The 55474-nt window shown below is 67.9% G+C and carries 64 protein-coding genes (2 of these 64 only partly in view); 40 read left to right on the top strand and 24 right to left on the bottom strand.

Annotated elements, in window-relative coordinates:
* From IF28_RS0103680 to IF28_RS0103730, 10 genes are all read right to left on the bottom strand, one after another.
* Nucleotides 1-1573, bottom strand: partial view of a DNA topoisomerase gene (locus IF28_RS0103680; RefSeq protein ID WP_030213781.1) — the 5' portion only. It extends 803 nt beyond the left edge of the window; 1573 of the gene's 2376 nt are visible here — the first part of the coding sequence; the start codon lies at nt 1571-1573; its stop codon lies beyond the left edge, outside the window.
* Nucleotides 1574-1864: 291 nt separating this feature from the next.
* Entirely contained in the window at nt 1865-2263 is a 399-nt protein-coding gene (locus IF28_RS40340) for an NUDIX domain-containing protein (RefSeq protein ID WP_078620837.1), read from the bottom strand.
* 241 nt (nt 2264-2504) lie between these two features.
* Complete coding sequence (locus IF28_RS0103695) at nt 2505-3062, bottom strand: histidine phosphatase family protein (protein ID WP_030213787.1); 558 nt, start codon at nt 3060-3062, stop codon at nt 2505-2507.
* Entirely contained in the window at nt 3055-3816 is a 762-nt protein-coding gene (locus tag IF28_RS0103700) for an SDR family NAD(P)-dependent oxidoreductase (protein WP_030213790.1), read from the bottom strand. The genes IF28_RS0103695 and IF28_RS0103700 overlap by 8 nt, the downstream gene beginning before the upstream one ends.
* Nucleotides 3801-4937, bottom strand: coding sequence for a hypothetical protein (locus IF28_RS0103705; RefSeq protein ID WP_030213794.1), 1137 nt, complete (start codon nt 4935-4937; stop codon nt 3801-3803). The genes IF28_RS0103700 and IF28_RS0103705 overlap by 16 nt, the downstream gene beginning before the upstream one ends.
* Nucleotides 4937-6106 carry a glycosyltransferase family 9 protein gene (locus IF28_RS0103710; RefSeq protein WP_030213797.1) on the bottom strand — a complete coding sequence of 390 codons (1170 nt, stop codon included), beginning with the start codon at nt 6104-6106 and terminating at the stop codon, nt 4937-4939. The genes IF28_RS0103705 and IF28_RS0103710 overlap by 1 nt, the downstream gene beginning before the upstream one ends.
* Nucleotides 6103-6678: a phosphoribosyltransferase domain-containing protein gene (locus IF28_RS0103715; protein WP_030213801.1), complete on the bottom strand. Its 576-nt coding sequence runs from the start codon at nt 6676-6678 to the stop codon at nt 6103-6105. Before IF28_RS0103715 ends, IF28_RS0103710 begins: the two co-directional genes overlap by 4 nt.
* Before the next feature lie 56 nt (nt 6679-6734).
* Nucleotides 6735-8528, bottom strand: a complete 1794-nt coding sequence (locus IF28_RS0103720) for a DUF4254 domain-containing protein (protein ID WP_030213803.1) — start codon at nt 8526-8528, stop codon at nt 6735-6737.
* Nucleotides 8528-9187 (bottom strand): hypothetical protein, encoded by a 660-nt coding sequence (locus IF28_RS0103725; protein WP_030213808.1) that lies wholly within the window; start codon nt 9185-9187, stop codon nt 8528-8530. Before IF28_RS0103725 ends, IF28_RS0103720 begins: the two co-directional genes overlap by 1 nt.
* A 6-nt stretch (nt 9188-9193) precedes the next feature.
* Nucleotides 9194-9661, bottom strand: coding sequence for an NUDIX hydrolase (locus IF28_RS0103730; RefSeq protein ID WP_030213811.1), 468 nt, complete (start codon nt 9659-9661; stop codon nt 9194-9196).
* Between the two features lie 218 nt (nt 9662-9879).
* On the opposite strand from IF28_RS0103730, the gene IF28_RS0103735 reads away from it, so the two are divergent.
* The 3 genes from IF28_RS0103735 to IF28_RS0103745 are packed head-to-tail and all read left to right on the top strand — an operon-like array spanning nt 9880 to nt 12559.
* The gene (locus IF28_RS0103735; protein WP_234324886.1) at nt 9880-11007 is read left to right on the top strand and encodes a helix-turn-helix domain-containing protein; all 1128 of its coding nucleotides are present in this window, start codon (nt 9880-9882) and stop codon (nt 11005-11007) included.
* Nucleotides 11008-11031: 24 nt separating this feature from the next.
* Nucleotides 11032-11601, top strand: coding sequence for an isochorismatase family cysteine hydrolase (locus IF28_RS0103740; RefSeq protein ID WP_030213817.1), 570 nt, complete (start codon nt 11032-11034; stop codon nt 11599-11601).
* A gap of 4 nt (nt 11602-11605) precedes the next feature.
* Nucleotides 11606-12559: an FAD-dependent oxidoreductase gene (locus IF28_RS0103745; protein WP_051713627.1), complete on the top strand. Its 954-nt coding sequence runs from the start codon at nt 11606-11608 to the stop codon at nt 12557-12559.
* Between the two features lie 541 nt (nt 12560-13100).
* On the opposite strand, the gene IF28_RS0103750 is transcribed toward IF28_RS0103745, so the two are convergent.
* The 3 genes from IF28_RS0103750 to IF28_RS0103760 form a co-directional block, all read right to left on the bottom strand.
* Nucleotides 13101-14249, bottom strand: coding sequence for a hypothetical protein (locus IF28_RS0103750; protein ID WP_030213821.1), 1149 nt, complete (start codon nt 14247-14249; stop codon nt 13101-13103).
* Nucleotides 14246-14653 (bottom strand): hypothetical protein, encoded by a 408-nt coding sequence (locus tag IF28_RS36065; RefSeq protein WP_030213822.1) that lies wholly within the window; start codon nt 14651-14653, stop codon nt 14246-14248. The genes IF28_RS0103750 and IF28_RS36065 overlap by 4 nt, the downstream gene beginning before the upstream one ends.
* A gap of 294 nt (nt 14654-14947) precedes the next feature.
* Nucleotides 14948-15781: a hypothetical protein gene (locus IF28_RS0103760; RefSeq protein ID WP_078620838.1), complete on the bottom strand. Its 834-nt coding sequence runs from the start codon at nt 15779-15781 to the stop codon at nt 14948-14950.
* Nucleotides 15782-16403: 622 nt separating this feature from the next.
* On the opposite strand from IF28_RS0103760, the gene IF28_RS0103770 reads away from it, so the two are divergent.
* From IF28_RS0103770 to IF28_RS39715, 8 genes are all read left to right on the top strand, one after another.
* Nucleotides 16404-16853 carry a homing endonuclease associated repeat-containing protein gene (locus tag IF28_RS0103770; RefSeq protein WP_006378593.1) on the top strand — a complete coding sequence of 150 codons (450 nt, stop codon included), beginning with the start codon at nt 16404-16406 and terminating at the stop codon, nt 16851-16853.
* Complete coding sequence (locus IF28_RS39070) at nt 16844-17530, top strand: hypothetical protein (RefSeq protein ID WP_158713648.1); 687 nt, start codon at nt 16844-16846, stop codon at nt 17528-17530. The genes IF28_RS0103770 and IF28_RS39070 overlap by 10 nt, the downstream gene beginning before the upstream one ends.
* Before the next feature lie 247 nt (nt 17531-17777).
* Nucleotides 17778-18386 carry a hypothetical protein gene (locus IF28_RS0103775; protein ID WP_030213828.1) on the top strand — a complete coding sequence of 203 codons (609 nt, stop codon included), beginning with the start codon at nt 17778-17780 and terminating at the stop codon, nt 18384-18386.
* A gap of 256 nt (nt 18387-18642) precedes the next feature.
* Nucleotides 18643-19137 (top strand): DUF6420 family protein, encoded by a 495-nt coding sequence (locus tag IF28_RS39385; protein ID WP_234324893.1) that lies wholly within the window; start codon nt 18643-18645, stop codon nt 19135-19137.
* Nucleotides 19134-20141, top strand: a complete 1008-nt coding sequence (locus IF28_RS0103785; protein WP_030213834.1) for an NAD(P)H-dependent glycerol-3-phosphate dehydrogenase — start codon at nt 19134-19136, stop codon at nt 20139-20141. The genes IF28_RS39385 and IF28_RS0103785 overlap by 4 nt, the downstream gene beginning before the upstream one ends.
* Nucleotides 20142-20186: 45 nt before the next feature.
* On the top strand, nt 20187-20540 hold the full coding sequence (locus tag IF28_RS0103790) for a hypothetical protein (RefSeq protein WP_030213837.1): 354 nt from the start codon (nt 20187-20189) through the stop codon (nt 20538-20540).
* Nucleotides 20527-21099, top strand: coding sequence for a hypothetical protein (locus tag IF28_RS36075; RefSeq protein WP_234324894.1), 573 nt, complete (start codon nt 20527-20529; stop codon nt 21097-21099). The genes IF28_RS0103790 and IF28_RS36075 overlap by 14 nt, the downstream gene beginning before the upstream one ends.
* On the top strand, nt 21075-21380 hold the full coding sequence (locus tag IF28_RS39715; RefSeq protein ID WP_234324896.1) for a hypothetical protein: 306 nt from the start codon (nt 21075-21077) through the stop codon (nt 21378-21380). The genes IF28_RS36075 and IF28_RS39715 overlap by 25 nt, the downstream gene beginning before the upstream one ends.
* A gap of 27 nt (nt 21381-21407) precedes the next feature.
* Here the strand turns inward: IF28_RS39715 and IF28_RS39075 are convergent, their stop codons facing one another.
* From IF28_RS39075 to IF28_RS0103815, 3 genes are read right to left on the bottom strand one after another with little or no spacing between them, the layout of a single operon-like run.
* On the bottom strand, nt 21408-21644 hold the full coding sequence (locus IF28_RS39075; protein WP_030213840.1) for a hypothetical protein: 237 nt from the start codon (nt 21642-21644) through the stop codon (nt 21408-21410).
* On the bottom strand, nt 21641-22549 hold the full coding sequence (locus IF28_RS0103805) for a hypothetical protein (protein WP_030213843.1): 909 nt from the start codon (nt 22547-22549) through the stop codon (nt 21641-21643). The genes IF28_RS39075 and IF28_RS0103805 overlap by 4 nt, the downstream gene beginning before the upstream one ends.
* 9 nt (nt 22550-22558) lie before the next feature.
* Nucleotides 22559-22882 (bottom strand): hypothetical protein, encoded by a 324-nt coding sequence (locus IF28_RS0103815; protein WP_051713628.1) that lies wholly within the window; start codon nt 22880-22882, stop codon nt 22559-22561.
* 108 nt (nt 22883-22990) lie between these two features.
* Between IF28_RS0103815 and IF28_RS0103820 the strand changes: the two genes are divergently transcribed.
* The 21 genes from IF28_RS0103820 to IF28_RS0103935 all read left to right on the top strand — a co-directional run bounded on the left by IF28_RS0103820 (nt 22991) and on the right by IF28_RS0103935 (nt 36749).
* Nucleotides 22991-23422, top strand: a complete 432-nt coding sequence (locus IF28_RS0103820; protein ID WP_030213849.1) for a hypothetical protein — start codon at nt 22991-22993, stop codon at nt 23420-23422.
* A 518-nt stretch (nt 23423-23940) separates the two neighbouring features.
* On the top strand, nt 23941-24180 hold the full coding sequence (locus IF28_RS0103825) for a hypothetical protein (RefSeq protein ID WP_030213852.1): 240 nt from the start codon (nt 23941-23943) through the stop codon (nt 24178-24180).
* Nucleotides 24181-24525: 345 nt separating this feature from the next.
* Entirely contained in the window at nt 24526-24984 is a 459-nt protein-coding gene (locus IF28_RS0103830; RefSeq protein ID WP_078620839.1) for a transposase, read from the top strand.
* Nucleotides 24985-25018: 34 nt separating this feature from the next.
* On the top strand, nt 25019-25945 hold the full coding sequence (locus IF28_RS0103835) for a hypothetical protein (RefSeq protein WP_030213859.1): 927 nt from the start codon (nt 25019-25021) through the stop codon (nt 25943-25945).
* 208 nt (nt 25946-26153) lie between these two features.
* Nucleotides 26154-26351 carry a hypothetical protein gene (locus IF28_RS0103840; protein WP_030213862.1) on the top strand — a complete coding sequence of 66 codons (198 nt, stop codon included), beginning with the start codon at nt 26154-26156 and terminating at the stop codon, nt 26349-26351.
* Nucleotides 26352-26490: 139 nt separating this feature from the next.
* Nucleotides 26491-26805, top strand: coding sequence for a hypothetical protein (locus IF28_RS0103845; protein WP_051713629.1), 315 nt, complete (start codon nt 26491-26493; stop codon nt 26803-26805).
* A 270-nt stretch (nt 26806-27075) separates the two neighbouring features.
* Nucleotides 27076-27564, top strand: a complete 489-nt coding sequence (locus tag IF28_RS0103850; protein ID WP_030213869.1) for a single-stranded DNA-binding protein — start codon at nt 27076-27078, stop codon at nt 27562-27564.
* Between the two features lie 54 nt (nt 27565-27618).
* Complete coding sequence (locus IF28_RS40125; RefSeq protein ID WP_267883047.1) at nt 27619-27741, top strand: hypothetical protein; 123 nt, start codon at nt 27619-27621, stop codon at nt 27739-27741.
* Nucleotides 27742-27849: 108 nt separating this feature from the next.
* Nucleotides 27850-28296 carry a hypothetical protein gene (locus tag IF28_RS0103860; protein WP_030213872.1) on the top strand — a complete coding sequence of 149 codons (447 nt, stop codon included), beginning with the start codon at nt 27850-27852 and terminating at the stop codon, nt 28294-28296.
* Between the two features lie 1062 nt (nt 28297-29358).
* On the top strand, nt 29359-29763 hold the full coding sequence (locus IF28_RS0103875) for a hypothetical protein (protein ID WP_199808951.1): 405 nt from the start codon (nt 29359-29361) through the stop codon (nt 29761-29763).
* A gap of 210 nt (nt 29764-29973) precedes the next feature.
* A complete protein-coding gene (locus IF28_RS0103880; RefSeq protein ID WP_030213880.1) occupies nt 29974-30231 on the top strand; it encodes a hypothetical protein in 258 nt (85 codons plus the stop codon).
* A 55-nt stretch (nt 30232-30286) separates the two neighbouring features.
* A complete protein-coding gene (locus IF28_RS0103885; RefSeq protein WP_030213884.1) occupies nt 30287-30811 on the top strand; it encodes a hypothetical protein in 525 nt (174 codons plus the stop codon).
* 301 nt (nt 30812-31112) lie between these two features.
* Complete coding sequence (locus IF28_RS0103895; protein ID WP_030213887.1) at nt 31113-31706, top strand: hypothetical protein; 594 nt, start codon at nt 31113-31115, stop codon at nt 31704-31706.
* 62 nt (nt 31707-31768) lie between these two features.
* Nucleotides 31769-32128, top strand: coding sequence for a hypothetical protein (locus IF28_RS0103900; RefSeq protein ID WP_030213889.1), 360 nt, complete (start codon nt 31769-31771; stop codon nt 32126-32128).
* 170 nt (nt 32129-32298) lie between these two features.
* On the top strand, nt 32299-32889 hold the full coding sequence (locus tag IF28_RS0103905; protein ID WP_030213891.1) for a hypothetical protein: 591 nt from the start codon (nt 32299-32301) through the stop codon (nt 32887-32889).
* Between the two features lie 92 nt (nt 32890-32981).
* Nucleotides 32982-33509: a hypothetical protein gene (locus IF28_RS0103910; RefSeq protein WP_030213893.1), complete on the top strand. Its 528-nt coding sequence runs from the start codon at nt 32982-32984 to the stop codon at nt 33507-33509.
* Nucleotides 33509-34267, top strand: a complete 759-nt coding sequence (locus tag IF28_RS0103915; protein ID WP_030213896.1) for a hypothetical protein — start codon at nt 33509-33511, stop codon at nt 34265-34267. Before IF28_RS0103910 ends, IF28_RS0103915 begins: the two co-directional genes overlap by 1 nt.
* Before the next feature lie 15 nt (nt 34268-34282).
* Entirely contained in the window at nt 34283-35329 is a 1047-nt protein-coding gene (locus IF28_RS0103920; protein WP_030213899.1) for a hypothetical protein, read from the top strand.
* Between the two features lie 296 nt (nt 35330-35625).
* Nucleotides 35626-36180 (top strand): hypothetical protein, encoded by a 555-nt coding sequence (locus IF28_RS0103925; RefSeq protein WP_030213901.1) that lies wholly within the window; start codon nt 35626-35628, stop codon nt 36178-36180.
* On the top strand, nt 36177-36446 hold the full coding sequence (locus IF28_RS0103930) for a hypothetical protein (RefSeq protein WP_030213904.1): 270 nt from the start codon (nt 36177-36179) through the stop codon (nt 36444-36446). Before IF28_RS0103925 ends, IF28_RS0103930 begins: the two co-directional genes overlap by 4 nt.
* Before the next feature lie 39 nt (nt 36447-36485).
* A complete protein-coding gene (locus IF28_RS0103935) occupies nt 36486-36749 on the top strand; it encodes a hypothetical protein (RefSeq protein ID WP_030213907.1) in 264 nt (87 codons plus the stop codon).
* An 83-nt stretch (nt 36750-36832) separates the two neighbouring features.
* On the opposite strand, the gene IF28_RS38475 is transcribed toward IF28_RS0103935, so the two are convergent.
* From IF28_RS38475 to IF28_RS39080, 7 genes are all read right to left on the bottom strand, one after another.
* Nucleotides 36833-37162 carry a recombinase family protein gene (locus IF28_RS38475; protein WP_051713630.1) on the bottom strand — a complete coding sequence of 110 codons (330 nt, stop codon included), beginning with the start codon at nt 37160-37162 and terminating at the stop codon, nt 36833-36835.
* 763 nt (nt 37163-37925) lie between these two features.
* Entirely contained in the window at nt 37926-41570 is a 3645-nt protein-coding gene (locus IF28_RS0103950; protein ID WP_030213913.1) for a hypothetical protein, read from the bottom strand.
* A gap of 191 nt (nt 41571-41761) precedes the next feature.
* Nucleotides 41762-42127, bottom strand: a complete 366-nt coding sequence (locus IF28_RS0103955; RefSeq protein ID WP_158713649.1) for a hypothetical protein — start codon at nt 42125-42127, stop codon at nt 41762-41764.
* Nucleotides 42124-42861 (bottom strand): N-6 DNA methylase, encoded by a 738-nt coding sequence (locus IF28_RS0103960; protein WP_234324905.1) that lies wholly within the window; start codon nt 42859-42861, stop codon nt 42124-42126. The genes IF28_RS0103955 and IF28_RS0103960 overlap by 4 nt, the downstream gene beginning before the upstream one ends.
* 17 nt (nt 42862-42878) lie before the next feature.
* Complete coding sequence (locus IF28_RS0103965; protein ID WP_030213927.1) at nt 42879-43100, bottom strand: hypothetical protein; 222 nt, start codon at nt 43098-43100, stop codon at nt 42879-42881.
* Nucleotides 43100-44398 (bottom strand): ParM/StbA family protein, encoded by a 1299-nt coding sequence (locus tag IF28_RS0103970; protein ID WP_030213930.1) that lies wholly within the window; start codon nt 44396-44398, stop codon nt 43100-43102. Before IF28_RS0103970 ends, IF28_RS0103965 begins: the two co-directional genes overlap by 1 nt.
* A gap of 58 nt (nt 44399-44456) precedes the next feature.
* Nucleotides 44457-44933, bottom strand: a complete 477-nt coding sequence (locus IF28_RS39080) for a hypothetical protein (protein WP_158713650.1) — start codon at nt 44931-44933, stop codon at nt 44457-44459.
* 2148 nt (nt 44934-47081) lie between these two features.
* On the opposite strand from IF28_RS39080, the gene IF28_RS0103985 reads away from it, so the two are divergent.
* Together IF28_RS0103985 and IF28_RS0103990 are read left to right on the top strand one after the other, a co-directional pair.
* Nucleotides 47082-47363 (top strand): hypothetical protein, encoded by a 282-nt coding sequence (locus tag IF28_RS0103985; RefSeq protein ID WP_030213936.1) that lies wholly within the window; start codon nt 47082-47084, stop codon nt 47361-47363.
* Nucleotides 47364-47424: 61 nt separating this feature from the next.
* Complete coding sequence (locus IF28_RS0103990; RefSeq protein WP_030213938.1) at nt 47425-47955, top strand: SLOG family protein; 531 nt, start codon at nt 47425-47427, stop codon at nt 47953-47955.
* A gap of 88 nt (nt 47956-48043) precedes the next feature.
* Here the strand turns inward: IF28_RS0103990 and IF28_RS0103995 are convergent, their stop codons facing one another.
* Complete coding sequence (locus tag IF28_RS0103995; RefSeq protein ID WP_006378738.1) at nt 48044-48382, bottom strand: histone-like nucleoid-structuring protein Lsr2; 339 nt, start codon at nt 48380-48382, stop codon at nt 48044-48046.
* 206 nt (nt 48383-48588) lie between these two features.
* Between IF28_RS0103995 and IF28_RS0104000 the strand changes: the two genes are divergently transcribed.
* The 6 genes from IF28_RS0104000 to IF28_RS0104030 form a co-directional block, all read left to right on the top strand.
* Nucleotides 48589-50442, top strand: coding sequence for a DHH family phosphoesterase (locus IF28_RS0104000; protein ID WP_030213942.1), 1854 nt, complete (start codon nt 48589-48591; stop codon nt 50440-50442).
* Nucleotides 50443-50462: 20 nt separating this feature from the next.
* Complete coding sequence (locus IF28_RS0104005; protein ID WP_158713651.1) at nt 50463-51266, top strand: CPBP family intramembrane glutamic endopeptidase; 804 nt, start codon at nt 50463-50465, stop codon at nt 51264-51266.
* Nucleotides 51267-51448: 182 nt separating this feature from the next.
* The gene (locus tag IF28_RS0104015) at nt 51449-51841 is read left to right on the top strand and encodes a hypothetical protein (protein ID WP_030213946.1); all 393 of its coding nucleotides are present in this window, start codon (nt 51449-51451) and stop codon (nt 51839-51841) included.
* A 1347-nt stretch (nt 51842-53188) separates the two neighbouring features.
* A complete protein-coding gene (locus IF28_RS0104020; protein WP_234324907.1) occupies nt 53189-55009 on the top strand; it encodes a DNA primase family protein in 1821 nt (606 codons plus the stop codon).
* A gap of 7 nt (nt 55010-55016) precedes the next feature.
* Nucleotides 55017-55190, top strand: coding sequence for a hypothetical protein (locus tag IF28_RS39085; protein WP_006378624.1), 174 nt, complete (start codon nt 55017-55019; stop codon nt 55188-55190).
* 125 nt (nt 55191-55315) lie between these two features.
* Nucleotides 55316-55474: the beginning of a hypothetical protein gene (locus tag IF28_RS0104030; protein ID WP_030213952.1), read on the top strand. Its footprint extends 3015 nt past the window's final position; the window shows 159 of its 3174 coding nt (coding positions 1-159); its start codon is at nt 55316-55318; its stop codon lies beyond the right edge, outside the window.

Here is a 55474-nt window from a genome sequence, read left to right on the forward strand (position 1 = left end):
TCTCGCCGGCCTGCGCCAGCCTGAGTTTCCGGCCCTTCTCCGTCAGCAGCGGGTACTTCGCCTTGCCGTTGGTGACCTCGGAATACGTCGAGGTGCGGGTCGCGCCCGTGCCCACGTCGCGCTTCTCCAGCTGCTTCATCAGCCATTTCATCGTCGGATGCTCGGGGCGCTTGTTCGCGCCCTCGAAGATGAACGGCTCCGCGGTCTGGCCCAGGCCCTTGCCGGACTCGTTCTCGTCGCCTTCGGCCGTGTCGTCGCCGGCGTCCGGATCGAACACGGCCCGCCAGCCGGGGCTCTTGGGCACATTGGCGATGCCGACGAAGTCCGGGTACTTCTCCACGTGGCCCTTCTGCTGCTCGTAGAGGTAGTCCTCGGCGAGCATGGCCAGGTAGTTCTTCGCGAGCATCTCGTAGATGAGCCGTCCGGCCTTGCCGTACTTGTGCTCGACCTCGTCCAGCGAAAAGGGCACCTTCGGCCCCGGACGATTCGCGCCGTGCGCGCCCTCGGGCTTCACGTGTGTGGACCGGGGCTGGCGATGCGTCAGAAGCCCAGCGTCGACGCCGACCACGGCGGCGATCTTGTCGATCAGCGGCGCGAGGTCCTTGAACTGCTCGGGCGTGATCGTCTTGTCCTCCGTGCGCGGGTAGGAGACGACCTGGTCCTCGTACATCTTCTGGTAGGTCGAGAGCGTCAGGTTCGCCTTCACACCCTTGCCGACGAGCATCGAGGACAAGGAAGCGAGGTCGAGCAGCTTCGGCGGCGCGGTCTTCTTGCCCGCCTTGCTGTCCAGGACGACAGGGGAGGGGCCGTACTGCTGCGGCACCTGGCCCTTCTGGTCGAACCGCGGTTCATCAGGGTTCGTGTACATGACGTCGTTCTCGTCGCGGAAGCGGTTCTGGAAGAACGGCTTCTTGACGTACGCGTCATAAGCCTTCTGCTGGTCGCCGACGAGAGAGACCATCGCCGACTTCAGCCGGCCCTGGCGCAGCACGAGGTCCTGGCCGGACTGGCGGCCCATCGCCGTGGCGATACGCGTGAACTGCATGGACAGGAAGTCCCACTGGGAGCGGTACATCGCCTTGCGGTAGTCGCCCTCGTTCTGCATGGACTTCACCGGCCGGCGCTGTTCGAACGCCTTCTGGATCGAGGCCTTCGACTCGTCGGTGAACTCCATGCGGCTGAACCGCTTGCCGTGGAAGCCGAGTTCGTCGATCGCCTCCCAGAAGAGCAGATCACCCTCACCGGACGGATCCAGATCCGTGGCGATGACGATTTCGTCGCCGCGGCTGAGCGCAGAACGCAGAGTCTTGATGACGTCCGCGACGTTCTTCTGCGGCTCGCGCTTCCACGTCAGGTCATCCGGATCCCAGGGCAGATTGCTCAGGTCCCACTTCTGATAGGCGTCCGCGAGCGAGGAGTCCACCATCGCGTGCGGTTGGGCGAACTCGTAGAGATGACCCCTGAGGCTCGCCACCTCGTAGGCCGTGCCCTTGTAGCTGCCCTTCGTCCCGCCGAGGGCGCTGGCCATGTTCCTCGCTGCGCTCGGCTTCTCTGCGACCACGATCGCGACCATGTCGACTCCTTCTCGTCATGATTCAGAAACGAGTACGAGCCTACTTGAAAGGGCATACCGAATGGGAGTCAAAAGGGGCACTAAAAGGCTTTGAATGGCGTGAGCGTCATGCAGCGAAAGGCAGCTCCGGCACGCTGCTCGAGCAATCACCGCTTGTGAAAAAAGAGAAGACCCGAGAAGCTGTGCTTCTCGGGGTCGTCGTCTATCGAGCGCTGTCACCGCCCAGTCGGCATCGCCACGCCGAGCCGGACGCGGTACACCCGCAGCACCTTGCCGAGCGTCTCGAGTCCCTCAGGGTGCTTCAGGCCTTCCTCCAGCTCCTTCAGTCAGATGGGCCGCACGCCGGCCACCTCGGCGACCTGCTTGCGCGTGGCCCGCCCCGGGGAGCAGATTGCTGCGCGGGATCCTTGCCCCCTCGACCCACTCCAGGCCGGTCTGGGCGTCGTATTCGGCATGGCCGCCGAGCTGCGCCGTATCTCCTTCGGGCTGGCAGAGGAAGATGACTTCGACCCTGTGGTCCTCCGGTGCACCACCGTGATGGGCACCGATGTACTCGCGCAGCCACAGCATGCGCTCGACGGTGACATTGAGGCCGGTCTCCTCAAGGACCTCACGGCGAACCGTGTTGTCGAGTGCCTCGCCGGGGTGCGGCCGCCGCCGGGGAGGAAGTAGCACTCCTGTCCCGCCCACTCAGCGCGCTGGAGCAGAACGTGGCCGTCACGGATGATGACGGCCTTGGCAGCGTTGCGGACGGTTGGGGTCATCGGGGCGGCCACGTGGAACTCCCTGCGCATGGTCGATCGGGCGGGGATGCTCGCGGTTCAGTCTGGCCGAAGCTGAGGCGCTCTCCAGCGGCACGGCCAAGAGCGGCCGTCACAGCCCGACGGCACCAGGCTGTCCTCCACGGGTCCGGTGGAGTTGGCGCGGCGGCTCAGCCGGTGGTCAGTAGGCGGCGCTCGGCGAATTGCCACGGGCATCTTGCTGCGGTGGTGAAGGCGGTTGGTCCTTCCGAGAGCTGGGCGAGGACGCCGAGGAGGAGGGTGTGGGAGACGACCAGGAGAGAGCCGTGTTCCTCGGCGGTGTGATGCAGGAAGTCGGCGCACCGGGTAGCGCGGCTGTATAGGTCGGTGAGGCTTTCACCGTCTCCGCAGCGCGATGACGGATGGGTGAGGCGGTGTTCTCGCCATGCCCGGTACGCGGGCGGATAGGTCTCGGGGGTGTGGCCGAGGACGATGCTCGGGGCTCGCCACTCGGCCAGGAGGGGAGAGGCGGCGACGATGGGCAGGCCGGTGAGGCGCGCGAGCTCGGCGGCTGTCTGGCGGGCGCGGAGGACCGGGCTGGTGACGATGGCGGTGACGCCGTCCGGGAGGGGCAGGGAGCGGCGTGCCTCGGCGCGTCCCTCGGCGGTGAGGGGTGCGTCGAGTGGGGCGTGGTAGCCGGGGCGGTGGCCTTCGTAGGTTCCGTGGCGCATGAGCCAGATGTCAGCCAAGTACCCAGCCTCCGTCGACGCGCAGGGTCTGCCCGGTGATGAAGCCGGCCTGGTCGGAGGCGAGGAAGGCGACGGCGGCCGCCACGTCGTCGGGGGTGCCGCGGCGCTGGATGCACTGGCGGGCGAGCTGCCGGGTGGTCATGGCTTGGGGGTCGTCGACGACGGTGATCTCGGCGGGGACGCAGATGGAGCCGGGAGCTACACAGTTGGTGGTGACGCCGTCCGGGCCGAGTTCGCGGGCGAGGGCGCGGGTGAGTCCTTCGAGTCCGGCTTTGGCACTGATATAGCCGGCGAGGTCGTGGCGGCCGGTGTGGGCGAGGACGGAGCCGATGGTGATGATGCGCCCCCACCCGCGGGTGGTCATGGAGGGTGTGAGTTCGTGGGCGAGGAGATAGTGGCTGGTCAGGTTGGTGCCCAGCGCTCGGTGCCAGCGGCCGAGGGTAGTTTCTGTCCAGGGGATGCGGGGGTAGGCGCCGGCGTTGCTGACGAGGATGTCGATCGGTCCGAGGCGTTCGTGGGCCTGCTTGCAGAGGGCGTGGACGGAGTCGGGGTCGCGGAGATCGGCGGACAGGGGCAGCGCGGTCATGGAGGCCCTGGTGAACCGCTTGGCGAGGGCGTCGGCCGCCTCGTGGTCGTCGAGGTGAGCGAGGACCACGGCGGCCCCGTCGGCGGCCAGTTGTTCGGCGATGGCTGGGCCGATGCCGCCGGTGGCCCCGGTGACCAGGGCGGTGCGTCCGTTCAGGGAGCCGGGCACGAAACCTCCTGCGGGCCGAAGTAGGTGGTGGGGTCGAAGTCGGGGCTCATGGCCTCGGCTAGCCGGACCAGGAGGATCAGCCGGTCGCGTGGAGCGAGATCGGCAAGGTTGTAGACGCCGAGGAGGCGCATGGCCACGTACGGGCGCAGCAGATCGGCGAGGCTGCCGCCGGACCAGAGCCGGTCCGCGACGGGGTGGACCAATTGGTCCCAGTAGGCGGCGACGGCGGCTCGGCGCGGCCCGGCAAGGCGCGGTGTGTAGTCGACACGGACGGTCCGGGCGCCGTGATCGACTTCGGCCCGGTGGATCTCGGGGGTGTTGGCCGGGATGTTGTCGAAGGTGGCCGGGTGGTCGGCGAGGGCGGGCGCGTTGTAGGTGGGGACCAGCCAGCCGCCGAGGAAGGAGGTGTACCAGAGGAAGTTCGCGAACTCGCCGGCGATGCTGTTCAGCCCGGCGGCGTCGTAGTCGAACCAGGCCAGAGGATGGGCGAGGTTGACGTCGGTGGGATCGCCCTGGGTCAGAGCCGCCCACACCGGCTCCGCCGTGGCGAAGTCCGCACGGAGCCGATCCAGGGTGGCGGCCCAGTCCAGGTGGTGGCACCGGCCGTTGACGTGCAGTGTGTAGGCGTCGAGGCGGGAGACCGGCACGTCGACGACGCCGTCGGCGACGGGGAAGTCCGCTCCGGCGTAGTACGCGTCGAGGCGGCCGCCTGACGCCGCCCGGTCCCGGTACAGCTTGCCCACGACGCGTTCGGGACGGGCCAGTTGCGCGGTGTCGAGGATGACGTCCCGGTAGGCGGCCGTGAGCTGGGACATGTAGGCATCCAACTCGGCTGTGGGCGTCGGCGTGTTGAGCAGGTCTAGCAGCAGCCCCCGGTCCGTGCCGGCGGGCAGGCGCTCGTACACCAGGACGTATCCGCCCGGCACACGCAGGCGGGCGTGGAGGGCCGGGACCCGGTAGTGGCCGGCCAGCCGGGCGTGTCCGCGGATCTCCTGGCGGGCCTCAGCCGGGTCGCGGGTGTACTTCACCAGCAGGCGGCGGCCGGGGATGTCGACGGGGCATACCAGGTTGCGGGTGAAGCGCCGCACCGGCCCGACCCGCAGGCGCGTGCGTCCGGGCATCAGCGGACCCCGTTCAGCAGGTCGAGGCAGAGTTCGGCCAGGGTGGCGGGGGCGAAGGCGTCCATGTGGAGGTCCGTGTCCGGGGCGATGGCATCGCGTACGGGGCACAGGTCGCCCTGGTGCATGCGCTGGGAGAGGGCGGTGGCCATCGCGTGATGGTGCGGCAGGCCGGTGCGCCACTTGCTGTGGCTGTGCCGCGCGTAGAGGCCGATGACGGGCGGGCCGCCGCCGTGGGGCATGCGGGTCATGGCGGCGAGGTGGGTGAGGCCGGTGTCGTTTCCGATCACCAGTCGGCAGTGGGGGAACAGGTCGATGAGGTCGGCGGCTGGGATCCCGCCCAGATACAGGACTTCCACGCCGCTGCGCGTGGTCTGGGTGGAGACGTGCATCCCGGTGCCCGGGTCGCCGCCGATGACGAGCAGGCGGACCTGCGTGTGGTAGGCGTCGGCGATCTGCTGGGCGATCTGGATGTACCGACGGGGGGTGTAGTCCTTCAGCTCCGGCCAGCTGGTCGCGGTGATGGCGGCGATGGTGAGGCCGTCCAGCCATCCGGCCGCCCGCAGCGCCTCGGCGAACCGTCCTGCCCGGGCTAGCAGGAGCGGGGTGAAGGGCGTGGTGGCGGGCAGGCGGATGCCCAGGCGCCGTTCGAGGGCCAGGTAGTGGCGGGCGGGGAGATCGAGGTGGGCGCGGTCGTCGCTGGACCAGCCGGGGGGCGCGGCCGGGTCGCACACCACGCTCACCGCGGCCTCGGGCCCGCGTGTCTCGACACCGGCCCGGTCGCCGATGACCGCCCGTCGGCCGGCGCCCGGTCCGGCGTCGGGTGCGTCGGGTGGGGTGGGGGTGAGCAGTCCCGAGCGGGCGATCAGTTGTGCGTACGGTCCGGTGGCCCGGACGGTGGTGGACAGCGCGCGAAGCGCGTGCCACTCGGTCAGGGCGCGGACGGCGGCGAGGGCGAGGAGGGTGTCGCCGAGTTTGCCGTGGAAGCTGACCTCGATCTCGTCGCAGGTGTTGAGCCGGTCGACGAGTTCCGCGGAGGCGGTCATGGGCAGTTGTGCGCCGACGGGGATGCTCGCGCGGTCGTATCCGAGGGGTGTGGTGTGCACGGTGTGGGCGGAGTGGATCTGTGTTCCCGGGCGGAACGCGATGCCGGCGGGGGTGAGGGTGGTCACGGTGCGGCCTCGATCGTGGTGAGCGAGATCAGCGGGAGGCCGAGAGAGTCGAGCAGGGCGCGGGCCCCGCGGGTGGTGTCCTCCACGAGGCAGGCGGCGGCCAGCGGTTCGGCCCCGGCCTCGCGGAGCTGTCGGGTGAGGTCGGCGAGGGTCTGTCCGGTGGTGATCTCGTCGTCCACGAGGACGATGCTTTGTCCGGGGGCGATGTTGTAGGCGAAGACGTCGGTGCGCATCGCGTGCGGCTCGCGGAAGCGGATGGCGCCATCGAGCGGCAGGTGGAGCTTCCAGGCGATCTTGTAGGGCAGGTCGGAGGCGGTGGAGAGGGCGATGGTGGGCAGGATGCCGCCGGCATCCAGTCCGAGCAGGAAGTCCGCGGTGCTGTCGGCGTACGACAGCTGCGCCTCCACGTGTTTCCACAGCAGCTGTCCGGTGGCGGCCAGTGCTTCGGGCTGGACCGGCTCTTCGAGGCCGTCCAGGGAGTGGATGACGCGTTCGCGGCGGCTGGTCGCCCCGGTGCTGAGGCGTTCGACGACTCGTGCGGAGAACGGGGGCACGACACGGGTTTCGGGCATGGCGAAGCTCCTGCGGGGCGAAGACGAAGAGAGGGAGCGGACCGGGCGGCGGAGTGTCAGGCCGCGACTTGCGCGGCGTACCAGTCCAGGAAGCAGTCGATGGCGGCGGTGAGCGGTTTGAGGACGCTGTCGCGGTTGTCGTCGCGCCAGGCAGCGGCGATCTCGGCCAGCGGCGGCAGGCTGAACGCGGGCAGTCCGGGCATCCGGGAGGCGGCGGCGAGGATGCGGTCGGCTCCGGCCTCCCATTGGTTGTGCTCGCGCAGCAGGAGGCGGCAGGCCAGGACGAGGTGCTTGTACAGCTGCAGGACGCTGTCGGCTCCGGCGTCGGAGCGCAGGCGGCGCAGGGTGAGGATGACCTGGGGCAGTTCGCGGACAGCGGCTAGGTCGAGTTCGGCGCGGTTGATGGCGGGCAGCTCGATGCCGGGCGCGGCGTGCAGGACAGGGTGGCCCTGTTGAAGCTGGTGCAGCGCGAAGGCGAGGCGTGGGGTGAGGTGCTGCGCGGTCAGTTCGCCCGGCGTCATGAGGGAGGGGCCGAGCGAGGTGACGCCTTCCAGCGCGCTGCGGTAGTGCGCGAGGGCTTCATGGATGTGGAAGGTGGCCGCGTGGTCGGCGATCACGAGCAGGTCCAGGTCCGACCAGCCGGCGATCCAGCCGCCCTCGCCTGGGCTGCCGGTCAGCGCGGCGAGCCGCACACCGTCGTGCGCGCGGAGGGCGTCGGTGAAGTCGGCGGTGGCCGAGGCGACGACAGCCGGCAGGCCGAGCCCGTAAGGGGTGGCGACCCGCAGGGTCGAAGGGGAGGGTGGGAGGGCGATGCGCCGCAGCTGGGCGCGCAGGAAGGCGATGCTGCCGGAGTTGTCGATCACATGGTCGGCGAGCGTGGCCACGCGGTGGGCCCCGCGGCTCATCTTGACCTCGTCCTTGGCGGACACGGCCTGCGGTGCCGTGCCGGATCGCGTGACCCGCACGGTGAAGTCGGCGTCCAGATAGACGATCTGCAGCCTGTCGCCCAGGAGCTGCTTGAGCTCGGCGATCGAGGCGTCGTCGTGCACGGATTCGATGGTGAACAGCTGCGTGCCCGGGTTGCCTTCCGCGAAGTGGTTCAGCTCGTCGAGCAGCAGCTCGGCCTGGCGGCGCGCGGAGAGCGTGTAGGGGTCGGCGAGGCCGCGGCGGTGCGCGGCCTGCCGCAACAGGAACCCGATCTTCAGGCGCTGGGCGCCGCAGGTGTCCCGGACGAACTCCGCGCTGGTGCTCTTGCCGCACTCGCTCAGCCCACCGAAAGCCAGGACCCGCCGCAGCCGGGGACTCGGCCGGACCTCGACCACTGTCTCGTCCTGGCCGTACAGCTTGTAGCGAGCCGGTGAGGGCAGGCGCCGTCTGCCGGCCAGGACGGCACGGACCAGGCTGTCGAGCGCGGAGCACAACTCCTCGAGCTGCCGGTGCAGGGCGGGGATGCGGCGCCGCGTCAGCTCGTCCCGCTCCGCGACCCGTTCGCTGTGCCAGATCCTCAGGGTGAGGACCGAGAGCCGGTCCACGACCGAGGCGAGGGTCTCGGTGTGCAGCGGAACATCGGGCCGGTCGGGCCCGGCGAGGGTGCCGAGGATCTCGTCGGCGCGCTCGGCCAGTTGGTTGCGCTCGGCGTTGAGCTGGTCGATCTCCCGCTTGCAGTCGGCGACGTGTCCGGCCCCCAGTCCGGCGCCGCGGACGAGGTCCTCGGCGTCCCACAGGCGGCCGTTGACGGTGTGCAGCCGGGTAACGGCGTCATCCAGTCGCCGGCGGTCCTTCTCCGGCAGGGCGGTGATGGCGCGGGCCAGTCCAGGCGGTATCACCAGAGGCGGTGCATATACGGTCATCAGGGGTTCCCGTCCATGAGCGGCGGAGCCGGCAGAGAGCTGTCGAGGAGAGCGGCTATCTCGGCGTGGACGTCGTCGGGGGAGCGGTCCTCGCAGTTCACGACCGCGGCGTAGGCGCCGTGGTCGGCCTGCTGGAGCAGGACCGCGTGCAGTGTCTTCTGATAGGTGGGATAGACGCCGGTCCAGGGGCGGCCCTCCCGGGCACTGGTGATCGCGTAACTGCGCTCGGCATCCAGCGCGGGAACCAGGAGAACGGCAGTCTCCGGCCAATGGGGGTATGCAGCGGCGATGCCGGCCACGGTGTCCATGGCCTGCTGTACGGGCAGCCCGTCCTTGACCGCGCAGGTCGCGGCGGCCACCGCGAGGAGCATGGGCAGCCCCCTGTCGAGCAGACCCGTGCGGCCTGCCTCCCGGGCGGCGGCCCGCTTGGCGTGGCCGGCCAGCAGCATCCCGGTCAACTCGACCGTGGTGGACGTCTCGAACCACCACGCCGCGTAGCCATCGGCCGCCACCCGTTCCCACGGCTCGGAGTCGTGGTCATGGATCGCGCCCAGCGGCTGGAATCCGCTGCGGTGCTGCGCCAGTATGCGCAGCTGGGTCGTCTTGCCGACGTTGTCAGGACCGTTGAGACTGACGAAGCCCGTCCACGCGGTGGGCATCGGCGCTCACACCGTACGGACCGGCGTGTCCAGGACAGAGGAGATCGCCCCGGTATTGGCGGCGATGAACTCCCCCAACTGGGGCGGCATCAGGTTCAGTTCACGCACCGCCGCGGCGGTGAACGGAACCCGGACGACCTCGTACCCGCCCCGTTCCGGCTTGTCGAACTCGCTGCCGGTGCGGGCGGCGAGGTCCATCGAGACCAGGCGCGCGGCGAAGATGTGCTGGATGCCGATGCCGCCGTCCAGCTCGTCGGTGATCAGGTAGACGAGTTCGGCACCTTCCACCGTGCCGCCGAGTTCCTCGAACACTTCGCGGTGCAGGGCTGCTTCGATGGACTCGTCGTCGGCCTCCACGCCGCCGCCGACCGTTACCCAGTAGGGGTCCCGGTCCGGCCTGGTGCGCTTGATCAGGACAAGTTCGTCACCGTCGAGGAGGATGGCGCGTGCACTGCGCTTGACGACTTCGGTCATCGCGTAGATTCCTTCTGGTCGCGGTACGTCACAAAGCCGAGGCGGAGCGCCGCATCGCGGTGAGGATCTCCAGCCCGGCGGACTCAGCATGGGGCACACCGGAACCCAGGCGTGACGCACGGATGCTGAACCAGTGCCGCACGAATGCTGAACATGCCTGGGCACGCCCGGAGTTCGGCGGTCGATCAACAGGGGACGGGGGTACGGCAGTGGTCACGGTGAGGCGGTGGACCGGTCACAGCGTCCGGGTTCTCCGCGAAGACGCCCTGCGCCTGAGCATCCGCAAGTTCGCCGAACGGCTAGGCATCAGCGACCGCGCCGTATCCAACTGGGAGGCAGGCGGCGAGGCGAAGGTCCCGAGCCCCGAAATCCAGGCCATCCTCGACACCGCACTGGCCCAGGCCCCAGACGACGCCAAGACACGTTTCGCCGAAGCCCTCGGGCTCGACAGCACCGAGCCGCCGGCCGTCGCGGGCATCGAAGTCGACTCCCACAAGTTCCTGCCCGTCTTCATCGGCGCCGAGCGCGCACGGCGGTTCCGTGCCGATATGCCCCACCACACCGGGGACACCTGGCTGCACTCCTCGGCGGCCCGGGTGGAACACCCGGACGCCGCCGAGTGCACCCTCCACGTCTTCGCCTGCGGCGTCGCCGTATTCCACCTCGTCCAGCCCCACACACCCGCGTCGCTCACCGAGCTCGCGGTGTGGCGCTACCGCTCCTACGCCACCGACCTTCCCTGGGCGAAGGCGAAAATCCGTGACCTCCTCGACGAGGACCGCTCAGGGCTGCCCAACCCCGAATACGTCCTGTCCCTGTACTGGCTCGCCTCCGGCCCATGGACCGGCAGCCAGTACGACACCGCCCTGCGCCTGCTGTCCACCCCATCCGTACTCGTCGACCGCGGCGCCGCCGGCGGGCCCGCACCACTGGACGGCGAGGTGGAGGAGAAGCTGCTGGCCACAGGATTCGACCACCCCGACATCGTGTCCTTCGGCGTACGCGGCATCTCCGCTGGATACGCGGGATGGTCCGGCGTCGCCTACGCGTCCATCGCGCCCGAGCGCGCCCTCACCGCGGACGAACTGGTGGCCTGTGAACTGGCGGTGCAGGCCCTGTGGTGCTTCACCGGCCAGATCCAGCAGATGATCGAGGACGGCCAGGACCCCTCCATGCCCAAGGAGTTCGGCTGGCGCTTCCTGCGCGCCGCGCACTCACGGCTCACCACGGCCCGCGCCCAGGAGACCGCTCAGCACGTCCTCATGCGGGAGGCCATCATGAAGACCAGTGGCTTGGAGAAGCAACTGCGTGCCGCGCAGGACGCTCTGCGCGAAGACCTCAGCTGACAGTGAGCAGGGAGAGACACCCGGATGGACATCGGCAACGCGGCACTCGTCGTGATCGACATGCAGCGGGGATTCGTCAACCGCCACAGCCAGCATGCCGTTCCCGCAGTCGCCGACCTGGCCGCCACATGGGCCGCCACGGGCAGGCCGGTGATCTTCACCCGCTACTTCAACTATCCCGACAGCCCGTACGAGAAGTTCTTCCAGTGGCACCGCCTCCAGGGACCGCCCGAGACCGACATCGTCCCCGAACTTGCCGACCACGCCGGCCACGCCCGCGCAGTCCTCGACAAGACCGGATACACCCTCTTCACCCCGGAAGCCACCGAACTGATCCACAAGGCCGGCTGGAGCGACCTGGTCTTCTGCGGGGTGGCCACCGAAAGCTGCGTCCTCAAATCCGCCGCCGACGCCTTCGAACACGGCTACGCACCCTGGATCGTCACCGACGCATGCGCCAGCGACGCCGGACCGGACGTCCACGACGCAGGCCTGACCGTCGCCCGCCGCCTCATCGGCCCCGGCCAACTCCTCACAAGGACCCAGGTGATCCAGCAACTCGCCTCGTACGACCCGGCCGTGGTGCTGGAATAGCCCCATGGCCGCCACCTCACCCCGCACCGGAGCACCCGCAACCTCCGACGCCGACCTGATCATCATCGGCGGAGGCCCGGCTGGCTGCGCCGCCGCCCGCATGGCCGCCAGTGTCGGCATGCGCTCCGTCCTGATTGAACCGGACGCCCTGTGCCGCAACCTGTACCGCATCCCGGCGCTGAACAACGTCCTGGGCGGCTACACCAGCGGCCCAGAACTAGCCGATTCCATCACAGAAGAGATCAAGAAGACCGAGCTGTGCCGCATTGAGCTCGGCCGCCGTGCCACCAGTCTCCGAACGGCTGACGACCTCGTGGCGGTCACCTTGGACACGGGCATCCAGCTGATCGCTCCGTACGTCATCGTTGCCACCGGTGTCGGACCTCTTCAACCGAGCGACGCCTCGTGGATCACCGCTCCCCCCGATCTCGCCCTCGCGCCCCTGTGGCAGGCCGATGGAGAAACCGCTGAAGGCCGCACGCTGCTCATCCTCGGCGGCGACCGCCCGATCGGAACCTTTCTGCGAGCCCACCCGACCAGCGGCACACGTCTGCTCGTGACCTACCCCCACACTGACGACTACAAGATCGACGAGATCCGCGAAGAGCCCCGGGTGACTCTCCTCCCGGCCGATCACGTGACATTGCACCCGACGAGGGAGGCGTCGACAGCCAGGGAGGCGTCGACAGCCGAAATTGTGGGCCGCGATGGTGAACGCCAGACCGTGAAGGCCGACTTCACCTATCTCAGCCTCGGCACTTCCCCCACCGCCCCATCGGGCGACCTCGTCCGCGACGCGGAAGGCTACTGTCCCGCCGCCGACCAGCATCCTCGGATCATCATCGCCGGCGATCTACGCTCGGCCCGCTTCCAACGGATCATGAGCGCCATAGGCTCAGGCAGTGAAGCCGCGCTACACACCTACTACGCGACAAGGGATCTCATTCCAGCCCGTTGAGCCTGTCTGATGTGGGATCTCAAATCCCGTGGCACAGTCTCATTCGATCTTGGCACATGACAGCACATCCGCGAGACGCGCAGGCCAGGGGCCTGCGCCCTCTCGAAGCCGCCGAGGAAGTGCCACGCTTCGTGAGACTGAACCGTGTGCCATCGCCGTGAGACAGCTTGAGAGCCGCTGGTCAGAAGCCCAGCCTGTGCCACGGGCCGCGAGATCCTACATCTGATGTGGGACGTCAGATTCTCCGGGCGAGGCCATGGGCTGTCGGTTCAACGGAGCCCAGTGCTGGGGATCCGGTCCGGGGCCACGGGCTTCGGCGTCGAGGGGTGGGCACGTGCGTGTCGGACGCTTCCGGGTAGGACGGCAGGTGCGGACGGGGTCCGCACGGGGATGAGCGTAGTCCGCACGAAGCGCGGGCGTCCGACACGGTCGCTCCCCGTGACACGGGGTTACGGCATACCGGGGTGTCAGGCTCTTCCGTGGTGGCGAGGAGGTCGCCGTGGTCGAGGGCCTCACAAGAGCTTTCCCTTGCTCGTCGTGGTCATCGAATCGGCCGTCCGTCCCGCTCGCGTTCAAGCTTCAGCTGCTTCCTGGTCGCCTCCCGGGCCTTGTCCCGGAGGTAGATCGCCTCCTTGTGCGTGATCGGCGCGTCGTGGAGGTTGTGCGAGCCCCGCAGGAAGTTCTCCGTGCGGTCGGCGATGGAGTACGCCATCGCCTGCTCGATCACCGCGCTGGTCTGGCGCACCTCGCCCAGTTCGTCGCGCAGCTTGCGCAGCAACCCGTCCCGCTCGCGTTCAGCGGCCTCGATGTTCGCCAGGCGTGCCACCACGCTGCCCAGCAGCGGGTCGCGGGAGCGGAACAGCTCGACGGCGCGCTCGGTGGCAGGATCGGCATCAAGGTGCAGGTCGAGCTGCGCCAGCAGGAACGCCGTCACTAGCGTGCCCTGGCTCAGCCGCTGGCTGAACTCCCGAGCAGTGCTGTCGCTCACGCCCAGCTCACGGACTGCGGCGGCTCGCAGCTGCTCCCGCAGCGCGTTCATGATGTTCTCGGGCAGCGCCTTGATGTGCGGCTGGCTCTGCACGCCGGCGAGCCGGAAGCCCGACTGGGGGAGCGTGGCGGTCTCGGCTGTGCTGCCCGATCCACCCTTCGATGCCGCACTCTGCACGGCGTCCTGATGGTCGGTGAGCTGGAGCGAGCCGGGCGTTACATGCTCGGATTCATCCGGTGTGGCGACGACGTCGTGAGAAGTGACTTCCGCCGCGGCAGCGTCCTCGAGGTCCGGCTGTGCCCCGGGAGCCGGAACAACATCAGCCATAGGGCCTGCCGGCGGACCCCCCGGGAGTGCCCCGGCAGTTCCTCCCTGTCCACCGCCGTTACCACCACGCTGATTGGATCCGCTGGCCCGCTCGGAGTCCGGCTCCAGGTCCAGGCGATCCTCTTCGGCGTCCATGTCGGGGTCAGGCTGCAGACTTTCAACCTCGGGTTGAGGGTCGACGTCGCCGGCCTCGTCAAGCTGCGCCTCCGGCTCAGGAGTTGCCACCTCAGGCTCAGACTGTGCCGCCTGGGCCTGGACGCGCTTGAGCTCCTCGCTCCCGCCGCGCCGGTAGGCGTCGAGGAAGGACGTGTCCACCTCCATCACCTCGGCGGTGGGTGTGGCCGCTTCCAGCATCTCTGCGAAGTCCCGGCTCATCCGAGCTCGCCGTCCTCGTCATCCAGGAGGTAGTTGTCGCCGCGGGTGAGCCCGATGAGGGAGTCGAAGCCTGTGGTGACGACGCGTTCGAGGTTCGCCGAGTTCTTCGCCAGCGCCGCGACCTGGTCGACAAGCTCGTTGAGTCGCGCGATCTCCAGGGTCGGCAGGTCGTAGTCGAGGTTCTCTCGTCGGATCTTCTCGACCACCGCCTCGGCCACGTACTCGTTCACCGAGGAGAACCCGCGCTTGTCAGCCCAGTACTCCGCACGCTGCTTGTCGTCCGGATCCAGCCGGACGAACATGCCCTGGCGGCCACTACTGCTGCTCTGTGTCGCGCCCGGCGGCTTCTTCTTCGTGCCGTGCACGGGCTGCGTCGTCTTCTCCAACTCCTGTGCGACGGTCATGCGCGGCTTCTCCTTGACTTGTTCGACTGATCTATCAAGCCATCTTATCAATGCCAATCAATAAGCCATCTGCGATCTTTGTGTTTCGGCTCGAATGCCAGTAGAGTCGCAGCCGCGCCCAGTCAGTCCCCCCCTGGCGGCGCATCGCCGCAGTAGGTGGCCCTGCTCGATTCCTTTCCTCTCGGACGGAGCCACCTGCTGCGGACCGCACCCACCTTCGTGTGACGGCGAAAAGAGAAAAGGGCCAGTGCGACACATCGCACCGGGCCCTTCGTCTGCCTGATGGACTCCCGCTCAGGGGCCGGGCATGGGAGTCGGCGTCGCATTCGTCGTGCAGTCGACGAGTCCCTGGGTGAACCTCGGCGACTGCCAGATCGCCTTGTCCTTGTCGTTCGGCAGGTGTTCGACGATCGACCCGGTGCCGAGGGGCGCTCCGCCGGCGAAGAAGTGCAGCACCTCCTGGCTGAAGCCCGCGTTGTACACCAAGGTCGACAGGCACTGGCCGGCCGCCGCGTAGGTCTTCCTCTGACCCTCGTCCCGGGCGTAGGAGGAGAACATGGAGACCAGGCCCTTGCTGAGCTCGATGGACGAGTTGACCGGCTGATCCGCGCGGACCGGGTAAGCCGGCTCCAGGTTCGGCTGACCGGCTACAGGCTTCGCGGCTCCCTTTGGCGGCACGTAGCTCTGGGTCTTGAGGCTGCTGCCGTTCGGAAGTACAGCCTTGTCGATGCACGCGTCGAAGTCCTCGCGCAGCGACCGCGACGCCAGGAGCGCAGCGTCGTCCTCGCTCACCTTGTTCAGTCCGTCGATGACTGCACCCATGTCGTCGCTGTCGACCTTGACGACGTAGTCCAGCGACTCCTCCGGCATTCCCGCCTTCCGCGCTGCGCTGGCTAGGCAAGCCCCGCCGTCCTTTCTGGAACTCCCGGTGCCCTGGAAGGCGAGCTTGTTCAGCGCCTCGTCGAGGGCCTTGTCGGTGACCTTGGCGGTGCTCGTGGTCGGACTCGGCGCAGACGGCGCCTGCGTTGTGGTGCCGTCGCCACTGGAGTATCCGGCGAGCAGAACGCCCGCCGCCACAGCGAGTGCTGCGGCCGCGGGTGCAGCCTTCCTCGTCCTCCAGGTCTTCATCGCTTCTCACCTCGCATCTCCTGTTGCCGACCGGTCCGATTGCATCGACTGGTCTCTTAGGGCATCCTATTCGAATACCTATTGAATGGCATCCTGTGGTGAGTCGGAATGCCATGAGACAGAGGATGCAGAGGATGGGCAGAGCGGGGCTCGGGCGCGCAGAGTGCCTGCGGGTCTGTTTGGCGCTTGGCGATCAACGGAGTTGATCCGGAGGGCTCTGTGACACGTCGTGCGCGTGTCAGCTGCGGGTGGCCCCCTGCCGGGCGGCTGTTCGTGGGCTTCTCATCTCCCCCCACGAAGGACTGCTCGCCATGACTGCTCTTGCTTCTGCTCGGACCACCACTGACGTCGACCTGCTGACGCTCACGCTGCACGTGAGTGACGACCAGAAGACCTGGTACCGATCGTCTTCGAGGGCGAGAACCCGGTCTACGTCGACCAGCAGGCCGCAGCCTGGCTCAAGGGACGGCCGTACCTCGCCGTCGAGATGGACGACTCGACCTGCTGCGGCCAGTTCCCTCGGACCTTCAACGCGGTGTTCGCGTTCATCACCCGCGACCAGCAGCTCCTGCAGGTGCACACGCTCTGACGCGCGCCCGCTTCCAGAAGGAGAGCACCGGCCATGACAATGCATGCTGCGCACGTCCCCGCGCCCATGAAGCCAGGTCCGGTCGTCTACACCGACCGGCAGCTCTTATGCGTGCTCATCCGCCTGGCGCAGGGGGAGAGCACCCTCGGACGTCGCACGTTCGAGCAGCGCCGCAGAGATGCCGACCCGTCGGCTCCGCTCTACGAGCGCCGCTTCGGCAGCTGGAACCGCGCGCTGGAGCTCGCGGGCCTCGACGCGGTCGCACAGCCCGAACAGCTGCGGGATGCGACGACGAAGTGGACCCAGGAGCAGCTGATCGCCGCGATCCGTCGGTGTCTGCTGGAAACAGGATCCACGACGCTGGCGGCCTACGAGGTCTGGCGCACGGATCCGGCGAATCCGAAGTCTGATGTTCCGCCGGCCACCACCATCCGCTTCCGCATGGGCAGTTGGTCACGAGCCACAGAGCTGGCTTGCGGCTGACATCCATCGGCATCTGCGACACCGTTCGATCCCCTTATGGGGCGCTGAACCGCAAGGATCTGGAAAGGGGAACTGTTATGTCAACCGAAAAGCGGCCTCTCACGGGTCTCCGCGTACGAGTCCATTTGAAGGGTGAGACCGTGTATGGGCTCGCCAGGGTCAGCTACAGAGATGGCCACAAGCACGCTGGCCATTACGAGGTGGAGCGTGTCTCAGCTCCCCCGATTCTGGTTCCGTTCGGGGATGCCGAACCGGGATCGAACGCCGATCAGATTCCGCCTGGCGTGGAATTTCCGGATCGTCGTGTGTCCTATCGCCCGCTGTTTGCTGAGCCGGGAGTCAAAGAGACATCCGCCAGGGTCTCCGGTGCAAACGTCATCTTCCCCGGAAACATGGAAAGGCTCCAAAAACTGATCGGGCTTGTCCAATCGGGCTGGACCGTGCACTGGACCAGTCACGAGGCCAACGAGTTCCGGGGGCAACTGAGCGTTGCTGAAGTCGGTGTATCCGAAGTGAGGATGAATCCGACCAAGGCAGCACCGAGCCGGTACACATGGCCGCTGGAAGGTGATGATTTCACCATCGAGGGTACTGCCATCACCGAGTACAAGGCTGACCATGCGTACACCGGCGGTCGAGCGTCCACACTGACGCTGCGGTTCGAAGCGCCGCGCTAACCAGCAGCCCTGGAGGGGCATCAAGGTCTCCTAGTCCGGCGCGAGTCGGGCTTGGGAACTCAATCCCCCGATTTAGTCGAAGGGCCCAGCAGATATACCAGGAAGCCCTCGGAAGTCTTCACCGCATACGGAATGACCCGGTCCATCGCCGAATGGCACGACATTACCGGGATTGACCTAAGTGCTCTCAGGCACGGCACAAGAAGGCATGACCTGGAAAAGTACCTCAAAAGGAAAGAGGAACCTTATGTCCGAACGCGACATCATCGAAGTCCGCAAGCTTCCGCCTTACTACAAGGCCGACCTCAACCATCTGCTGCCGGTGGAGCAGTCGCTGCATGGTCGCCATGAGCTGATCATCGGCGACATCACCCGGTACCGCGCAGGCATTGAGTACTACGCACCGATTGCCCCCACCGAAGACGGCAGTCTCCGGGGCGGCACACTCACTCTGAGCGAGGCGCAGGCCCGTCATATCTACGCTCAGCTCGGCGAGCTGTTCAAGCGTTGGGACCTGGAGAACGAGCGTGAGGCCGAATGGTCGAGCCGCCCACACTTCAGTGCCTGGATGACCTACGGCACCGGTCACCTCTCTCAGCCACACATGGATGTTTCGGTATGGCAGGACAAGCTGACCGGCGAGCACCCGGGGGACGAGCGGGCATGGTCGCCCGACTATGACACGCCTGCTGCGTTCAGCGAGCGCACCACGATCGCCGCCAAAGGCGGAGACCCTGAGGACGGCAGGCGCGAGGCTGAGCGGCTTCTGAGCGATGCTGGGTGGCGAGTGATCGGCGAATGGCGAGACGCCGAGGACATGGCGCTGATCGTTAGCGTCGCCCGCACAGGGGACTGAATCGCTGCTTCTATGGACGTTGCAGCACCGACTAACAACGGTTGCCCGCTGGCAGCGGCATCGTCCGCACGTCCGCCGGGGCCAGCTCAGCGACCTCCACCATCGAGCCGTCCCACGTACGTACAGAGCGAAGACGCACCGGATTCACCGCGACGTATCGCCGCGCCGTCGCCCACTCGCATTTCCTGGCAATCGAGCACAACGGCATCGCAGGCCCCTACCCATCGAGTACGGCGGACTGCCCGCCCTGCACGTGGTGGATCAGGATCTACCGCTGATCCATCCGTACGCCCCGGTGACGCCCGGCCGCTACGTCACGCCCGGCGGCGGACGGCACAATATTCGCCCGGCTGAAATGCGCCCTCACATCCGGATCACGCTGGACCACATGGGCTGTCCCGCTCAGTTCACCGACGAGAAGAACGCCGCTTACAAGCGGCTTGCCCGGGCCGCCGGACTCGTCCTGGAACACGTCGACGAACGCCCGGACGAACCCGCCACCTGGGAGCGGGTGTTCCGGCTGTGGATCCGCCACGCGGCCACCCTCGTCCGCGAGCTCGGCGACACCGAGGCACAGAACATGCTGGCCACGGCCCACCGCAGCCTTCCCCTGCTGCCTGGACGGCGCGCGGTCCTGCTGACGCTGCGCCGCCCCGCCGAAGAGCGTTCACCACGGCCCGGCGTCGATACGATGACCGGGCCCGGCCATCAGAACGGCGGCCACGCCATGGACGAGAGGACCGAGCCGTGAGCCAGTACCCCGCCCGAGCGGCGGTGTTCTCCGCCGGTTCCTGGGGCACCGCCGCGGCGACGATCCTCGCCGACGCCGGCACCGGCACCGTCCTGCACGCCCGCCGCGCCGAGATCGCCGCAGCGATCACCGGTGGCCACCGCAACCCGGACTACTTCCCGGACATCGAGCTGCCCGCCTCGCTCACCGCCACGACCGACCCGGCCGCCGCGCTGGACGGCGCGGACTTCCTCGTGCTGTCCGTGCCCGCGCAGTCCCTGCGCCAGTGCCTGGCGACGTGGACGCCGCACCTTCAGTCCCAGACGGTGATCGTCTCGCTGATGAAGGGCATCGAGACACACACCCACCTACGGGCCAGCGAGATCATCCGCGAGGTGACCGGCGTGCCCGCCGAGCGGGTCGTGGTGCTGTCCGGCCCGAACCTGGCCCGGGAGATCATGGCCCGGCAGCCCGCGGCCGCCACCATCGCCTGCTCCGACGAAGACGCCGCTCAGCGTTTCCAGACGGCCTGCCACACCCCCTACTTCCGGCCCTACACCTCCGCCGACGTGATCGGCTGCGAGATGGGCGGCGCGCTGAAGAACGTCATCGCGCTCGCCGTCGGCATCGCCACCGGCATGGGCCTGGGCCACAACGCCACCGCCCTGATCATGACCAGGGGGCTCGCGGAGAGCATGCGTCTGGCCGCCGCGATGGGCGCGCAGCCCACCACCCTCGCCGGGCTGTCCGGCATGGGCGACCTGGTGGCCACCTGCTCCTCACCGCTCTCCCGCAACCGCACCTTCGGCACCCACCTCGGCAACGGCCTGAGCCTCGCCGAGGCCGCCAACGCGACCAGGCAGACCACCGAGGGCGTCAAGAGCGCTGAGGCGATCCTCGAGCTTGCCCGCGCCCACTGCGTCGACATGCCGATCACGACCGTGGTCACCGCCGTCCTGCACGGCAAGGCCACGCTCGGCGAGGCCGCCGCCGCACTGATGCAGCGGCCCCCCAAGCCCGAGTAGCGGCCCGCCACCACCTTGTCCCTCCCGCCCGGAGGTTTCCCTGTCATGCCCGCAGACGTACTGTCCGCTGCCCAACTCGCCGTCACCGCAGCCGTGGTGGCTGGGATGGCTACCGGCTTCACCCGCAGGCCCGGCCGCTGGATGCGCTACCCGCTGTTCTCCCGGGCCACGTTCGTGATCGTCACGCTCACTGGTACCAAGGGCGACCGGACCGAGTCCGTCAATCCGTACGCGTTCCTCTCACCAGGGACGTTCCTGCTGCCCCCGCCCCAGCTCCAGACGGTCATCGACCACCTGATGCGCACCGGCCGCTACGACCGGATCGAGGGAGACGGCCGGGTCCTGTCCGTCAACGGCGAGCAGCCCATCGAGGTGAGGGACAGCCGTGTGGTTCTTTGACGCCCTCGCGTCCGGCTTCCGCAGCCCGACCGATCCCGGACGACTCCAGCTGTTCCGCATCGCCTACGGCAGCGTCCTGGCCCTGCGGTTCGCCCTCTCCTTCGGACAGGGAGGCTGGAGCCGCTTCGCACCCGGATCGCTCAGCCTGCGCCTCGCCCAGCAGCGCTTCGGCCCGCGCCGCAGCCGTCTGCTCGCCGGCGTCTACCGGCCCGCCCTGATCGTCCGCACGGCCGCCGCCGTCATCCTGGCCGCAGGGATCGCCCCGCGCCTCACGCTGCTGCTCGTGCTGGCCGGGACCGCGATGGAACTCCTCTACCTCAAGAGCCCCGCCGCCGTGCGCTTCACCCTCCTGTCCGGCGCGTGCCTGATGGTCGCCGGAGATCTCGGCCACGGCCTAACCATCGAACATCATCCCAGCACGGCCAACACCTGGGCCCAAATCCTTCTCGCGCTCGTGACCGCCGACCTCTACTGGAACAGCGCCGTGCAGAAGATCCGCTCCGTCCAGTTCCGCACCGGCCTCTACCTCGCCCAGTGGATTATGCCTACACCCAGCTGAAGGACCAGCTTCCGTACCGCCGCCAGAACGCCATCCCCGGCGTCGTCCTCCGGCACACGGGCAACCTCACGCCCCGCGACATCCGCCTGTGGCGCCTGGTCGCCTTCACCGTCATCGCCGCCGAGATCGTGCTGCCCATTGTGCTGCTGATCCCGCGGACCACGCCGTATGCCGTCGCGGCAGGCATCACCCTGCACGCCGGGTTCACCCTCCTCAAGCCGCGTCAGCTCCTGACGTTCTCCGGCCTCACGGTCGGCTCCTACCTCGCCTTCACGGGCTGACCCCGGCGACGGCGCCCGGGCGGGGTTCTACAGCGGATCGCCCTCCTCGGTGACGACCTCCCGGTCGACGACCCACTTGCGGATGATCCGGCGCGTCCCGTCGTCCTCGACGGCGACGAACTGGACGACGACGGCGGGGTCGTGGGTGTAGAGCCCGACGCACTTCTTGTACATGGCGCGGGCGGGGGCGGGGTTGTCCCTCCAGTCGCCGGTGACACCCGGGCCGTCCTCCACGAATTGGAGGACGGCCCGGTACAGCATCATCGCCCGTCCCCGTCGGCCGGGCCAGACTCGTCGGCGAAGGGGCTCGGCGAGTGGGCGACGACGTCCGGGTGCAGGCCGGGTGCGATCTCTTCGAGGTCGGGGTGGGTGGCGGCGACCTCGCGCAGCAGCCGGGTGAAGGTGACGTGATCGAGACCGCGGCCGGTGCGGGAGAGGAGCAGCGGGCCCTCGGTCTCGGTGGAGTGCGGGGCCTTCTGGGTGCGCACCGGCAGGTACTCGTCCAGCGCCCACACCAGGGGTCGGGGGATGGGGGTGAGCGGGCCGACGGCGGAGGCGCTGTTGTTCTTGACCGGCAGTCTCCAGGTGGGACCGGCCTGGTTGTCGCGTTGGACGTACTGCATGACGGCCGCGATGGACTGGCCCGGGCGCAGGCCTGCGAGGGTCATGTAGGCGGCGAGGCGGGCCCGTTCGGGGTGCGGGCCGCGGTAGCGGTCGGCGGCGGTGCGCAGCGCGTCGGTCTGGAACCGGGTGAGGGTCTCACGTGCGGCCGGCGGGGTGGGCCCAGCGAGCGCGCGGCGGGGCGGGAGGTTCCAACGGGCGGCGCCGAGGTCGTCCTCGCAGTGGGCGTAGTACGAGCGGACGGCGGAGACGGCGCGGCCGCGGGAGGTGGCGGCGAGCGGGGTGCCGTCGAAGGCAGTGAGGCGTGCGGCCCAGTCCTGGATGTGTAGGGGCTCGAAGTGCCAGACGAGACCGCCGATGTAGGTGAACCAGTCCTGCTTCCAGCCGGGCGGGGCGTCGATCCCGGCGAGGTAGAGGCCGTAACGGTACTTGGTGTCCTCGTCCCAGACGCGCCCGATGACCTGCTGGCCGTCGGGCCGGACGTACGATCCGGCGAGCCAGCCGTGCAGGATCGCGTAGGGGTCCGGGGCCTGGGTCTGGGAGTCCATCCCGTCACTCTACGAATCGGGCGTGCTGTCCCGGTCCGGGAGTCCCGGGTCGTCCTGCTGCAGCAGGTCACCGTCAGGGAGCAGATCACCCTGCCGCAGGAAGGCGGCCATCCACAGAACTCCCTCCACGAACCCGTCCCTGTGCTCGGGGGACGCGGCGGCCATGTTGCTCGCCTGGTAGCGCTCGGCATAACCGTCGGCCCACCGGGCGACTGTCAGATGGTTGCGATAGATGTCGGCATACGGGCCAGTAAGCGCCGCGGCTGCCCTTTCAGGGCGCCAGTCGATCTCTGTCTTGTCGAAGTCGAGGAGCTGCTCGTCGTTCTCGTCCATGCCTGAAAGCTAGCCGTCAGGCAGCCGGAAACGGCTCATCCTCCGGCCGCGGGTCGGGACTGCGCACGGCCGTATCCGTAGAAGCACTGAACTTTAAGGAACAGACCGGTGCCCCATCTGCTCTTACGACGAGACCAGCGAGCCGGGCCGCCCCGCGACATCATCAAATGCACCGTCGAACCCGCCCTGCCACCCGAGGACTGGGACCCGAGCTGGGGCCAGGGCCCGCTGTATGAGGTCGCCTACCTCTCCTGCGGCCACACCCTCGCCGAGCTCTGCGAGTTTCGGCGGCTCCCACGCTCCACTCTCCGAAAGGACCTCCCCATGTACCCCCTGACGCCATTACAGAGCCTGGCGCTCCTCTGTATCGTGCTGGCCATCGTCGCCTGCATCCTCTGTATCGCCCGTGAGCTCAGACCCCAGACCCGGACGCCAGCGCCGGCCGCGCAGCGCCCGGAGACCGACGGGTCCACATCCGTCGTGCGCATCGCGGTCCACCGGCCGAACGAGCCCTACGACCACGAGGAGCACGGTCTCTGAAGACCAGCACTCCATTCATCTGACCGCCCTCAACGCCATGCCTGAGGCTGCCCCGCCTGCGGGTGCAGGCGCGGACTCCATGGGCGCCATCCGCACCCGATCGAGATCATCCGGCTGTTTCTGTTGCCCCGACCCGGTGTGGACAAGGACTCCGGCGCCTGCGGTGCCGAGCTCGCCCGGGTTCTGGCTGCAGCCGGTGTCACAGTCGGGGGCATGAACCGTCCGGACCGCAAGACGCGGCGGATGAGGGCAAGCCCGACTTGCCCGCCAGGTCGCTGCCCGCCCTGGTCGATGGGACGATCACCGAGGCGAAGCTCGGCCAGCCCCGGCTGCATCGCAACGGGCGTGACGCCCGTCGCCCCTCCCCGGCCGGTTCGTTCACCAGCATCGCGGGAGGGTGTCGCGCTTATGTCGCACGCCCGGTCAGGCCTGTCGGGGTGCCCGGTCAGCCGTCTGGCTGGAAGCCACGCTCGAAGCCGTGCAGCAGCGGCTACAGCTCCTGGGCGGCGTCGCATAGCTTGCACAGCCGGACGCCCGCCTTCTGGGGCGCCGGTCTGGAGCGTACGGACACCGGCTACGGGCTGCTCCAGGCCTTCGACGATGACACCTGGGAGGAAGTCATCGGGGTCGTCGAGGATGTCGAGTACGTGCGGCTCCTGACGCAGTCCTCCGGAGTCGTCGTGCCCGCCGACAAGGTCACCCGCTTCTTGGCCGATTGGCCGGATCTGCGTCCCGAGTCCGACACCGTCTGGCCCTGATGTTCACCACGCCCGGTCAGGCAGCCGTCCCCGATGGCTCGCCGCGCAGCAGGTCGGGGCGAGCGTCGGTCAAGGTCAAGGCCTGCTGGAGACCGGCCACCAAGACGTCGTCGATGCGGCACCGGCGAGCTCGCCCATCGCTGGTGGAGCGGGCTGGCGGGGGTCCGGGCTGACGCGGCGCTGCACTGATTTGACCTGGTCAGGGTCCCGCCGATCTTCGACAGCGAGATCGGGTCGGTCGGATGGTCGGCGAAGTGATGTACGCCGCCGCGACGGCCGTGCTGTCCGGCTGGCCACCGGCACACCAATGAGGCGGGACGGCGTGGTCGAGGCGGTGAGGGCGCTGTGGACCGCCCGCCTCCACCAGGCCCTGGACGCCGAATCGGCCCGCCGGTCAAGCAGGCGGACCCCACGCTGCCGGAGCTGTTCGGAATCGGCCCCGAGACCGCCGGCCAGCTGCTGGCCTCAGCCAGGGACAATCCCGAACGCATGTGGTCCGAGAGGGCGTTCGTGCACCTCGCCGGTGCCGCTCGGATTTCGACTTCCTCCGGCCGCACCCACCGCCACCGCCTCAACCGCGGCGGTGACCGGGCCGCGACCAACGCGCTGCACACCATCGTGCTGGTCCGGATGCGCTTCGACGAGCGCATCCGCGCCTATGTCGAACGCCGCACCACGGCAGGGCTGTCCAAGACGGACATCATGCGCTGCCTCAAGCGAATCGTCGCCCGCGAGGTCCACCACGCTCCTGGCAGCCCACCGGCCACGCACATCACTCAAAACAACCCCGCTCCAGCTGCTTGACAGCTATAGGGGCGTCCCAAGAACGGAAAATCCGATGAGCACCAAGCTGTATGACGGGCTGCGGCTGACCACGCACGCGCCCGACCTCTTCGAACTCACCCGCGTAATCTCCAAGCGCATGCGTGAGGTCTTCCGCGAGCTGGCTGTGCCCGTCATCGCCAGGAACCTCGCCCGCGTCGTCGATGACACCGAGGTGCGCGAACGTGACATGGGCGGCCCCCTGCACAACTACACCGTCTACCGGGCCCGGAAGCTCTGGCTCGACGAGCAGGCCGGGCTCGATGACCGCATGACGTTCCACGACCCGCTGCGCTTCAGCATCGTCTTCGGCCAGGTCGACGACGACTACGGCACGCGCCGGCTGGCGTACCCCTTCGCCGGGAACCGCGCGTACACCGACGCGCTCCTGGCTCTCGAAGCCGACGGCCGGCCCTTCTTCGTCGACTACCACTACCAGAACCAGGCTGACCGACCGAAGGAGATCCGGAAGGACGAGTGGAAGCGCCGGCGCGACGACTGGAACCGTCTGCTCGACGCCGACGACCGCGAGACGGACGGCACCTTAGGGCACCTCCCCGGCTGGCAGCTCCCGGACAGCATCGAGGGCGTCTTCGACGCGGTGCTGCTCGGATACAAGGACACCACCATCGATCTGAACGCGCACTGCACCATCGAGCACCGCATGCGCCGGGCACTCAACCGAGCAGTGACCCTCGACCTGGACCTCGACGAGGTCAACGGCATCAGCAGAGTGCTGACCCGTAACAGGCGTATCGAGCGCGCGATCGAGCTCTACCTGAGCACTACCGCCGGAGCAGCGATGCTCCGACCTGAACCGTTGCCGGATGCCCGAGACCTCGACATCGCAGTTAGCGAACTGCCGCCGGTCTATGAGCCTCCAGCTGAAGCCGTTGCCCGGATCAGCGAGCTGTATCGCGAACAGGTTCCGGTCGGTGACTGATCTGGATCGACGCAGTCGATCCGGAAGTAGATCTGCAGAGGCATCGGCATCCCCCTCGCCCACGGGCGCGATCGCTTCGTGTGCGAATCCCACCGCTGTGCCGGAGCCCATGAGGTCGGTTGTCTTCCTGCCGCTACGAGTTCAACGCCGGCGCCGCCGCAGTCGCTCACCCCGTCGGACAGATCACCTTCTGAACCAGGAGCACGTCATGTTCCGCATCATCCGCACCCGCACCAACCGGCAGCTCAACACCGCGATCCAGGTGCTGCACGACCGTGCCGAGTTCGAGCGACGCTGGCGCCTGACGACCGAGCAGCGCATCGAGCGGGCCCTGGCGCTGCTGGAGGGTCAGGACACCGACCTGGCCGCCCGGCTGCGCGCCGTACTCCAGGGGGACCAGCCGTGACCGCGAACCGCCACCAGCCTGCCGCCCCCGCCTCTTCGCTCGTGTTTCAGGCCCACGGACCATGCGAAAGCGGAGGAGGCATCAGCTGATCGCGCCCATCGGCGTCCACAATCCACATCACGAGAAGAGAGAGACCACCATGGCTGAGTCCACGACCACCGTGAAGCACGACGTCACCGTCAACTTCGGCTGCATCAAGCTGACCGGAGCGCTCGTGCACGACGACGAGAACCGTGTGCTGGAACTTGAACTCGACGAGGGTCCTGAGCCCATCTCGATCAGCCTGCAGGGCTACGGTCTCACGCCCGAGGCCGGGAACGTCTTCATCAAGGACTGGTCCGAGCACTCGGGCCTGACGGCGCGCCTGGCGCAGGCAGGTCTGGTGACGCCCGTGCACGCACTCACCGTCGGGCCGTACTGCTCGACGGCCTACGAAGTGCAGGTGACGCTGTGACATCACGCCGGGGGTCTGGTCGGGGAAGTGGCCGGTAAACCAGCGAGAAACACGAGTCTGATCGGCGAAGCCGATTCGGGACTCGGAATGACAAAGCATTCGATCAGCACAGCTGATTCGGATGAAGCGTTGAAAGAGAACATCATCTGATCAGCGAAGCTGATCCGGATGGTGGCATGACAGACAACTGAACATCTCAACAACCCACCCAACTGCGCGCGGACGACGATGTCGATCCGGGCGCTGCGCTGTATTCAAGGAGAATCCACCATGTCGAACCCGAACAGCACCGCATCCGTCATCGGCCGCCTGGCGAACGACCCGAAGGTCTTCGAGAACAAGGACGGCTCCAAGAAGGTCATGCTCACCGCCTTCGTCGACCGCGGCTACACCGACCGTCAGGGCAACCGCATCTCCGACGCGCTGCCCTTCGAGGCCTTCGTCCGTGCCGAGACGCAGGGCACCGGGCCGTTCGCCCACGTGCACAAGGGGGACCTGGTGGGCCTCAGCTATGAGCCCCGCCTGAACCGCTACACCAAGAACGGTGCCGAGGTCTTCGAGGTCAAGCTCGAGATCCAGAACATCTCCTTTCTGGAGTCCCGCGCCACCACGCAGGCCCGCCTGGCCGAGCGCGTCACCAAGGCCGAGGCCCAGAACCAGAACCTGCAGGCCCAGGCTGCTCCCGTCGCAGCCGCCGCCCCGGCCGTCGCGCACGCCAGCGCCGTGCAGGACGAGCAGCTGCCCTTTCAGACCGCTTGACGATCTGTAGAACTCCCCCCGGCGGGCCTGGCCGAGCTCACGAGGGAGCAGCACATGCCCAAGTCCCGAGTCCGTATCAACCTCACCGGCAAGACCCCCAAGCCGCAGGACAAGACCGCCGAGATCAAGCCGCAGTCCCGCGTCCGGATCAACCTCACAGGCAAGCGAGGGAAGTAACGCACCCCATGGGCCTGGCCGACGCCGACAACGGCTCAGCCCCTCACCGCTGCCGGGCGGGCCCTTGGCGGACCCGCCCGGCAGCGTTCACGCACAAGGAGAAACGACATGTCAGCACAACTTGCCGCGACCTGGGCCCGGATCGGCGACCAGTGGGTGCGGGCGGACCGGATCGTGGGCGTCCGACTTGAGCCGGCTGCCGGGACCGCGCTTGGCGGCCGGTGGGCCGAGGCCCCGAGCCAGCGGCTCCTGGTGTGCACGACGCTGCCCGCCGAGAAGAACAGCGGCAAGGGCATGTGGCAGGAGGCCGCCGTGTGCGTGCAGGAGCGCGGCGAGGTGGTCGCCGGCACGCTACTGGACGCCATGAACACCACCAAGTCGCCGGCGGGGAGCTCGCGGTACGTGTATCCGGCCCGCACGACAGAGGGGCGGGTCTCGCACTGGCAGGCCAGCACGACCCTGCCGCAGGGGCACGCCCTCACCGGCGGACCCAAGGCCGTGCCCACCATCAGCGGCACGCCCCTCGCGCCCCCCGGGGCGCTACACGGTGCCTGAACAACCCTGTGGGGCCCGGTACCAGCAGTTCTGTCACCTTCGAGGAATTCCGAGCAGCTGCACGGCGATTGGCTGAGTAGACCTGCTGCCATGGACTTCTGCACGGAGCGGTTCGAATCCGCAGTGCGCCGACTGATCCTCGGCGTGCGCCAGTGGGCACACCGTGCAGACCGACCGCGGAAAAGGTTCGATTCCTTCAGTGCTGAAGCTGATCCCTGTGGCGCGTCCCTGGAGATCTCCGCGGCTCCGGCTTCCCCAGCACCCCGGTGCGCGCTCTGCCTTCGGGCAGCAGCTGCGCCGGGGTGCTGTGTTTTTTCTTCTTCGTGGCTCGCCTTGCTCGTCCCGTGAAGGTAGTGAGCACAAGGGATCAGCGGAGCTGATCCGGATCTGGCGTTGAAGAACATCCTCGTCACGTCAGGAGCCGAGCCATGACCTGCCCGAACTGCGCCGTCGACATGGAGTCGAACGCCTACGGCGTCCGCGCCGGCAAGAAGACCAAGAAGGTCACGCACACGTGCTCCGAGTGCGGCTACAGCGAGACGCGCTGACCAGCGGCTTCTTCGCCCTGCCTTTCCTCTTCCCCTCCACTGCGGTCTCGAAGGAAACCACGTCGATGAGCACCCTCCTGGCCATGCCCGGCCTGCCATCCTCCTCATCGTCTTCACCGCGGCCCTCGCGACGAGCGGGGGCTCGCATTCCTCCTGCCGGACCTGATCAGACGGAGGCCGAAGCCCGAGGACCGCGGCGACAGGCCCGGCCAGCGCGTCCGGCCCGCCGTCGGCAGCTACGCGCTCCTCGCCGAGGCCAGCGAATACCTCGAGTACGAGTTCGGCGCGGTCCCCGGCAGCATCGGCATCATCGTCCGGCATTCCCTGAACGGCATCGACGACACCGGGGTGTTCGTCCACTGGCTGACGAAGCCGGACGACCTCGTGCACCAGGACCTCGCCGACCTGGAGGCCGCGCGCATCCACGGCGTGAGCTGCGAGCTCGACGAGCTCGCCTTCTTCGACCCCGCGCCGGCGGTCCGGACCAAGCACTCATTCAGGAGCACTGATCACCATGAGTTTCCTCAGCCGCATCGGCTTCATCGAGACGAAAGAGCAGGAGCAGGCCCGGCTGGCCCAGGCCCCCGAGGACTCGACGAACCACTACCTGTCCACCCTGCCCGTGACCATCGAAGAGTGGCCCAAGGATCTGGTCGTCGAGCTGCCGTGGGAGCCACCGCGCACCGATCCGTCGTACCGCGTCGTCGTGGTGCCGATCGAGTTCCGCAAGGATCTCCTGCCCGAGGGCGTCGAGGAGGAGCCGCTGCCGCGCAAGCGCCACTCCGGCTCCTGGACCTGCGCCGTGGTGTACTCCAACCACCCGAGCTACCCGGTCGGCGGCTACCGCATCGTCGTCCCGGCCGCCGAGCTGGCCCGCGGCCGGAGGGTCGACCTCGCCGGGGTACCGGCCCAGGCCTGACCCCACGAGCGCAACGCATCCGCACCATCAGCCCCCGCAGGGATCACGCCGTGCGGGGGCTCCTCGTTCTCGCCCCCACTCGACTGAAGCAGAAAGCAGACGCCATGCCCCGCACCAGAACCTCTCCCGTCCTCCTCGTCCTCGTGGCGCTGCGCTCTGTTCCCTGACCCCACGCCCCTCAACACCACCCAGCAGAAAGCGAGTTCCGCTATGTCCACCGTCAGTGAAGAGCAGAGGATCGACACCGTCCACCGGCTGGGCGTGATGTCCGAGCGGCACCCCGAGCTGAAGCGCCGCGTGGCGGACGCCCGGCTCGAACTCGCTGCCGTCATTCTCGCCATGGACGCCGTCGACGAGCGCATCCAGGCGGGGGAGAAGATCCACTCCCTCCAGGAGCAGGCCGCCGTCGAACAAGCGAAGAACGCCCATGCTCAGGCCTTGGCGGTCCTCCTGCGAGGCGAGCACTGAGCCGCACTGGCTCGTCCCCGCAACCATCACCGAACCGCACATAAGAGGCCCCGTCATGCCCGATGCACCCAAATACACGCCCCGCAGCGTCTACACGCTGGAACCGCACGCTGATCTTGTGACCGCCGAGAACGGATACATTCCGATCGAGGCCATCGCCGAGCGCGTCTACGGCAAGCCGTACAGCTCGCTGCGCGGATGCCAGCGGGACGACGAGCACATCGGCAATGACAGCGTGAAGCTCTACGAGCTCACCTCCGACGGGGACTACCTGCAGGCACTCGGCGACCTCGACGGCGCCGAGATCTACCTGGGCTGGGACTCCCGCACCGGCGAGAGCGCCTTCAAGACCGGCATGACGGAGCTGGACTACTGGCTGAGCATCCGCGTCGCCGACGAAAACACACCAGCCACCGTCGGGGCGAACCCGCCGGCGACGCAAGACCTTGAGAACGCCGTGTTCGAGGACCGGTTCTTCGCCGATCGCGCCTTCTCGCCGTCGCTGCGGCTGGTCCTGGCCGATCTGATCCGACGCGGCGAACTGCCGCGCGGTGACTACCTGTTCCGGCACTGGTGGTGATCGAAGCGAGATGAAGGTTGGAACCATCGCTCAGTCTCAGACATCCGTCTTCGACGTCGCCGAGTACATCCTGCAGAAGCACGCCGCGGCCGAGCCCGCCCGGCCGGCGATGACCGCGATGAAGCTCTAGAAGCTCGTCTACTACTGCCAGGCCTGGGCCTCCGGGCCCGAGTGGCCCTGCGCTCTACGAGCTGCACCAGGGCCACTTTGAGATCGAGGCCGGCTTCTTAGCCAAGCGGCTGCACGTGCGCAGCGACCTCGGAACCGCCTGAGCACCAGCAGAAAGAGAGAGACCACCACCATGTACAACATCCCCTTACGCAGGCGCTCGCTCCTTCGCGGCTGGGCGATCGCGATCGCGGCCATTGCCGCCTTGGTCGCGAGCCTGATCATCTGGGGCAACCAGATGAGAAGCCAGGAAGCCCAAGACCGCGCCGCCATGGCCAATACGAAGATCGTCTACGTCGCGGACCCCGTGCAGAAGCTCGTCAAGCGCACCGACGGCTCCTACTACAGGGCCACGACCGCCTCGGAGTATTCGTCCGACATCACCTACGACTACACGACGGTCCAGGACCAGGACGTCGTCGTGCCCGGCACGGTGACCACCCAGGAGCAGAGGCCGACGGGCTTCCTCTGGTACCAGAAGACCTTCGCCAACGACATCACGGTCCGGATCATCGATCCGCAGGAGGCGGACCAGACGCCGCGCGTCGAGCGGCTGCGCTGCATGGTCGAGCCCGTCGATGCGTCGAAGCCGAGCTACACCGGCGACCCGCACGACAGGAGTCGGCTGAAGATCGGGTCCGACCAGGAAGGCACGGACGCAGGAAGCCAGCAGCTGTGCCAGGACCGGATCACGATCCTCGTGCCGGACGGCAGCATCCAGCCGTAGCCGTCTGGGGCTCACCTCTGGGCGTCGGCAGGTGAATTCCGCGGAGCCCCCGCCGGCTGAGCATGATGCTCGCCGGGCGGCGGTCTCTCTTTTTCCGCCTGATCAGCGGAGCTGATCCGGTCTGGTCTCCAGGGCATGAGGGCCCGTGCACGGCGCGCGGCAAGGCGGCCCGCGTCGCGGCGGTCGCCGAGCTGCACGACGGCAACGCCCCTGAGGCTCCGGCTCCGGCGGAGAACCGCAACGGCGCGGGCGGCACTCTCGGGCAGACGGACGTCGCGCCGGTCGAGGCGGAGGCCACCCAGGAGCAGGAGACGGCCGAGACCGCGCGCACGGAGGCCATGGCGGAGGCTGCGGCCGGTCGGGCCGCCCCGCCCCAGAGGCACGGCCCCCGCGTGCCCGGCGTGCCCCTCAGCGGCGGGTGAGCCCCGAGCGTCGTATGGCGATCAGCGCCGGTCTGGTCCCCGCCCCTCCGCACGGACCAGGACGCACCGCTCCTCTGATCCACCCGCGCCGCCCGATAGGCCGGTGCCCGGTCGAGCCTGGCCGCACGCACTCAGCCCCACCCACACCCCATCGATGTGAGAGGTACACCATGACTTCCTGGCCCCACGACCTGAGTAAGACCGCCCCCGCCGCCGCCGAGCGCACCGGCACGATCCTCAAGGCCGCGCTGACCGCGCACGGCGTCACCTTCCTCGTGGTCAAGCCCTGGCGCTCCCTGCCCGGCGCCTCCCTGGTGACCACCGCCCCGGGCCAGCCGGACGTGTGGATCGACGCGCACTCCCACACCAACGGCCCCGCCGTGTCCGGCTACGACGTGCCACTGGCCGGACTGTTCGGCATAAGTGCTGTGATCACCGACTATTTCAATACCCGTCACGTGCACTGGGACTTCACCGAGGCGCCCGCCGGCATCACCGACCCGGCCGCCGCCGCCGACGCCATGGCGGCAGACGTCGCCGCCCACCTGCACACCTATCCGTCCCTGACCGGTGCGCAGTGGGTCACCATCGCATCCCATCCGGCCAGCCGCACCGAGTACCGGGAAGCCGTCACCGTGCACGGCACATGGGCGCACGCCTCCTCACCCACCGGCTACACCACCGGCCCCGACCTGGACACCGACCGCGTGTGGGACGCCTACCAGCGGCGCGTGGCCGACCTCACCGCCGAGACCCGCTGAACCCGCGACCGACCGCCCCTTCCGCTGGCGGCCGGTCCCCCCGCCGCGCGACTGACCGGCGTGCGGCCCAACCCCCGAGAGGACCACGGCAGATGAGCACCACCTCCGAGACCCGCACCTGTCTGCACTGCGCCCGCGAAATCGAGTACATCGAGGCCGACGGACAAGGCGACTGGTACGACTCGTCCAACCGGACCGGGTGCGTGGACGGTGAGCAGCCGCATGCCCCGGAGCCGCTGTGCAGCTCGTGCCGGGACTACGGCCTGATCGAGATCCGCCACGCGTCCACGGACGGCCTGATCGGGCACCGGCCGTGCGACGACCCCGCGTGCACCGACCGGCGCGAGAAGGCCGCAGCGCGGGCGGCCGAGAAGCACACCGGCGAAATGGTGATTGGGTCCGAGGAGTTCGGCCCGCAGGTGTGCGCGGAATGCGGCTGGGGCGGCTACACCCCCGTTCCCGGCTCGTACGCGCAGGGACGGCCGGTCTACGTGTGCACCGCTACCGGCTGCGGCTACAGGGCCGACGTCTCCGCGTTCAAGCTGGGCGACGGTGAGCGACTGGCCGTGCACGACGGCCGCCTCTACCTCGTCCGCCCCTACGACGGCGCCCCGTTTTGATGGCTGCCGAGGGCGGCGAGCGTTCCCAGGTGTCGGCCACCATGACCGAGCGGCTGGAGCGGATGCGTGCGGGCCAACTCGCCGCCCTGCCGACCGTCGCGGAAATCCGGATGGCGTACCCGCTCGCCGGTGGGGGCGCCACGCTGCGGCTGATGACCGCCGAGGGGAGCACGGCGGAACGCCACATGATCCCGCTCACGGAGCGGGGTGCGGCCGGGCGGGAGAACGACCCCGCCGGGATCTACCTGGACACCATCACCGACGGCGCGAACACGGAGGGGCTGAAGATCGCCGCAGGGTGGCACCTGATGCGGCTTGGCTTCAACTACGCGCGCGGCGCGGCCTGGACGCCGTACACCGGCAGCGCGAGCAACGAGGCGCAATGGGAGGAGTGGGCGCCGATGCTGCCCGAGGGGCACCGGTGGCCGCACACGGTGCGCGTCGCCATCACGGCGACGGCCGAACACCTCGCCTACATCGACCGCGCGTACGGTCCCGCGCCGGAACTGCCGGACCTTCCGGCCGGTGTGAGCGCGCACCCGTCCAGCCCGCGTTCATGGCAGATCTGCTACGCCAACCACCGGTTCTGGCAGCTCTCCTACTGGCCCCGGATGGGCGGCGACGTGTGGACCCTGTACGCCGACCCGGCCCGTACCAAGTCCCTCGCCAGGGCCGCGAGCCCCGGCGAACTCCTCGCCACCATCCCCGCCCGTGACACCGAAGCGCAGGCCCGCGCGGCGGCCCGCAAGGGCTACTGAGACGTTAGGACACCGATGGCCGTCGAATTCACCCCGAAGGACATCCCCGCCTTGCGCCGGGCCGCGAAGTTCCTGCGCCGCACGGAACTGAACCTGCCGGACACGGCCGACTCCAAGACCCACGACGCCATCCTCATCTCCGCTCTGCGGCTGGACGACCAGGCCGACGAGCTGGGCGGGCAGGCCCCGGATCCGACTGTGAACGGGACCCGGCGCCCCATCTTCAACCAACTCGTCGCCCCCGAGGCCGATGGGCCCATGTTCCACGAGGAGGCGAGTGCGCTCCTCGACGCTCACGAGGACGCAGTCCGGGCCGCCGCCGCGGTGGGCGCGCTCCGCCTCCAGGGCGCGATGCTCGCTCTGCACCCGAAGACGGCCAACCCCCGGCACGGGTGCTGCGCGACGCCGAAGGTCTGCAAGGGGACGCACCGGCCGGAGTGCCGGAGCAGCGAGCACACGATCGGCGGTCAGGTGCCGTGGCCGTGCAAGTCGCTGCGCGCCGTCGGGATCCGCACCGACGCCGACGCCGACGCCGTACGCCAGGCCCTGGCCAAGCTGGAGCGGGATGCCGGGCGCGACGGCTACCCGAGCCGGAAGAAGGCGAACCGCGGGTACGCCGTACACGCCACCAGGCAGATGGACGGCGGCATCGGCGACACCGGCGCGTGCGGCACGTACTTCCCGCAGGACACGGAGAGCAGCCTCGAGGCCCCCGGCACCGACGTGTCGTGCCAGGCCTGCGTGAAGGCACTCCTCAGCAAGCGCGAGGAGGCCGAGGCCGCGGCCGCCGCAGAGGCCACGCACCGCTGCACCCTGCCGCCGAACCGGTTCCTGCCCTGCGGCTGCTGCCCGCACCAGGTTTGCGAGGACTGTGAGCGCTGCGCCCACACGTGCGTGTGCGGCACCGGCGGAACCCCCGCCCAGCCCGCCGGGGCCGCCGGTGAGTTGTGCCCCAACGGCCAGCCCCGCCCGGAGTGCTCCGAGAGCGACCCATGCGAGCCCTGCTGGCAGGACCAGCAGGAGGAGGGCGACGCGATCGAGGCCAGCATGGGCATGCGCTGAACCTCGCCCCCACGGCCTGCGCCGACCAGCGGGGGCGGGGCCGTTGGCCTGCTCGAGCAGGACGGGCTCGGTGCACTACGCCGGGGCGCACCGAGCCGCAAGGACGGCGCCGTAACGCCCCCGCCTCCCGGTGCAGGCCGACCCGAACGGCCGGCTGTCCGCCGGTTCCTTGAACTCCGCAGAACCCCCGCCTGCTGAGCATCACGCTCGCTGGGCGGGGGTCTCTCTTTGTCTGATCAGCGGAGCTGATTCGGTCTGGTCTTCGAAAGATCACGTCCAGCGCCAGGAGTACAGCCATGAGCCAGCCCCTCGAACCCACTGATCGCCGACAGACGGAGCACATGCGCTGCGACTGCGTTCCGGATCTGGGGCCCGCGCACTGCCACGGGTGCTCCGAGATGACGGGGCGAGACGAGTTCTACCCGGGACCGCACTGTCCGACGCGCGCCGTCGAGGCCGCCAAGGTCGCCTTCGAGGTGGCGGCGGGCTACGAGCACGCTGCGCCGGTGGTCCTGCACGCCAGCGAGTTCGCTGATGTTCATGGCGCAGTGAGTGCTGCGTTGCACGCACGCGCAGAGCAGATGCCGGAGCTGCCGCGGCACACGGTGCCCATTTCGGCGAGCTACAGCATCCGTGGCGCACACGCGGAGCTCGACGGCGTGACGTTCCCGTCTGTGGCCGGACTCACCACCGCCGTGATCACCGTCCGCACGGCCTCCCCGATCGACCGGCTGACGCTGATCCCCGTGATCGGCCAGATCTCCCATGAAGTCGAGAGCGCAGCCGAGGAGCAGGACGACGCCTACGTCGCCGAGAAGATCTACATCATCGAGGAAGGACCCAGCGCATGAACGCCACCACCAGCACCGCGGGTTCGACGTGGCGCGACCGCGCTGTCAAGACGATCGGCGGGGTGCTCCTCACCCTCATGATTGCGACGAATGTGATCGTCCTCGCTCCGGCTGCGGTCTTCTGCGTCATGACCGGCCAGTACACGCCGATCATCGTCAGCATCGCCTTCAGCGGCGTGTGCTGGTGGATCCTCCTGCGTACCCTTCGGGCTCTTGCCGAGAAGCGCCGCGCGAAGAAGGCGCTCATGAGCGCGACCCAGAACTGAAACCGCAGTCCAGATTCGATCCGAAAGAAGCACGGCGCCATGAGCACCAGCACCATCAGCACGAATGATCTTGCGAACCTTCAGGCCGGCGACAAGGTCGTCGTCAAGAGCAGCCTCGACGAGAACGCCGGAGAGTCCATCTGCACGACCACCGTCCTCGACCGACGCAACGTCTCCGCAATCGCCGGCTGGGGAGGTCGGGAGGAAAAGACCTTGGTCCGACTGGGTAGTGGCTTCTGGTACGACCTGGCCACCGGGCTTCAGGACGACTCGGGGGCCACGCGCATCGAACGGTGTGCCTGACACCCACTCTGAACGCCGAAGATCCCCGTGGAGCGCACGTCTCCGCGGGGATCTTCTTTTCTCGCCGGCGGCCGGCGGTGCTCCTACTTTTCCAGCTTCCAGGCGTGCTCGTACTCGGCAGCGGCCATCATGAACTTCAGCGAGAACAGCCCCTTGGCGGGGGACTCCGTGAGACTGCGCAGCGTCGCACCTTTCGCGATGATCAGCTCAACGACGGCCCGTATCGCCTCGAGGGTCCGTCCGAGCCTGTCGTACCGCCACACGACGACTTCGTCGCCGGCCTGCAACTCCGCCACCAGCTCGCGCAGCCCGGGGCGGTCAATGCCTGCGGTGGTTCCTGAGACGCCCTCGTCCGAGAAGATCCGGATCGCGCCGACTGCCTCAGGAAGCTGAGGCCCTTTGGCGTGCCGCACCGGAAGGTGAGACGGAGCCCGGCATCGGTGACCACATCCATAGATGCACTGATTGGACGACGGGACTGTCGGCGACGTCTCGTCGAGGGCGGTGGAGGGCGGCCCTTGACCAGGGCGCGCGGTGAGGGCCGCCCGAAGCCCCACCGTCCTGTCAAGGCAAGGCGCGTACGACGGTAGTGCGCCCAGCCCCGCTATGCCTCCCAGACGCGTCAGCCGGGGGATGCGGTCCCGGAAGGACCGACTGACTCGTCCTTTCCGCACGGTCCCCCCGCGACGCCGGTGGTGCCCTGGGGCGAGCCCTCGCGGCCGTTCAGGCAGGGCTCTTGCTGCGTCGGTGTCGGGGACCGGGAAGTGAGCTGATGAGCTGCTCGCGACTCATCTTGGACCGCCTCGGGACCCTCTGCTCGGCCCACTCGTACAACCCTGTCTTGCTCAGTTTCTGCAGTTCCGCCTTGCTCGTGCCGGTGACGCGGGAGCGGCTGGTCAACGCGTGAGCATGCTTCGGAGGGGCCTTTCTGGATGCCGTCTCATATCGCCCGAGCCATGACCGTGCTCCATCCTGTGCACCCAGCGCAAAGCCTGGGGTATCGCTCCTTCCTCCACGCTCGCACTGGTGCGTGCCCTTCGCGCGCCGGGCCGTGCTGGCGGGCGTCCGGCGGCGGCCCGCCCGTCCGGAGCCCCCAGTGCGGCGGCGAAGGAGTCCTGCCGGAATGGGGGGTGTCCGGCGGGGATGGGTATGCGGACGGAAGGGGACGGTGCCGGGTCAGGGACGGGCGGGTGATTGGTTCCATCCGGCCTTGGGTTCTGTGCCGTCGGCCAGCAGGGCGGCGAGGTGGTCGATGGTGGTGAAGGCGATCTGAGGATCGGTGGTGAAGGCGGCGGGATCGATGTTCCGGGTGACGAAGAGGGGTGTGACCGTCCAGTCCCGCGCTGTCTGGACGCCGCACGCCCGTGCTGCTGCCGCGGCATGGGCGCGAATCACTTCGGCCTTGGCCAGCAGCTTTTTTCGGTAGCCGGTGAACCGTCCGAGGTTCTGGGCGACCTTGTGGATGCCGACGGCGCGTTGGGGGTTCTTCGCCTCGATGACCCACAGCCGGCCCCGGGGGTCGGCGACGAGGAGGTCAACCTCACCGGGGAGGCCGGGTATGTCGGCGGCGGCCGCCGGCCCGCGGTCGAGACGGGAGAGGTGGGGCAGGCCCGCGCGGGCTGCGGCCTGGGCGAGGTCGGTCTCGAGCTGGTTGTTCTGCTGCTGGCGATGGCGCTCTAGAAGGCCGGTCACCTTCGCGGGAGCGTCTGGGCGCGGCAGGCGTCCGTCAGCGAGACCGGCGGCGTACAGCTGCTGGGAGGTATGTACGAGCCAGGGCGCGATGATGATGCCGTCGTCGTGGGCGATCAGTGGGTGGGTGGTGGGGCGGATGCGGCGCTCGACCTCTGCATAGGCGTGGTCGAGGGAGCCGGCCGCGTTGGCCGGGTCGAGGACCAGCTGGTCGACGGCGGCCCGGATCTGGGTTTCGGGCAGCTGGGACCAGGCTGCGGCCTCGCGGGCGAGGTCCTGGCGGCTGGTGAAGGCGGTTCCGTCCGGGCGGGTGGGCCAGTCGGCTGCGGTGGCGAGTACGGCGGCGAGCCCGTCGAGGCCGCAGCCCCAGCAGGCGGTGAGGTCGCGGTCGGCCTGAGCCAGGGTGCTGCCCGGTGGTGGGTTCAGGCGGGTGAAGGCGATCGGAGTGCGCCCGCCGCGGCGGGCGGTGAACAGTTCCTCGGGGGCAAGGGGTTGGGGATGGCTCTGGCGGGCACGGGCGAACCAGGCCTGTTCCTGGGCGTTGCGGTAGGCCGCGATGTCGAGTCCCAGATGTTCTGGGCTGTCGGCGCCTGACGTTGTGGTGGCGCCGTCGAGGGTGAAGACGCCGCTGGGATGGACGGTGAGGGTGGCCGGGTGCAGGCCGCGGCTGGCGGGGATGGCGACCAGCGCGGTGCGCAGGAGGAGTTCGGCCAGCGCGGTCAGTTCGGCCAGGGCGATGAGGTCGGTGGGTTTGTCGCCGGCGGGCGGGGTGATCAGGGCCTGCTGGATCAGCAGTTGCAGGGCGGTGGTGGTGGCGGCGCCGTCGGACTCCCGCCGCTCTGCCTCTTCCTGCCAGGGCTTTCCTCCGGCGTGAACCAGACCGGTCAGGGATTCCCGACGGCCCTCAGTGCGGGTGGCGAGCGCTGCGTTGAGGTGGCGGACCAGTGCGGGCACCAGGTCGGGACGGTGGGCGCGGAGCTGACCGGTGAGACCGTCTTCCAGGGCGGTCAGGAGCTGGCTGGCGTGTCCTTCGCGGCCCACAGCCTCGCGGCCGGTGAACGTGCCGGCCGGCAGGCCTGCGGCGCGCACCGCGTCGGCGGCGACGCGCAGCGCGCGGACACGCACATGAGGCGTGCTGCTCGGCAGGTAGTGGTGCGGGGCGGGCGGCGGTGCGTAGGGGTCGCCGGCGTACCACGTGAGGATGGGGACCGCCGCGTCCCACGCGTTGCTGAAGTCCGCCTGATTGAGCCCGTTCTTGGCGCCGTGGGCGGTGCGGAGGCGGCCGATGGTGTGGTTGAGGACGAGGCCGAGGACACGGTGGCCGTCCTCCGTAAAGCGGGCCAGGAATAGCGGGTCGAGGACGAGGTCGATGCGAGCTGCTTCCTCGTCCAGGCCGATCTGTAGTGCCAGAGCATCGTCCGGAACCTCCGGCGCCAGGTCGGCGGCCGGACGGTGGGGCTGGAGGGTCTCGGTCAGATGCAGAAGGACCGGCCGGCGGTCGGGCAGGGTGGAGTGCTGGGTGAGGCTGGCGTCTGCGGCGAGGGTGCCCCGGATACCGTCGGCGAGTCCGGCCAAGGAGGCCTCGTCCAGCAGGGCCCGCTCGTCGCAGTCGAGCGTGGCGACGATGACGAGCGGCGGGTGCGTGCTGATGCAGGCCTTCACGATGCCTTCGTCGAGCCTCTGACGCAGGTCGGCCCACTGGCCATCGCCCTCGGATGCGGCGGCAAGGCGGCAGTCGGCCCAGTCGATCGCGGGCGGCAGTCCGGTCGCGGCCAGCAGATCGTCCGTGCGCGCCCACAGTGCCGCTCGCTCCCAGGAGACGTCCCACCCACACGGCTCCACCACCACGCCGCCCTCGCCGGCGGGGCCGGGCGGCAGAAGCGTTGCCTTCATGGACCAGGCCGTCCATGCGTCGAGGACGTCGTAGTACGCCACGGCGTCGCAACCGGGGTGCTCGGTGAGCTCAAGCACCCACAGCGCCACCTTCGTCAGGTCGCCGCCGGCCGCGGTGAAGATCTCGGTGAGCTCCTCGACGTGGACGTAGAGGGTGTCGGTGATCACCTCGCGACCCAGGAACCTCGGGCCGGCGTAGATGACGAGCCTCCCCGTACCAGCTGGTGCACTCGACAGCTCGGTGCGTGCCTTCTCCACCAGGACCGCCAGGTCATCGCCGAGGGTGGCAACGATCGCGATCTCCAGACGGTGGGACAACGAGCTGATCCGGCACACCTCCTCCGGCTCGGCCGGCGCGTGATCCAGACCGAGCAGGCCTGCCACGCGAGTGGCCGCGCGGCGCCGCAGCCGCATCAGGGCCTCGGGCGGTGCCGGGTGGGCGTCCAGCAGATCGGCGGCCGCCGCAGTGACGGCCTCCAAGGCGGTGGAGGCAGGCACGGGGACTGTCCGCTCGCCGTCCGAGATGAGCAGGGTGGGGCCGAGGAGAGGCAGTCCGGGGTCGTAGAGGAGGGGAAGTTCGTTGAGGTTCCGGGTGAGGTAGGCGAGCGCGGCCGTCGTCCGCTCCGGATCGTCGGCGGCCGCGGTAGTCAGATGGTCGATGCCGAGTCCGGCAGCTGCCGTGATCTCGGCCCCGCTTACCTCACACGTGATCTGCCCGCGCATCGGTTCGGCTTCGTCTGGCGGCGGCCAGGCCGCGGCGAGGCACGCGACGGTGTGGTCGGTGTGGCGCAGGGCGAGTTCGAGGACATCGTCGATGCCGAAGCCACGGACCTGGATCAGGTGGTCGTCCACGGCGTCGGCTGTGTCTCGCAGACTTCGCAGAACGGGGAGCGGATGGTCGAGGTCGCCGGGATGGACGAGGTACCGGCGACCCTTGAGCGTGAAGCGCACGGCATCGGCGGGGCTGTTCGGAAAGCGGTGCGTTGTGATGCCCCTGCGGGCGGCTTGGAGGGCCGCCTGAAGGAGGACGGGCAGGTCCCGTACGGTCGCGGCCCGCCCGTCCCGGGCCGGGGCCGCCAGAGAGCGGGCGAAGATGAGCAGGAGGTGCTCATGGAAGCGGGCGCAGCCTGGAGACTCAAGTGCCGCACGCAGCAGTGTAAGGACCGAAGCACTGGAGTACAGCTCCAGCGCCTGGTCCAGGACGCTGATGTCTTCCTGGCGACGGTCGTTGTCGGGCATCGGTCGCCTCTCCACGTTCGGGTGCCGGACACAGCCTGCCAGCGCCGAGGGAGACTGCACGCGGATTTCCTGCTCCGGAACCCGAGCAGGCGCACCCTGAGCTATGGCACGCAGGCGGCGGCAAGAGGGGGCGTCCGCGCAGGCACAGGACGCGGTGCCGCCGCCGCAGCTACCGGTTGTACGGGCCTTGCCTACCGTTTCCGGAATACCTGTGCTGCCGAGGGCAGGGCCATGTCGAGCAGGGTGTCGATGGTCCGGCCGTCGAGACCGCTGTCCAGGTGGAAGGACCGGCGGAGCACTTCGCCGGTCTTGGAAGGATGCACACCCAGGCGCACACGGGTCTTGAGGCAGATGTCGCCGAGGATGGCTGCGGTCTCACCGGGTCGGTGCTGGATGTACCAGGTGAGGAGTTTCACCGCACCGGTGGACACGTCGGACACTGTGGTCTGCTCCGCCGTCCGGCCCCTCGCCGCTGACACCGCCAGCTGACACTCACGTGCATGCGCTTCGTCGCTCTCAACGTCAGAGAGATCGGTGTGTTCTTGCGTGATCGTCATCGCTGCACCTCCAGAGCATCAGCGGGTTTTTCGGTAGTCCCCTGAGGCGTGGTGATGATCAGTCGCCGTGATCCATTGACCGCCCGGGCCAACCTGAGCTTCCGGCCCCAACCGCCCAGGACATGAGCGGGAGCGGGCCACGACTCGAAGGTCTCCAGCGTGAGGACGTCGCGACGGCGCACCACCGCCGGAATGTGCAGCAGCGTCAGATGGACGTAGATCATGTGCATGGCCTGCGGTGCTATGTCCTCTGCCGTCACATGCAGCTGCGTCTGTGGGTTCAGGCCGTGCTCGAGCATCGCCTGCGACAGAGCAACTATGAACGCGCCCGCGCCGCAGCTGGGTTCATACACATTGGCGAAGCCGTCCCTCTGCACGTGCTCGACCACCGAGTCGATCTGCATCTCGGCCATCAGCTGGGCGATGTCGTAGGGCGTGTAGTACTGGCCGAGCCGCTCGTTGCCGAGCTCCAACTCCATGTAGAGGCGGCCGAGTACGTCGCAGGGCTCGCGCTCCATCTCCGCGGTCACCAGCGCCAGGGCGTGCGCGAAGCGGTACAGCTCTGTTCTGCTGTAGCGGCCGGCGATCTGGAGGTACTGCCCTTCGCGCGCTCCCCAGGCCTCGCTCCCGCGGACGTCCACGGTGTTGCGCAGAGCCAGCGCCGCCATCTCGACGAAGTTGTCGAAGACTTCGCTCATCCGCTTCGCGCCGGTGTTCGCCGCCAGCAACTTCACGATCTCGCGGTACCCGCTCATGCGCCCGGCTCGGGGCTGCTCTTCGAGCCGACCGCGAGGACTGCGGCGGAGCCCGGAAGCTCCTCATCCGACTTGAGCAGCTTCCGCCGGGCCTGCTCGAAGAGCAGAACCAACGCCCCATCGCGGATGAACTCGAGCACGATTTCATCTGACAACTCGATGCGGCTGCTGATCTCTTCGACCTCGGCCTTCGAGGTCGCATCCAGTGCCTCACACATCAGGCCACCTCCTTACTGCGCTTGCCCGCGGACTTCGCGGCGAGGGTCTGCTGCTCGACGTGGCGCGCCGCGATGTACAGGCCCTCGCGGTTCAGGTGCCGCGAGTAGCTCGAGTCGAGGTAGAGCACGGGCACATCGCCCGCGGCCTTCAGCAGCGCCGGGTGCAGCAGATGCTTGATCGGGCCCGAGCCGCCGCCGTAGACGTAGACGACCTCGGTCGTCGCACCGGCCTGGGAGAGGACGTCACCGAAGGAGGAGACGATCTCATCGACCAGGTAGCTCGCCTCGTCCTCGACGAAGCCGGCGGCGCGCTGGTGACGGTTCTTCACCAGCACCGACGGCTCCGCGTGGAGGAAGTCGGCCAGCTGCTTGCGCGAGGAGAACTGCAGCGTGGCGTCCGACTCGCTCATGCGCTCCATGGCGTTCATCAGCGCGGTGCCGTAGCCCTCTTCGAGGGTGTCGGCCGCCTCGGGGTTGAACCGGCCGTCGGTGAAGACCGGGAAGTTCACGGTGCCCTCGCCGACGTCGACGCCGATGGTGTTCTGCACCGCCACCAGATCGGAGGCAGAGACACCTTCCACGATGGACGCGTCACGGGCGCGCAGATCATCGAGCAGGGCCTGTGCGAGGGGCTCGCCCTTGTCGGTGATGGCGAACTGCGCGGAGGCACCCTCGGCCATCACCTGGACGTCGACGAACTGCAGACGCACCGAGACGGGAGTGCTGAAGTTCTTGATCGTCACCAGGTGCACCGTCGGATCCGCGCTGCCCAGCAGACCGATGAACTCGGCGGCGTAGGCATGGCGACGCGCGACGAACTCAGAGATCGGCAACGCCAGGCCGGCGCGCACCTGCACGCGCAGTTCGTGATCGGGCAGCGCGCCGTTCTCGCGGACGTAGTCGCGCAGGGCCTTCGCGGCGAAGACACCCAGGACCAGAACCTTGCTCAGCTCCTGATCGGCCTTGGAGTGCTTACCCAGCACCTCGAACTCGGTGAACTTCGAGCCGCGCACAGACAGCGCTGCGCGGCCGAAGATCCGGCGGTCCGACGCCGCCACCAGGGGAGTGGTGAGCGAGCAGTCGATCTGGTTGTAGAAGTCGCCGGCCAGCACGGAGGCCGCATCCGCGTCGGGGAGCGGCACCTTCGGCGAGGTGCGGGAAGTCGAGACGACCGCGCTGGGCAGATCGATCTCGTCGAAAGTCCCCTGCTTCGTGTTCTGGATGACGCCCTTGACGTAGCCGTTGCCGACGTCGATGCCGCCGGTGAGAGTGATGGTGTCGTTGCTGTTGGCGCTCATGAATTCGGCCCCTCGGTGTCTGTGTTGTCTGCCTGGAAAATGAAATTCACCGCGTTACTCAGCGCCGAGTGCTTGCCATGATTTCGTCGATGGATGCCTGCTTCGGCGGTTCCGGCGGTGCGCTGGGGGCGTTTGCCGCGGGCTCCTCGGCCGTCTCAACCGGTGCGGGAACCGGCTCGGGCTGGGCTGACGGCGCTGGTGCTGTTTTCTCGACGACGGCGTCCGTGTCGACCTCGGCCTCGTCGGCGACTGCGGACTGCGGCTGAACCGGCCTGGCGGCCGGACGACGATCGGCTGTGGCCTCGTCGTCCTCGTGCTGCTCGCTGCTCTCCAGTGGCGGCCGGCCGCGACGCGGCAGCTGATCGACGGGCTTGTAGAAGACATCGATGTATCCGTCGCGCTGAATGGACTCCCGAATGAGCAGTCGCAGCGACTGCGAGATGTTCTCCTGCTGATCGAGCCACTCGATCACCGAGGTGTCGGCAGCGGGCACGGTCCAGCGGACCTTGCGAGGTTCACCCGGCTGATTCGCCATTGCACTCACCTCGCCACGCCACTCGCACCTGCGCTTCATCCGGTCGTTCGCCGGACGCCTCTCGCTCTGCCATATGGACTCACCGCCCTTCGCGTTTCCTCTCGAATGCGAATCAACGCGAGCTCACTCTAGTGCCCCTATTGAGTCCTATGCAAGTCCCATTCGATACGCAAGAGAGACGCTGTCGGAGTCCCTATCGAGTACCGGAAGGGACACTTGTGAGACACCCCCGTGCCTCCACCAGGGGCGACCGCACGCAGGCCGCCGGCACCGTGCGCCTATGGGCTCTACCTGTGATGCGGCAAATGCTCACGCGGGACGCCTGCGAGACACCCGCGGTCACAACACTGATCCCGAGGAGCCGCATTGGAGTACGAATGAGGTCTCCTTGGCGTCCAGGTGGTGTCTCCTACGAGACGCAACCCGGTACCCCTGCACGGACGAGCCCTTCGAGGGCACCGTGTGCGACGCCGGGGCGCCACTGTTGGAGCGTGCACGAGACACCGTGAGGACGTGCGCGGGACTCTGAGAGACCCAGCGGCAGCAGTAGGCGTCTTATGCGTGTCCCAGTTGCGTCCCCTGCGTGTCCCGATGAGTTACCTCGGAGACGCGCGAGAGACGCTGTTTCATGGGGCCGAGAAGCCTGTCTGTGCCCCTTGCCGTAGCCCGTCGGCAGGCGCGGCAGCGCAGCCACGGAAGGCCGGCGGAGCGAGCCAGCACAGCCGTCGGCGAGCCGTCAGCCCAGTGTTGGCACAGCGCCGCTGCGACGGTCGGTACAGGGGTGTCATCGGGCCGTCATGGTCGCGCAGAGGAGAGCAGAGGGAGAAGGAGCGAAGGCGGAGTAGACCCCCGCACACAGCGAACGTGCGAGGAAGGACTTGCTTCCGCAGCAAAGGCCCGTGGGGTAGAGAAAGAGCAGAGGCATTTGCTGTGGAAGCAGCCCCTGGAGGAAGACGACAACGGCCCGATGACGCTGGAGCTGCTCGCTGTGCCCGATGGGCAGCTGGTCGCAGCAGCCGAGCCTCTCTTCTTCTGATGCGTCCACGAAGAACCACCCCGGGCTCGCCGCGCAAGCGCGAGACGGAGCACAGCCCGGGGCCGGAACGTGCGTCGACAAGGTAGTGCCGAACGCCCGCCTCGGACGCGGTGCATGAGGTGCTGGCACGCTGCCGCGGCAGCACCGGAGCAACGACCGGAGCGAGGTGAATCCACGTCGGTGCAGCCAGCACAACGCGACGGGGCGAGGCCGGCTGCGCCGCCGCAGCGAGCGGTGGAGCAGAGCGTTGTCCACAGCCGAAGCGACGGTGTCGCGAGAGGACGGATCCGCTGCGCGGCGAAGGCTGTGCCGCCGACGGCAGCAGGGCGATGAACCGGGGCTGCGCCCCGTCAGGAGCAGACCCGTACCCCCCGCCTCGCTCGTGCCTCACGAGGACGGATCAGCATGGGGGTACGGCCGTATCACGGACGGCAAAACAGCAGTACAGCCAGAAGGTGCAATGACCAGGCGAAACAGCCAGACCCGTACCCCCGCTGCGCGGAAAAGGGGGAGGGGTACGGGTCAAGAGGGTACGGACCGTTTCCCCTGATGTTCCAGGCTTCCGCTAACGCTCCAGCCGTGGAACAGCGAGGACGACGGCAAGAAAGCAAAGGGCATAAGGGAACCTGATAACACGTGTCCTGCGGACCCTCGCTCCGCTCGGCCTCTCCGCTGCGCTCCGAGGACGTGTTAGTCGGCATAGCCGACGGGTTCCACCGCTCGCTTCGCTCGCCGGTCCGTCGGTCGCTGGCGCTCCCTCCGGCTATGCCCAGCGCTGCGCTTGAGAGAGGAAGCCCCACCACTGCCCCGCTGCAGTTGTCCACAGATGTGGTCTCGACGACGGCAGCAAAGGGTGCAGCAGTGGTGGATCGCCTGGCGCTGCGCGCCTGGCTCAGGCGAGAAGTGACGACCCGTGCGACGGCTCGCCACGCGATCCATCCAGGAGCAGATCACGCCATCGAGATCTTCCGGGTCGTCAGCCAGCAAAGCTGGCACGGGGCTGGGTCGAACATCGAGATCACACGGACCCACCGGGGTCCGCACTCGATGGTCGCCACCCGCACCCGAGTTCACGAAGAGGCGCCACCAGGACGCAGTCTCAGCCCGAAATCTTGCCCTACGACACCGGAGCCCGCCGCGAGCCGAAGTTGTGGCAACCGAACAGCGAAGCCGTCGCCGAGGTGATGCGCTCCGGCGAAGCCGGGGGCATCGGCAACGTCGACTTCACCAACGGCGAGAACGGCACGGTCGTCACCGTGCACGCCTCCCGCAGCGATGACCGGATGTACACCGTCCACCTCACGCCGATGTGTGATGACGATCAGATCCGCGTCGAGCTCCACCGGGAGAAGGACCTGGCCGTCATCGAACCCGGTACCAGCCGGCCGGTATGAGCCAGCGACATGCAGGCCGCCGCCTGTCCAGACATCGTGGCCACAGCTCTCGACTCCGGCTGTGGAGACCTCCGAGTCACAAGGAGAGGAGACTCGAATGATTGCTGAAATGATTCCAGAATCGTTCTCGCACGTCGTCCTCGTCACCGGTTCCCGCAGCTGGAACGACGAGAAGAGCATGCGTGAGACGTTCAACGACGCCTGGCGCGACTGGGGTCCCAAGAACGTCACCCGGCCGGTACTCATCTCGGGACATTGCGCCGAGGGTGCCGACGCCATGGCCGAGCGCCTGTGGCGGGCCGCCGGCTTCGAGATCCGCACTTTCCCCGCCGCCTGGTCGGCTCATGGGAAGCGGGCCGGCTTCCAGCGCAACCAGGAGATGGTCGACGCCGCCCAGGTCTTCCGCGGTGCCGGGGCTCAGGTGCTGTGCACGGCCTTCCTTGACCTCTGCCGGAAGCCCGGATGCCCGCAGCGAGGCCGGGAGCAGCTCATGCCGCATACGCCGGGGCACTTCTCGCACGGCGCCATCCATTGCAGGGCTCGCGCGCGAGCTGCGGGGATCATGACGACCAACGTGATCCATCCGTTCTGAGGACACGCGAAGGGCCCCGCAGCACACTGCAGGGCCCTTCAGGGACGAATGGGAAAAGTCGGCCGGGAGGCGAACACCAGGCTCAGCGCTACTTGCTCCGATCGATGCCGTGCGCCTCGTCGTAGGCCTTCATGACCTTCTTCGGGATGCGCCCCCGCTCCGCGAACTCGTAGCCCTCCTTCTTGGCCCACTCACGGATCTTGTCGCGCTCCTCGGCAGTCGTCTCGGGTACGACTCGCTTCTTGACTGGCGCCGCCTTCCCGGCTTTCCGGCCGACCTTCAGGTATGGCTTCAGCGCCTCCTCAAGCTTCTTCTGTTCCTCAGCTGTGAGGTCGACTTCGTACCAGGTGTCACCCAGGCCGAAGGTCGCCGTAGCCGCATCCGGCTTACCACTGAGATCTGACTCGACAATGCTTCGAATGGCCATACCGGCGAGAGTAGCTGATGCGCAAGGACCTTGGAAAGTCTGTCGAAGCCATTCGAGATAAGAGTGCCATTCGGAGCCCAAATGGGACTCGAAGGCACTGCTGAATTGGCAGAAAAGGTAAATGAAACTGCTAAAATCACAGCAATGCGGGGGGTGTCACGTACCCCGTTCTCCACCGACCAACAACCTCGATGAGAGGTCCCACCATGTCCACACTCCATACCGTCGACGACCATGCGCTCACCGACGAGGACACCGACCTCTTCGAGCTGCTGTGCCAGCGCAGGGGGTGGTCGGATCAGTACCTGAAGGAGATCGAGTCCACCGAGCACGACGAGCTCCTGGACCTGGCCGAAATGGTCGAGGCCCTTCATGGCGCCCGGACCACGGGCAAGAAGATCACCATCGCCCCCGACTTCGACATGGACGGCATCTCCTCCGGCGTCCTCGGCTACGCCGGCCTGTCCGAGCTCGGCTTCGACGTCGAGCTGCACCTGCCCGACTACCGCCGCGGTCACGAGCTCGCGCCCGAGGACATCGCCGAGATCCACGCGAAGTGGCCCGACACCCGGGTCCTGCTCACCTGCGACGGGGGAGTGAACTCCCACCGCGGTATCGCCGCCGCGCGTGCCCTGGGTTGGACGACGCTGGTGACCGATCACCACGAGGAGCTCGCGCCGGGCTCGACCGCGGACATCACCGTCGACCCGTGCCGGATCGACGAGACCTACGCCCACACCGGGATCTGCGGTGCCCACGTGCTCTACCAGGTGATCGAGGCCTACACCCGCGTGCACCGGCCCGAGAAGCTCTGGGAGATCCACCTGCTGCGCCTGTTCGCCGGCCTGGGCACCGTCTCCGACGTCATGCCCGTGCTGTACGAGAACCGTCAGCTGGTGCGTGATGCGATCTCGATCGCCCGTCTGCTGCGCGTCGCCGCGCCGAAGACGATCCCCAATCCCTGGGGTGGGTTCGACGCTGACCCGGATGCCATCGACGTCGAGCAGTCGATCCTGATGCAGCTGCTGCGCACCGAGCCACATCATCCGGTCTTCCTCCGGGCCTTCGAGGGCTTCGCGATCGTGCTCAAGGCCTTCGCGCAGATCGGCAAGATCCGAGACGTCGACGACCTCGACGAGGGCTTCTTCGGCTTCTACCTCGCCCCGGCGATGAACAGCCCGCGCCGCACGGGGGCCTCGCTTGAGCCGTGCTTCGCGGTGTTCACGGCCGCCGGTGCTGACGTCAAGCTCAAGGTCGCCCACCAGGTGATCGAGAGCAACGATCTGCGCAAGCAGCTGGTCATCGAGCACATGGAAGAACTCACCACCGGGGACCAGCCGTTGGCCCCGTGGGTGTACTTCTCGGACGCCTACCCGGGCATGTACGGGCTGTTGGCCAACCGGATGATGGAGCTCAACGGCCACCCGATCGTCGTCGTCAACCGGCCCGCCGGCCCCGACGATTTCGTCAGCGGCTCCGGTCGCGCGCCGGGGTGGTTCGACATCATCACCAGCCTGGAGCCGCACGACGGTCTCAGCGCCATCGGGCACCAGCAGGCCTGCGGCGTCCGCATCGCGAAGGCCGAGAAGCTCGGTGACCTCGTCGCCGTGCTGCAGGAGGCCACCCAGGTCGCCCTGCTCGCCGTCAGCACCGACGGACCGAGCGGTGATCTGGTACTCGGCCCGGACGCCGACTGCGACGCCGGCCTCGAGGATCTGCAGCCGCTGTTCGAGCTGGTGCGCCGGACCGAGGGGCTCAAGCCCTTCGGGCACGGCTTCACCGCTCCTGTCGTCGAGATCGCGATCGAGCCCCTGGGGCTGCGCGTGGACCGGATCGGATCCGAATCGCAGCACCTGCGTCTGGTCACCCGGTCCGGCCTGTCCTGCCTGTGGTGGAACGTCGCCGAGGAGAAGTTCGACGTGCTCCGGGGCTTCGTGCAGCGCGCCAGCCGCACCGAGCTCGGGACGCTGCGCTTCACGGCGACGCTGCAGCTGAACACCTTCCGCGGCGACACCCGCGTGCAGGCCGTCATCAACGAACAGATCATCACGGCTGCTTGAGCCCCGTAGAGGAGGAGACCTTGACGACTTCACCGATCACCTCGCGTCTGATCGGCATCGGGTGGTGCGTCCTCGTGCCGTTCGTCGCCGTCGCGGTCTACCTCGTCCTCGGCACCGTCGCAGTCCTCCTCATCGGAGAGCCGATCGTTGCGACCGCCGTCCTGGGCATGCTTGTTGTCGTCCTGGTCGGTTCGGTGAGGATCCAGCGGCCCCGGTGGCTCGCGCATGCGTCGGCCCCGCGGCCGAGGCCGGAGATCCCACGCTTCGGGTGGCCCGTCCTCGGCTGCGCGGTCCTGGCCTTCCTCGCCGGCCAGTCGCTGGCCTTGTGGATCTACGTCACGGCCGGGTCCGCCGGCTTCGACGCGTCGAACCAGACGAGGCACGCGGCCGGAGCTGTGGCAACTCTTCTGCTCACCCTGGTCGCGGCTCCCGTGGGGGAGGAGGCCCTGTTCCGAGGGCTGATCTACCCGTTGCTGCGCAAGCGGGTGGGCATCCTCGCCTCCACGCTGGTCACCGCCGTGGTGTTCGGCCTGCTGCACGGCAACGCCGTGCAGTTCGCCTCGACCCTGCCACTGGCGGTGCTCCTGGCCCTGGTCTACGAACGCACGCGCGTGCTGTGGCCCTGCGTGCTCCTGCACCTGGGCTTCAACCTCGCTGCCGCCCTTGTCCCGGCACAGGCGTTCGGCGCTCTGGCGAACCCCGTCTCCGCGGTGTTCCTGTGCCTGGCCTTCGCTGGTTGTGCCTTGGGGCTCTACCGGCGGGTCGCCGGCGGGACTGCGACTGGCGCAGTCCGGGGCGCGGGAGGCGAGTCCGCGATGCAGTGAGCGGGGTGACTCAGCCTCTTCTGAAACACGATGGTGCCCTCCGTGCGGGACCTGGCGGCCTTTCAGCCGCCGGTCCTTCGTGCGGAGGGCATGCTCGTGGTGACCGGGGTGATCCGGTCACCGGGGGTGTGACTGAAAGTATCTATTCAGTCATACTCATCAGGAGAGGAGAGGATCTCGTCATGGCTATCGTCAGCACCTGTACGTACGACTCACGAGGAAAGCTCGTCCGTCCCGACGCGCTCGACATCAGCCGTGCGAAGATCCGTCTGGACCTCGACACTGGTGAGAAGCCCACCTTCGAGCACGGTCACACACATGTCTTCGTCGTCTCCGACATGGGCGTCACGGCCGAACAGGCCCGTGAGCGCGTGAACTCTAGGCTGCGCCGGTTCTTCGATCGCGCTGAGGCCGTTCGCGGCTTCCGCAAGATCACGATGGAGAAGAGCCAGAGCACGAACCGGCTCAACCTCAACACCACGATTTCCTACGAGATCCTCTACGTCGTCGAAGCAGACGAGCGATCCCGTAGCCGCAGTCCCGAGTCCTCCAATGCGGGATACCAGCGAGGCTGAAGGCTGGTCACCCCTGGGAGATTCGCGCCATCCACGCCTCGCACTCATCAGCACCATGCAAAGAGGCCGGAGAGCTCCCTTCCCACGGGGATGCTCTCCGGCCTCTCTGTTTCCACGTTCCAGTGCAACATTGATCACCTGGCGTCAACGATAGCAGCTAACGTGTATCACTCGCAATGAGCAGCGAATGCCAGTCAAATGCTCCCTCGCTTCCAGTGGGGCCTCATGGATGAACGGCTCGGACAGAGTTCTGACTCGCGCTCGGAGGACGCGTAAGGAGCCTTTTGTGAGCCTCAGGACGCCGAGGATGTCCAGTCCCGCTGAGGCTCGGCCGCGCCGCCTGGGAGCCGCACGGCGGCTCGGAGTGGAAGTCCGCCTCGACTTGGTCGCCAGGGGGCTGGGCGCATCGAGCTGCCAGCTGTACCACGAGACGTGGTACACACCCGAAAGCAGCGTCTGACCTGGGAAAACACCTGGACCGCAAGGCTCTTTCTCGCATCGGATGTACCACATAGGAGCGCCGACGTGGTACGACGTTTTACCTGGTCGCCCAGCATTTCCCGTCGATGTACCACGAGTACCACGCTTTTTTGACCGTTTACACAGGGGACGCGTTCGGGAGCGGTCCAGGCGGCTCCAGCCCCAGCTCGCCAGTCTGCTCTCTTATCCCCCCTGCGCGTGTATCTAGTCTCTATTTCCTGGTACAAGTGGTACGGGGGGTATATAAACACCTCCTGACCTGGGCAAACACCTGTACCACGTAGAAAGGGCCACGTGGTACACCTTGCTCTTGAACTCCCGGAATTCTCGCTCTGACCTGGGGGAACAGGTGTACCACGTCAAGTGGTACACGCTCGTTTACCCCTAGAGGGTATGCGGGCGTGCGGCTCTCGGGATCCTCCTGGAGAGCGTCCGGTCGATGCTCTGGTGGCAGCTGGCTCGACCGGTCAGAAGAACTCCTCCGAACCTCGACCGCGGGCCGGGCGGCTCACGCCGCCCGCGGGTGCGTGGTCGAGCACGAGAAGCCAGAGCCTCCGTGGGGCATGCGCCCGACGAGTCGCTGGTTCTATGTCCCACCCAGGCGCGCGACGCGTGTGGCGTGGCCGTGGCGGTCGCGCTCTCTCCAGTCCCTGTCGGTGGCCCTTTGGGCCTCCATTAGCCACCATTCGCGGCATCAGTCGACTCTCTTGTTGGATGGTGGCTCAATCGTTGAAAAAGGGCACTCGGATGACGTAGGGTCAAGATCACGTTTCGTTCGATTACGAGTCCAATCGGCTTCCCACTCATCGCCGGCAGGAACTCGATCATGATCGAGAAAGCAGCAACATGACGCCTCCTGATGCCCTCATGTCCGTACCTGCCGCCGGTTCCAACGCCGGACCGCGCACCAACCCCGTCGCCGACGTCCTGGCCAGCGTCATGGGGTACTTCTCTAGCCGCGACGACATGGCTCCGCAGAACGAGATCGTCACCTACGTCACCGCCGCCTACCTCGACCAGATCGACCCGACCGATCCTCCGACGCCTCGCGTGCTGGAGAAGGAGCTGCTGGCGATCGTGGGCGGGGTCGTCAAGGCCGAGAATTTCAAGGCGGCCGTGGCCGCCGAGAAGTACCCCCTGCCGAGATATCTGACGTACTGGCAGGTCGCGCAGATCCTCCTGCGTCTGCACCACGTCATCCGGATCGCGCCCAACGCCAAGGACACCGACCGTGAGTACGACCTGCTGGCGATGTACCAGGCCGCGGGCCGCGCGCGTGGGACGTACACCACCAGCGAGGACGACATCCGCACCACGGCGCGCATGTACAACACCCAGCTGACCCTCAAGGAGTTCGCCGAGGTCCTGGCCGTTTTGCGTGAGGACAGCCCGCGTCGGCACCAGAGCACGAACCGCGACTTCATCGCCGCGCGCAACGGCATCGTCTTCTACGGCACCGAGCCGCTGGACGTCACGATCTTCGGCAAGGACTTCCACTTCGAGCCCAAGCAGGTCCACCCCTTCGACCCCGCCATCGTGCTGCTGACCAAGAACGACGTCGACTACGTGGACGACGCCCCGCGGCAGGTCATCACGCACCCTGAGGACGGAGATTGGGAAGTCGGCGCCTGGATCGAAGAGCTCTTCGACCAGCCCGGTGACGAGGGTCTTGCCGACCTGATCTGGGAGATCATCGGCGCGATCATCCGGCCGCACGTGCGCTGGGGTAAGACCGCCTGGTTCTACTCCGAGCAGGGCAACAACGGTAAGGGCACGCTTTGCGCGCTCATGCGCAACCTCGTCGGCAGCGGCGCGCACACCTCGATTCCGCTCTCGGACTTCGGCAAGGACTTCGCGCTCGAACCGCTGGTGCGCGCCAACGCGATCATCGTCGACGAGAACGATGTCGGCACCTTCATCGACAAGGCGGCCAATCTGAAGGCGATCGTGACCAACGACGTCATCCAGATCAACCGCAAGTACCGGATGCCGATCGCCTACCAGTTCTTCGGCTTCATGGTCCAGTGCCTGAACGAGTTCCCGCGCGTGAAGGACAAGTCCGAGTCGTTCTACCGCCGGCAGCTCTTTGTGCCCTTTACCAAGAGCTTCACCGGAGCCGAGAAGAAGTACATCAAGGACGACTACCTCCAGCGCCGCGAGGTCCTGGAGTACGTCTTCTGGTACGCGGTCAACCGCGCCGGCGCGTCATCTCCGGGTGACTACTACCAGCTCTCAGAGCCGGTGGCCACCAAGGAAGTCCTGGCCGAGTACAAGGAGGTCAACGACCCCGTGCGCGCCTTCTGGGAAGAGTTCCGCGGGCGGCTGGTCTGGGACCTGGCACCGTTCACGTTCCTCTATGACCTGTACAAGGCCTGGTTCGCCGACGTCTCGCCGTCGGGCTCCCCGGTGAGCAACAAGCAGTTCATCACTGACCTCGTGGCGATCGTCCGGCCGGATGCCCTGTGGCACTGCCCGGACAAGAACCGCAAGATCCGGCCCGGCCAGATGATGCACACCCCCGAGGTGCTTATCGCCGAGTACGAGCTGAAGAAGTGGATGCACCCGAGCTACACCGGCAGCGACCCGAAGAAGAAATCCCAGCCGATGCTGCAGGCCAACTACCGCGGCCTGCTCCGGCAGACGGGCCCATCCGCCCCGACCGACGACACCACTGACGAGCAGGACTGATGCACCCATGGCTAAAACGGCTGGCGCACTCGGCGAACTCACCCATGCCGTACTCGAACTCGCCCGCGGCCAAGCCCGCCTGATCACGGCGATGTCCGACGTCGAGCGCGAGCAGTGGATCACCCACCTCATCGTCCGCTCGCAGATCACGGCAGACCCCGTGGAGAGGCCCGGCTCATGAGTGAGGCGTCCCGGCGCATGCATACCCCGCGCCGGCGCTCTCCTCACGACTCCCTCTGAGGCCGCGCGCGCCTCCTCCCCAGACGCCGGCCGTGATGGTCGGACCGACGAAAGGAGATCCCCATCATGACCACACAGCGAACACCCGTCACGGCCTCGAAGGCGCGCTTCACCTTCTACGACATCGAGTCGTTGTCGGACGTCTTCACTCTGTGCGCCTACACCCCGCGGCCGGGCAGAGCCGTCGACGACCTGGAGATCTTCTTCCTTGCCGACAACCAGCAG

The organism is Streptomyces sp. NRRL WC-3626 (genome assembly GCF_000718785.1).
Taxonomy (GTDB): Bacteria; Actinomycetota; Actinomycetes; order Streptomycetales; family Streptomycetaceae; genus Streptomyces; species Streptomyces edwardsiae.

Excerpts from the sequence above, each read along its gene's own strand:
- IF28_RS0103775 (WP_030213828.1), top strand. The coding sequence starts at position 17,778 with ATGTCCGAACGCGACATCATCGAAGTCCGCAAGCTTCCGCCTTACTAC.
- IF28_RS0103935 (WP_030213907.1), top strand. The coding sequence starts at position 36,486 with ATGAGCACCAGCACCATCAGCACGAATGATCTTGCGAACCTTCAGGCC.
- IF28_RS0103915 (WP_030213896.1), top strand. The coding sequence starts at position 33,509 with ATGGCTGCCGAGGGCGGCGAGCGTTCCCAGGTGTCGGCCACCATGACC.
- IF28_RS40125 (WP_267883047.1), top strand. The coding sequence starts at position 27,619 with ATGCCCAAGTCCCGAGTCCGTATCAACCTCACCGGCAAGACCCCCAAG.
- IF28_RS0103950 (WP_030213913.1), bottom strand. The coding sequence starts at position 41,570 with ATGCCCGACAACGACCGTCGCCAGGAAGACATCAGCGTCCTGGACCAG.
- IF28_RS0103720 (WP_030213803.1), bottom strand. The coding sequence starts at position 8,528 with ATGACCGTATATGCACCGCCTCTGGTGATACCGCCTGGACTGGCCCGC.
- IF28_RS0103730 (WP_030213811.1), bottom strand. The coding sequence starts at position 9,661 with ATGACCGAAGTCGTCAAGCGCAGTGCACGCGCCATCCTCCTCGACGGT.
- IF28_RS0103900 (WP_030213889.1), top strand. The coding sequence starts at position 31,769 with ATGATGCTCGCCGGGCGGCGGTCTCTCTTTTTCCGCCTGATCAGCGGA.
- IF28_RS0103955 (WP_158713649.1), bottom strand. The coding sequence starts at position 42,127 with ATGACGATCACGCAAGAACACACCGATCTCTCTGACGTTGAGAGCGAC.
- IF28_RS39085 (WP_006378624.1), top strand. The coding sequence starts at position 55,017 with ATGGCTAAAACGGCTGGCGCACTCGGCGAACTCACCCATGCCGTACTC.
- IF28_RS0103740 (WP_030213817.1), top strand. The coding sequence starts at position 11,032 with ATGGACATCGGCAACGCGGCACTCGTCGTGATCGACATGCAGCGGGGA.
- IF28_RS39080 (WP_158713650.1), bottom strand. The coding sequence starts at position 44,933 with ATGGCGAATCAGCCGGGTGAACCTCGCAAGGTCCGCTGGACCGTGCCC.
- IF28_RS0103880 (WP_030213880.1), top strand. The coding sequence starts at position 29,974 with ATGTCCACCGTCAGTGAAGAGCAGAGGATCGACACCGTCCACCGGCTG.
- IF28_RS0104015 (WP_030213946.1), top strand. The coding sequence starts at position 51,449 with ATGGCTATCGTCAGCACCTGTACGTACGACTCACGAGGAAAGCTCGTC.
- IF28_RS0103925 (WP_030213901.1), top strand. The coding sequence starts at position 35,626 with ATGAGCCAGCCCCTCGAACCCACTGATCGCCGACAGACGGAGCACATG.
- IF28_RS0103725 (WP_030213808.1), bottom strand. The coding sequence starts at position 9,187 with ATGCCCACCGCGTGGACGGGCTTCGTCAGTCTCAACGGTCCTGACAAC.
- IF28_RS0103715 (WP_030213801.1), bottom strand. The coding sequence starts at position 6,678 with ATGCCCGAAACCCGTGTCGTGCCCCCGTTCTCCGCACGAGTCGTCGAA.
- IF28_RS0104000 (WP_030213942.1), top strand. The coding sequence starts at position 48,589 with ATGTCCACACTCCATACCGTCGACGACCATGCGCTCACCGACGAGGAC.
- IF28_RS39075 (WP_030213840.1), bottom strand. The coding sequence starts at position 21,644 with ATGATGCTGTACCGGGCCGTCCTCCAATTCGTGGAGGACGGCCCGGGT.
- IF28_RS0103815 (WP_051713628.1), bottom strand. The coding sequence starts at position 22,882 with ATGGACGAGAACGACGAGCAGCTCCTCGACTTCGACAAGACAGAGATC.
- IF28_RS0103875 (WP_199808951.1), top strand. The coding sequence starts at position 29,359 with ATGAGTTTCCTCAGCCGCATCGGCTTCATCGAGACGAAAGAGCAGGAG.
- IF28_RS0103770 (WP_006378593.1), top strand. The coding sequence starts at position 16,404 with ATGACAATGCATGCTGCGCACGTCCCCGCGCCCATGAAGCCAGGTCCG.
- IF28_RS0103995 (WP_006378738.1), bottom strand. The coding sequence starts at position 48,382 with ATGGCCATTCGAAGCATTGTCGAGTCAGATCTCAGTGGTAAGCCGGAT.
- IF28_RS0103835 (WP_030213859.1), top strand. The coding sequence starts at position 25,019 with ATGAGCACCAAGCTGTATGACGGGCTGCGGCTGACCACGCACGCGCCC.
- IF28_RS0103860 (WP_030213872.1), top strand. The coding sequence starts at position 27,850 with ATGTCAGCACAACTTGCCGCGACCTGGGCCCGGATCGGCGACCAGTGG.
- IF28_RS0103705 (WP_030213794.1), bottom strand. The coding sequence starts at position 4,937 with ATGCCCGGACGCACGCGCCTGCGGGTCGGGCCGGTGCGGCGCTTCACC.
- IF28_RS0103885 (WP_030213884.1), top strand. The coding sequence starts at position 30,287 with ATGCCCGATGCACCCAAATACACGCCCCGCAGCGTCTACACGCTGGAA.
- IF28_RS0103840 (WP_030213862.1), top strand. The coding sequence starts at position 26,154 with ATGTTCCGCATCATCCGCACCCGCACCAACCGGCAGCTCAACACCGCG.
- IF28_RS0103965 (WP_030213927.1), bottom strand. The coding sequence starts at position 43,100 with ATGTGTGAGGCACTGGATGCGACCTCGAAGGCCGAGGTCGAAGAGATC.
- IF28_RS0103910 (WP_030213893.1), top strand. The coding sequence starts at position 32,982 with ATGAGCACCACCTCCGAGACCCGCACCTGTCTGCACTGCGCCCGCGAA.
- IF28_RS0103970 (WP_030213930.1), bottom strand. The coding sequence starts at position 44,398 with ATGAGCGCCAACAGCAACGACACCATCACTCTCACCGGCGGCATCGAC.
- IF28_RS0103920 (WP_030213899.1), top strand. The coding sequence starts at position 34,283 with ATGGCCGTCGAATTCACCCCGAAGGACATCCCCGCCTTGCGCCGGGCC.
- IF28_RS36065 (WP_030213822.1), bottom strand. The coding sequence starts at position 14,653 with ATGACCGTCGCACAGGAGTTGGAGAAGACGACGCAGCCCGTGCACGGC.
- IF28_RS0103905 (WP_030213891.1), top strand. The coding sequence starts at position 32,299 with ATGACTTCCTGGCCCCACGACCTGAGTAAGACCGCCCCCGCCGCCGCC.
- IF28_RS0103850 (WP_030213869.1), top strand. The coding sequence starts at position 27,076 with ATGTCGAACCCGAACAGCACCGCATCCGTCATCGGCCGCCTGGCGAAC.
- IF28_RS0103790 (WP_030213837.1), top strand. The coding sequence starts at position 20,187 with ATGCCCGCAGACGTACTGTCCGCTGCCCAACTCGCCGTCACCGCAGCC.
- IF28_RS0103745 (WP_051713627.1), top strand. The coding sequence starts at position 11,606 with ATGGCCGCCACCTCACCCCGCACCGGAGCACCCGCAACCTCCGACGCC.
- IF28_RS0104020 (WP_234324907.1), top strand. The coding sequence starts at position 53,189 with ATGTCCGTACCTGCCGCCGGTTCCAACGCCGGACCGCGCACCAACCCC.
- IF28_RS0103750 (WP_030213821.1), bottom strand. The coding sequence starts at position 14,249 with ATGAGCCGGGACTTCGCAGAGATGCTGGAAGCGGCCACACCCACCGCC.
- IF28_RS0103760 (WP_078620838.1), bottom strand. The coding sequence starts at position 15,781 with ATGAAGACCTGGAGGACGAGGAAGGCTGCACCCGCGGCCGCAGCACTC.
- IF28_RS0103895 (WP_030213887.1), top strand. The coding sequence starts at position 31,113 with ATGTACAACATCCCCTTACGCAGGCGCTCGCTCCTTCGCGGCTGGGCG.
- IF28_RS0103805 (WP_030213843.1), bottom strand. The coding sequence starts at position 22,549 with ATGGACTCCCAGACCCAGGCCCCGGACCCCTACGCGATCCTGCACGGC.
- IF28_RS0103845 (WP_051713629.1), top strand. The coding sequence starts at position 26,491 with ATGGCTGAGTCCACGACCACCGTGAAGCACGACGTCACCGTCAACTTC.
- IF28_RS0103930 (WP_030213904.1), top strand. The coding sequence starts at position 36,177 with ATGAACGCCACCACCAGCACCGCGGGTTCGACGTGGCGCGACCGCGCT.